The sequence below is a fragment of the Streptomyces sp. NPDC004435 genome (genome assembly GCF_042873895.1).
Lineage (GTDB): Bacteria > Actinomycetota > Actinomycetes > Streptomycetales > Streptomycetaceae > Streptomyces.
Window position 1 is genome coordinate 1 of the sequence record NZ_JBIAMB010000037.1, and the last position, 46,139, is coordinate 46,139.

Below are 46,139 nucleotides of genomic sequence, written 5' to 3' on the forward strand. Positions count from 1 at the left end.
ACCGTCATCCGGCCGGAGTCGGCGGTGACGAGGGTGGAGAGGATCTTGACGGCGGTGGTCTTGCCGGCGCCGTTCGGGCCGAGCAGGGCGAAGACCGAACCGGCCGGGATGTGGAGGTCGACGCCGTCGAGGACGGTCTTGTCGCCGTACGACTTGCGCAGACCGGTGGCGGTGATGGCGGCCGGCGCGGGACGGCCGTCCCCGGTAATGGGCATGGGCATGACAGAAGAAGGCATGAGGCCCTCCGATCGAAGGGTGAGGTGAGGAAGGAGAGCGAAGGGGGGAGCGGCGGGAGGAAGGGGGCCGCCCCCGGTGAGGTGCGCCGGCGTGAGGGTGGTGCCGGGGTGAGGGTGGTAGGGGGGGTGAGGGGGGCGCCAGGGTGAGGGTGGCGCCCGGGTGGGGATCAGGCGCGGGCGCGGCGGATGTCGATGTTGCCCCAGTTGGTGCGTGCCCGGATCTTGACGGTGTCCTCGGTCTCCGTCGGGGCGTCGGACGCGCTGAGCGCGTTGCGCACCTGTCCGCGGTGGGAGCTGACGTCGAGCCAGGCGGCGGTGCCCTCGCGGACGCCGACCTCGATGGAGCCGTTGGACGTCTCCAGGTGGACCTCGCCGTGCGAGACCTCGGAGACGCGGAGGTTGCCGTGGGTCGTGGTGCCGGTGACGTTCGAGTCGGCCCGCACGATCTCGACGGCGCCGTGGGCGCCGTTCACCCGGAGCTCGCCGGTGACGCGGTCCACGATCGTGCTGCCGTGGGAGTTCTTCAGGACGGCGGGGCCGGCGATCGTGCCGACGCGCAGGCTGCCGGTGCTGCTGGTGATCTCGGCGGGGCCCTCGACCCGGTCGACGGTGGTCGCGCCGTGTGCCGCGTCCAGGGTCAGCGGGCCGGTGGTGTCGAGGCGGACCTCGCCGGCCGAGACCTTGACGCTGGTCTCGCCGAGCCGCCCCTCGCCGATCACGGAGGCGCCGGTGCCGGTCACGTCGACGCGGGAGCCGGTGGGCAGGTCCAGCGCCACGTCCACGGTGCCGCCGCGGCCGAGCAGGTTGGCCTTGGGCGTCCTGACGGTCAGCACCCCGCTCGCGAACGAGATGTCGGTCTGCTCGGCCGCCCGGACGTCCAGGTCCTTCTTCGCGTTGCGCGGCCGGACCTCGACGACGGTGTCGGGGCGGTCGCCCGCGGTGATCTGGAGCGAGCCGGCGTACACGAACGCGGTGACGGAGATCGGTGCGGGAGTGTCGAAAGAAGGCATGGCTGTCCCGTCCTCTTGGGTCGTCGGGTCGTCCCCGCGAGTGGGGGCCGTGTTCGGGAAGGAAGTGGTGCGGGTGGGGGCGCGCGGGCTAGCGGACCCAGCCCGTGATGCTCTGTCCGACGGTCCGGGTCCTCTCCGGAGGTCGGGTGGCGGTTCCGCCGCCGACCGCCGCCGAGACGGCCCGCACGAGCCAGGCGTTGACCGACAGGCCCTCGCGGGCGGCGGCCTCCTCGGCGCGGGCCTTGAGGTGGGCCGGCAGGCGCAGGTTGACGCGGGCGGTGCCGCCCTCGTCGCCCTCGGCGACCGCCGGGACGGGGAACGGTTCGCCGGGCGGAGCCGGCTGTGCGGGGGCGCCGCCCTCGGTCGGCGGCAGGGTCACCACGAAGTCGGGGTCGAGGCCGCGCAGCCGTACGTCGACCGATCCGGGGGCGAGCTCGCGGGTGATCTCGTCCATCGCGGCGGAGAGCACGTTGAGCATGGTGAGACGGGTCGCCGACTCCAGGGGGGCGGTGAGCCGCTCGGCCAGGTCGCGCGCTTCGTCGCCACCGGCCTCGGCGGCCACTGCGAGTTCGCGGCGGAGGCTGTCGACGTACGGGGTGAGGTCCATGACGTCATCATGGCACCACCATGGCGCCATGTGCAACCCCTGGTGGTGCCAAGTGGCGCCGAATGGCACTAGATGGCGCCATGGGTGGCTCCGGCCAGCGCCGGCTGGTGCCACCGGGCCTCGCCCGGCGCTGCCCGGCGCCGCCCGGCATCGGCTGGCGTCACGTGGTGCCATGTGGGCGCGGGAGCGGTGCCACGTGGTGCCACGTGGTGCGGGAGTGGTGTCATGTGGTGTCGTGCCGACCGGGGCGCCCGGGCGGTCGCGCGCGGCGGGGGCCCCGTACCTCGGGCGACCCGCGCCGGGCCCCCGACTTCGTGGTGGCGGCGGTGTGCGCCCGGGCTTGTCGCCAAGGCTGCCATCCGGGCGGTGGCGGCCCCGCCCGTCCGGCCCCGCGCCCCTGGTGGGCGGGCCGGCTGCGGGGCGCCGGGCGCGGCTTCTGCGGCCGCCTCCTGGCCGACTCAACTCGCTTCTGTGTCCGGGTGGTTGACGGTAGGTCTGGACCAATCTACGGTCGGCGGAAGCGCGCGCCATGCCCCGGACCGACCCCCCACGTCCCAAGGAGCACACGCATGCCAGGCTCACGGATCGTCCGCGCCCTCGGAGCGGGTCTGGGCGCCCTCGCCGCCCTGCTCGCCACCGTCACCGCCGCCCCCGCCCAGGCCGACTCCGGCCCCGGAGGCGCCGCCCCCGCCGCCTCCGCCGCCGACACCTGCGCCCTCAAGCCCCGCCCCGCCGGCAAGGTGCTCCAGGGGTACTGGGAGAACTGGGACGGCGCCGCCAACGGCGTCCACCCGCCCTTCGGCTGGGTGCCCATCGACGACCCCCGGCTCGCCGCCCACGGGTACAACGTCATCAACGCCGCCTTCCCCGTCATCAGGTCGGACGGCACCGTGCTGTGGGAGGACGGCATGGACAACACCGTCCGCGTCTCCACCCCCGCCGAGATGTGCCGCGCCAAGGCCGCGGGCGCCACCCTCCTCATGTCCATCGGCGGGGCCGCCGCCGGCATCGACCTCAGCTCCCAGGCGGTCGCCGACCGCTTCGTCGCGACGATCGTGCCGATCCTCCAGAAGTACAACTTCGACGGCATCGACATCGACATCGAGACCGGGCTCGTCGGCAGCGGCAGCATCACCACCCTCTCCGCCTCCCAGGCCAACCTGATCCGCATCATCGACGGCGTCCTCGCCCGCATGCCCGCCGGCTTCGGCCTCACCATGGCGCCCGAGACCGCCTACGTCACCGGCGGCAGCGTCGCGTACGGCTCGATCTGGGGCGCCTACCTCCCGATCGTCAAGAAGTACGCGGACAACGGGCGCCTGTGGTGGCTCAACATGCAGTACTACAACGGCAGCATGTACGGCTGCTCCGGCGACTCCTACTCCGCCGGGACCGTCGCCGGGTTCACCGCCCAGACGGACTGCCTCGACCGGGGCCTGGTCATCCAGGGCACCACCATCCGCGTCCCGTACGACAAGCAGGTCCCCGGCCTGCCCGCCCAGCCCGGCGCGGGCGGCGGCCACATGTCGCCCGCCCTCGTCGCCCAGGCGTGGAACCACTACGGCGGCAAGCTCAAGGGCCTGATGACCTGGTCGGCCAACTGGGACGGGTCGAAGAACTGGACCTTCGGCGACAACGTCAAGCGGCTCCAGGGACGTTAGGGCCTGGCCTGTCGGGCGGTTCCCGTCGGGTCCGGCCCGCCCGGCACGCACGCCGGGATCCGCCCGCCCGGCCCTCGCGTGTTACCCGCGGGTACGTCATGATGGCAGCGACGACGGTACCCAACCACGACCCGGGGGCTGAGGCAGCGGTGACTTTCGAGAAGCGGACCACGGTGCACGCCTTCCGGGACGACTCCCTCGGCGAGCACGACGCCGTCGGTCTCGCCGCGGCGATCCGGCGGGGCGAGGTCGGCGCCGCCGAGGTCGCCAGGGACGCGGCCGCCCGCCTGCGGGCGGTCGCGGAACTCAACGCCGTACAGGTCCCGCTCGACCCGCCGGAGCTCCGCGGCGGCACCGGCGGTGCCTTCGCCGGCGTCCCGACCCTCGTCAAGGACAACACCGACTACGCGGGCCTGCCCACCGGCCACGGCAGCGCCGCCTTCACACCCCGGCCGGCCCGCCGGCACGCGCCCTTCGTCCGGCAGCTGCTCAGCACCGGCGTCACCGTCGTCGGCAAGACCCGGCTGCCCGAGTTCGGCTTCAGCCCGACCACGGAGTACGAGTCCGACGCCCCGGTCCGCAACCCCTGGCACACCGGCCACTCCGCGGGCGGCTCCTCCGGCGGCGCCGCGGCGCTCGTCGCCGCCGGCGCCGTCCCCCTCGCCCACGCCAACGACGGCGGAGGCTCCATCCGGATCCCCGCCGCCTGCTGCGGCCTCGTCGGCCTCAAGCCCACGCGGGGCCGGGTCGTCGCCAACGACCAGAGCCGCCACCTGCCGGTGGACCTCGTCGTCGACGGCGTCGTCACCCGCACCGTCCGCGACTCGGCGGCCTTCCTGGCCGCCGCGGAACTCCACCGGCGCCACCCGAAGCTGCCGCCGGTCGGCCTGGTCGAGGGACCCTCGGACCGCAGGCTCCGCGTCGGCTACCTGCTCGACTCGCCCAACGGGGTCCGCTGCGACGACGACACCCGCGCCGCCGTCACCGACACCGTCGCCACGCTCCGCGGCCTCGGCCACACCGTCGAGCCCGTCACCATGGAGATCGACCCCCGCTTCACCGAGGACTTCCTCACCTACTGGGGCATGCTCTCCTTCCTCCTCGGCGCCTCCGGCCGCACCTTCGGCGCCGACTTCGACCGGCACCGCATGGACGGGCTCAGCCGGGGACTGCGCGAGGAGTACGTGAAGCGCTGGCGCGGTACCCCGGGCGTCGTCCGCCGGCTGCGCCGGACCAAGCTGGCCTACGCGGCGGCGCTGCGCGGGCACGACCTCGTCCTCACCCCTGTCCTCGCCCGCACGACGCCGCCGATCGGACACCTCGCCCCCACCGTCCCGTACCCCGTCCTGGTCGAGCGGATCCTGGAGTACGTGGCCTACACGCCCGTCGACAACGTGGTGGGCACCCCGTCGCTGTCGCTGCCCAGCGCCCGCACCACGGCCGACGGGCTGCCGGTCGGCGTCCTGCTGTCCGGCCGCCCGGGCAGCGAACGCACCCTGCTGGAGGCGGCGTTCGCCCTGGAGGCCGAGCGCCCCTTCCGGCGCGTCCAGGACGCCTGACGCCCGCAGTGCCCGGAAGGCTCAGTCCCACTGCCGGTCGGCGAGGGAGGTGACCGGCGCGGGCTTGCCGATCACGGCGAGGGCGACGAAGAAGTTGATCTGCCCGATGGCGATCGTCAGCGTCGCCAGGGCCTTGTCGTCGTAGTACCGGGCCACCTCCGCGTACAGCTCGTCCGTGACGCGCTCCCGGCCCGGCCCCGCGGGCCGGAGGGTGGCCTCGACGAGCGCGAGGGCGGCACGCTCGGCCTCGGTGAACCAGGGGGCGTCCTGCCAGGAGGCGACCGCCGTGATGCGCTCCTCCGACTCGCCCGCCTTGCGGAGGAAGCCGGTGTTCAGCACGGTCAGATAGGTGTTGCCCACGATCTGGCCGGCCCGCAGGTGGACCAGGCCGATGGTGGTGCGCGGCACGGAGCGGTTGCCGGTGGCGCGGAAGAGCGCGGCGCTGATGTCGGCGAGCTCGGGCACGAACTCGCCCGGGTTCGGCATGCGGGAGATGGAGCGGGTGGTGGTGTCGGTCATCGTGACTCCCTCGTCGGTGGCTGCGGTGCCGGTCCGCCCGGCGCCTTCACTCGACTGACGGAGCTCCGCGCGGAAGTGTGACAGCGGCGGGCGCCGGTTCCTCGCGCCGCCCTGCCGAGCGGGTGACGGGCGGACGCCCGGCGGAGGTTCGCCCCGACCCGCCGCGCCCGGCGCAGCAGAGTGGGCGCATGGATGTCGAGCAGGTCACCGGCGAGCTGTACGGGCTGCGGCCGTCGGAGTTCACGGCGGCCCGGGACGCGTACGTGGCCGAGGCGCGGCGGGCGAAGGACCCGGCCGCGGCGAAGGCGATCGCCGCGCTGCGCCGGCCGCCGCTCGGTGTCTGGGCGGCGAACCTGCTGGCCCGTGAACGACCCGAGGAGGCGGAACGCCTCCTCGCGCTGGGCGAGTTGCTGCGCGAGGCCCACCGGACGCTCGACGGCGACCGGCTGCGGGAGGCGAGCCGGCGGCAGCACCAGCTGGTCGCGGGGCTCGTCCGTACCGCCGCCGCGCTCGCCGAGGACGCCGGACAGCCCGCGAGCGACGCCGTCCTCGCCGACGTCGAGCGGATCCTCCACGCCGTTCTCGCCCTCCCGGACGTCGCGGGTCCGTGGGCGAAGGGCCGACTCGCCGCGATGCCGGAGGCGGCCGTCGGCTTCCCCGCCGTACCGCCCGGGACCCCGACCTCCCGTCCCCGGGCCGCCGCCCCCCGGAAGGAGGGAGACGACCGCGTGCGGGCGGAGCCGGAGGGGGCGGCGGAGGCCGAAGCGGCCCGTGCGGCAGCGGCGGAGGCCCGGGCCGTCCTCACCCGCAGGGAACGCGAGCGCGACGCCGCCCGCGAGGCGGAGGCCGCCGCGCGGACGGCGGTCGCGGAGACCGCCGGCCGGCTGCGCCGTGCCGAACGGGAACGGGAGGAGGCGCGGAAGGCGGCCACCGCGGCCGAGCGGGCCGCGAAGGACGCCGCCGAGGCCCTCCGGGCCGCCGAGGCGGCCCTCGGGGAGGCGCGGAAGGCGGCCGACCGCGCCGAGAAGCGGACCCGTCTCCCCACGAGCGCCCGCCGGGGACCGGCCGGGGCGTGAGGGCCCGCTCCCGTACGCCCCCGACCGCAGCCGTCCCGCCCAGCCGCCCCTGGGCGGGCACTTCCCGGCGGGCAGATCGGGTAGATCAGGTAGATCGGGCGCCGGGGGCGGCGGCGCTTCCCGCCCCCGGCGCCCGGGCCTGAGTACCAGGCGCCGCCCTCCTGAGTACCCGCCCGGATCCGGTGCCGCGGGGCCCGGTGATCGACTGGAGCCATGACGACTTCCGCCCTCGCCCCCGCCGACCCGACCTGGTGGAAGGCTCCGCTCGCGGTGACCCTTCCCGGCCTGCCCCTGCTCGTCGGCCAGCTGACCTTCTTCGGCGTCGGCCATGTGAGCGGCCTCGACCTGATGACGGCGGTCGCCGCCGTGCTGCTGGTCCTCTGCTGGCTGCCGCCGTACCGGCGCTCCCTGCGGGGATGGCGGATCACCGCCGCGTCGGCCGCCCTGCTGCTGATCCTGGCGCCCTGGGCGACGGCCGTGCTGATGGGCCTGGCGATGTCCTCCGGCTGAGCCGGAGCCGGACCGGGTGCTCAGCCCTCCTCCGGGAAGTGGCAGGCCACCTCCCGGGGTTCGCCCGCCGCGAGCGGGCGCAGGGGCGGTGCCTCGGCGCGGCAGACCGGCTGGGCCTTGGGGCAGCGCGGGTGGAAGCCGCAGCCCGGCGGGGGAGCGGCGGGGCTCGGAGGGTCGCCGAGGAGGGTGATGCGCTCCCGGGCCCGCTCCGCCGCCGGGTCCGGCAGCGGTACGGCGGAGAGCAGCGCCCGCGTGTAGGGGTGCGCGGGGGCCCCGTACACCCGCTCCTTCGCGCCGATCTCGACGATCCGGCCGAGGTACATCACGGCGACCCGGTCGCAGGCCCGCTTCACCACCGACAGGTCGTGGGCGATGAACAGGTAGGCGAGGCCGAGTTCGTCCTGGAGCCGCTCCATCAGGTTGACGATCTGCGCCTGGACGGAGACGTCGAGCGCGGACACGGGTTCGTCGGCGACGACCAGCCGGGGGCCGGTGGCGAGCGCGCGGGCGATGCCGATGCGCTGTGCCTGGCCGCCCGAGAACTCGTGCGGGAACCGGTCGGCGTGCTCCGGGATGAGGCCGACCAGTTCCATCAGCTCCAGCGCCCGCTCGCGCGCCTCCGCCGGCGCGGTGCCCTGCACCAGCAGGGGGTCGGCGATGATCCGGGCCACCGGCCGACGGGGGTTGAGGGAGGAGTGCGGGTCCTGGAAGACCATCTGGATCTCGCGGCGGAGCGGCCTCAGGGCGCGCTGCGGGAGGTGGGCGATGGGCCGTCCGTCGTACTCGACGGAGCCGGCGGTCGGCTCCAGGAGCCGGACGATCATCCGGCCGGTGGTCGACTTGCCGCAGCCGGACTCGCCCACCAGGCCGAGGGTCTCGCCCGCCGCCAGGTCGAAGCCGACGCCGTCGACGGCACGGACGGGCGCCGAGCGGCGCCGGCCCGGGAAGGTCATGGCGAGGTCCCGGACCCGCAGCAGCGGCGGCGCGCTCACCGCGGTGGAGGATGTCGTGAGGGTCACGGAGCGGTCCCTTCGTACGCGGCCACGGCCGGGAAGGCGGCGAAGTGGCAGGCGGCGGTGTGGCCTTCGGGTCCGCCGAGCACGGGCCGCTCGGTGGCGCACCGGTCCCGCTCCCCGGCGGTGCCGGCCGCCGCGCGGGCGCAGCGGGGCGCGAAGGCGCAGCCGGGCGCGGGGTCGAGGAGGGACGGCGGGCTGCCGGGGATGGCCCTCAGGGGTACGTCGTCGGGGTCGTCGAGGCGGGGCAGGGAGTCGAGCAGCCCGCGGGTGTAGGGGTGCGCGGGCGAGGCGAACAGGGTGTCCACCGGGGCCTGTTCGGCGGCCCGCCCGCCGTACATGACGAGCACCTCGTGGGCGACCCGGGCCACCACGCCCAGGTCGTGGGTGATCATCACGATGGAGAGCCGGCGCTCCCGCTGGAGCCGGGCGAGCAGGTCGAGGATCTGGGCCTGCACGGTGACGTCGAGGGCGGTGGTGGGCTCGTCGGCGATGAGCAGGTCGGGCTCGCAGACCAGTGCCATCGCGATCATCACCCGCTGGCGCATGCCGCCGGAGAACTGGTGGGGGTACTCCCCGACCCGGCGCTTCGGTTCGGGGATGCCGACCTCGGCGAGCGCCTCGACGGCCCGGGCGCGGGCGGCGGCCCGCCGGGAGCCGAAGTGGACCCGGTGGTGCTCGGCGATCTGCTCGCCGACGGTGTAGTAGGGGTGGAGGCTGGACAGCGGGTCCTGGAAGATCATCGCCATCCGCCGGCCGCGCAGCCGGGTTGAGCTCCTGCTCGGGCAGCCCGACGAGTTCGCGCCCGTCGAGGGCGACGGAGCCGGTCACCTCGGCGCCGGTGTGCAGGCCGAGGACGGCGAGCGAGGTCACGGACTTGCCGGAGCCGGACTCGCCGACGATGCCGAGGGTGCGGCCGTGCGGCACGTCGAACGAGAGGGAGTCCACGGCCCGGACGGGGCCGCGCGGGGTGGGGAAGGTGACGGTGAGGTCACGTACGGACAACAGGGCGGCCATCAGTACCTCACTCGCGGGTCGACGACGGCGTACAGCAGGTCCACGACCAGGTTGGCGACGACGATGAAGGTGGCGGCCAGGAGCGTCACTCCGAGGATGACGGGCTGGTCGCCGGAGGTGAGGGCGCCGTAGAAGAGGCGTCCCACGCCGGGGAGTCCGAAGAGGGACTCGGTGATGACGGCGCCGGCGAGAAGCCCGCCGAGGTCCATGCCGAAGAGGGTGAGGACCGGGGTCAGGCCGGCCCGCAGGCCGTGCTTGACGACGACCGTGCGGCGCGGCAGGCCCTTGGCGCGGGCGGTGCGGATGTACGGCTCCGCCATGGACTCGATCATCGCGCCGCGGCTCTGCCGGGCGTACATGGCGGCGTACAGGACCGCGAGCGCCAGCCACGGCAGCAGCAGGTTCGACGCCCAGGAGAGCGGGTCGGTGGTGAGGGGGACGTACTGCGGGTAGGGGAGCAGTCCGGTGAGCCGGATCAGTCCGTGGATGAGGAGGACCGAGGTGAAGTAGACGGGCAGGGAGGCGGCGGCGACGGCGCCGACCATCAGGGCCCGGTCGGTGAGGCTGTCCTTGCGGAGCGCCGCGGTGATGCCGGCCGACAGGCCGAGGACGAGCCAGAGCACGGCGGCGCCGGCGGCGAGCGAGGCCGAGACCGGGAGGCGGTCGACGAGCAGGGCCCAGACGTTCTCGCTGTTCTCGTAGGAGTAGCCCAGGCAGGGGAAGCCGCAGTGGAGCGCGTACTGGCCGCTGCCCATGGTGCGGCCGGTGAAGACACCGGTGACGAAGTCGGCGAACTGGGTCCAGAGCGGCGCGTCCAGGCCCATGTGGGCGCGGATCGCCTCCAGGCGTTCGTCGCTGCACGCCTTGCCGCAGGCGGCCGCCGCCGGGTCGGAGGGCAGGACGTAGAAGATGGTGAAGGTGACGGCGGCGATGGCCAGGAGGACGCCGAGCACCCCGAGGAGCCGGCGGCCGAGGTAGAGGATCACGTACGGCTCCCCCGGGGGTCGAGGACGTCGCGCAGCGCGTCGCCGAGGAGGGTGAAGGCGAGGACGGTGAGGAAGAGACAGAAGCTGGGGACGAGGAAGTACATGGGGTCCGTGTCGTAGTACGCGACGCTCTCGGCGATCATCTGGCCCCAGGACGGGGTGGGCGGGCGGACCCCGACGCCGAGGTAGCTGAGCGCCGCCTCGGTGGCGATCATGCCGGGGACCATGAGCGTGGTGTAGGCGATGACCGGTCCGGCGACGCCCGGGAGGATGTCGCGGGCGAGGATCCGCCAGGGTCCCGAGCCGCCGACGCGGGCGGCGTCGACGTACTCGCGGTGCTTGAGGGAGAGGGTCTGGCCGCGGACGACGCGGGCGACGCCGGGCCAGCCGAACAGGCCGATCACGAGGATCATCAGGAGGATCCGGTCGACGTCCCTGGCCACCGACATCATCGCGATCATGAAGATGAGGGAGGGGAAGGACATCGTGAGGTCCATCAGCCGGGAGAGCACGGTGTCGGTGCGCCCGCCGAAGTAGCCGGCGGCGACGCCGGCCGCCGTGCCGGCGACGACGACGATCGCGGTGGCGGCGAAGGCGATGAGCAGCGAGACCTGGGCGCCGTGGACGACCCGGGCGAACAGGTCGCGGCCGGTGACGGGTTCGACGCCGAGCCAGTGCTCGGCGGAGACTCCGCCGAACGGCCCGATCGGCAGCCCGCCGAGGTACGGGTCGACGGCCGACTTGTCGAACTCCTCCGGACCCCAGCCGCCCAGCGCGCTGATCAGCGGGGCGGCGACGGTCATCAGCGCGAAGACGGCGACGACGGCGAGGGAGAGCTTGAGGGAGGCCCGGCGGCGGAGTTCGGCGCGGACGAGCCGCCATGCCCCGCCGCCGGCGTCCGGCGGAGCGGACGCGGCAGCGGTGGTGGTCGTGGTCGTGGTCATGGGTGGGGGCGTCATCGGTCCGTGCTCTTGGACGGGTCCTTGAGGCCGACCGTGGCGTAGTCGATCTGGCCGCCCCACGAGGTGTGGCCGAAGGCACCGGCGATGTTGGTGCCGAGGACGAGGGGGCGGCGCTTCACGGCGCCGGGGGCGACGGGGGCCTGGGCGAGGATCCGGCCGTCGAGCTCCTGCCACGCCTTGTTGGCGGCGTCGCCGTCGGTCATCGCGGAGATCTCGTCGATCCGCTTCTGGGTGGCGTCGTCGCGGAAGAGGGAGTGGTTGCCGGAGTTGCCCTTCTCCTTGATGGAACGCCCGTCGAAGACGAAGGGGAGGAAGGTGGATCCGGACGGGAAGTCGGGACACCAGCCGGTGTAGACGAGGTCGGTGCGGTTCCTGGTGTCGCCGATGGTGTCGTAGAAGGCGGACGGGTCGACGGTCTCGATCGTCACCTCGATGCCGACCCGGCCCAGGGACTGCTGGATGGCCTCGCCGATGGCCTTGTCGCCGCTGGAGACGGTGACGCTGGTGGAGAAGCCGCCGGCCTTCCCGGCCTCCTTCAGGAGCTGCTTCGCCTTCTCGGGGTCGCCGGCGACCGGAATCTTCAGGGTGTCGGGCTGCTTGCCTCCGGCGAAGAGCGCGCCCGGCATGGCGGCGGTGGACGCCTCGGTGAGGGCGGGTCCGCCCGCGGCGGTGACGATCGCCTCGCGGTCGAGCGCGTACTGCACGGCCTGGCGGACCTTCAGGTCGGTGAAGGGGGCGCGGCCGGTGTGCATCTGGAGCATCTCGTTGCAGGTGCTGGACTCGGCGAGGAGCCGGGCCTTGACCTCGGGCTTCGTCAGCACCTTGGAGGTGGACTCGGGGCGGAGGGCGGCCCACGGGATCGCGGAGGCGTCGGCGCCGGAGGAGGCGATGAGGCGGTCGTCGACCTGATTGGCCTTGAGGCCCATGGTGACGACGATCCGGTCCGGGTACGCCTTGCGGACGGAGTCGGTCTGCGGGTCCCAGTGGGTGTTGCGGACCAGGACGAGCCGCTTGTCACGGGCGTAGGACTCGATCTTGTACGGCCCGGAGGAGAAGGGGCGGTTGTCGTACTGGGGGCCCTTGTCCCGGGCCTTCGGCACCGGGGAGAAGGTCGGCAGGGTCGCGGCGAAGGGGAACTCGGCGAACGAGGTGTGGAATTCGAAGACGATCGTGCGCGCGTCGGGCGTCTTCACCGAGTCGAGGTGCTTGCCCTCGGCCGGGCCCCGGTACCCCTTGGCGCCGGCCAGGTAGCGGGCGGCGTAGTCGGGGCCGCCGGGCAGGTCGGGGGAGAAGGACCGCTCGACGTTGTGCTTGATGTCCTGGGCGGTGACGGGGGTGCCGTCCTCGTAGGTGAGGCCGGGCTTCAGCCGGAAGGTCCAGGTCTTCGCGCCGTTCGAGGGGGTGCCGAGGTCCTCGGCGAGGTCGGGGACGAGCTCGCTGCCCTCGGCGCCGGGCTCGGCCTTGTACGTGACGAGGGTGCGGTAGAGCAGCCGGGTGCCGAAGTCCATGTCGGGCATGACCCAGTTGCGGGCCGGGTCGAGGTGGGAGAAGTCCTGGTTGGACAGGATGGTGAGGGTGCCGCCCTTCTGCGGGGTGCCGCCGAGGACCGCGCCGGCGTTGGCGGCCGCGGGGTTCTTCCGGTCGCCTCCCGTGCCGGCGGCCCGGCCGTCGGACGCGCCGCCGGTGCAGGCCGCGAGGGCGAGGGTCAGGGACGACACCAGGGCGGTGGCCAGGGTGCGGGTGCGCTTGTTCATGGGTCACTCCGAGGAGAGCGGGAGAGCGGTCGGACAGCCGAGCGGCCGGAATGTGACCCGTAACATAGTAATGTGAAATTGCACTGACAAGGCGTGAGCTCCGGACCGGCCCGTCCGTTACCCATCCGTGTCCCGGAGGGACTGCCTCCGCTCAGGCGCCGACAGGCGGCTCCTTCAACTTCCCCGCCACCGGCTCCGAGTTCACGCTCGCCGACCGGGGCGGCAACGACGGCGGCCGGCCCCCTGGCTGCTGCCGAACACCGTCACGTGCGACGACCGCCCGCCGGTCGTCGCACCCCCGGCCCCCGCGCCCTGGTCCTGACCCCAGGGCGTGGGGGTCCTCCCCAGGGGCGTGGCGTCACCAGCCGAAGCGGCGGTCGACCACGACGGCGAACTCCTCGAAGCTGAGGACGCGGTCGCCGTTCTGGTCGGCCGCGTCGAAGAGGGCCGCGGAGTCGTCCACGTCCCCCACCCCCCAGAAGGGGATCACGCCCCGCGCCGCCAGCGTGGGGCCCTTCTCCCGCAGGGCCCGGATGACCTCCACACGGGTCAGCGTGCCGTCCTGGTCGAGGTCGAGCGCGTCGAAGAGGACGCGGGCCCTGTCGCTCATGGCAAGTCCTTGGGTCGGTCGTCGGGGCTTCGTGTGGGAGAGGACGCGCGATCCGCCGTCCGGGTTGCCTAGGCTCTCCCCATGGCGCACCCTTCCACTCCCGAACTCCTCGTCCTGCACGCCGTACGCCTGCGGGGCATGACCACAGAGACCGAGGTCGCGGCACGCTTCGGCCTCGACCCGGAGGCCGTCGGCGAGCTGCTGCTCGACCTCCAGGCGTACGGGCGGGTCACCCGCTCCTCCTTCGCCGGCACCTCCGGCTGGAGCCTGACCGACCGGGGCCGGGCGGAGGGCGAGCGACTGCTCGCCGAGGAGCTGGCCGGGGCGGGCCACGGACCGTTCGTCCGCGAGCGGTACGAGACCTTCCTGACGTACAACGCCCGCTGTCTCACCGCCTGCACCGACTGGCAGCTGCGGCCCGACGGCGGCGGGCGGCTCGCCGTCAACACGCACGGGGACGCGGAGTGGGACCGGCGGGTCCTCGACGAGCTGACCCTCCTCGGCGGGGTGATCGACACGCTCTCCGCGGAGCTGGGCACCCTGCTGCCCCGGTTCGGCGGCTACGGCGAGCGTTTCACCGGCGCGCTGGCCCGGGTGAAGCGCGGAGAGCTGTCGTGGGTCGACCGTCCGCGCGCCGACTCCTGCCACACGGTGTGGATGGAGCTTCACGAGGACCTGCTGGCGACCCTCGGCATCCGCCGGGGCGAGGAGCCCGTTCCGTAGGCCAGCACGAAGGTGACGGTGATCAGCAGCGCCCAGGCGCCGAACTTGGCGACGGAGACGGGCTGCCAGCCGTCGAGCTGGTCGGGATAGCTCCAGGCGCCGACGTACGTGGCCGCGTTCTCGGCGATCCAGAGGAAGAAGCCGATCAGGACGAAGGAGAGCGCGAGCGGCATCCGGTGGTCCTGCTCGCCGACGCGGAAGCGGACCCAGGTGCCGGCCGTGGCGAGCAGCAGCAGGGCGGCCAGGACCCAGCGGGCGTCGGGCAGCCAGTGGTGGCTGAAGAAGTTCAGGTAGACGGCCCCGGCGAGCACCGCCATGATCCGGGGCCGGTAGCCGGTCAGGCGCAGGTCGAACAGGTGCCAGGCGCGGCAGACGTAGCTGCCCACGGCCGCGTACAGGAAGCCGCCGTAGAGGGGGACGCCGGCGAACTTGGTGACCGCGTCCTCCGGGTAGCTCCAGGAGCCCATGCGGACCTTGACCAGCTCGAAGAGCAGGCCGATGAGATGGCAGACGGCGATGACGGCGATGTCCCGGCCGCTGTCCCAGCCGAGCCGCCAGGCCACCGCGGTGAGCACGATCCCGTAGCCGAGGAGCAGGTCGTAGCGGGCCACCGGCAGCTCGGGCAGGAGCGCCGACACCGCGATGCCGCCGATCAGCGCGACGGCGAAGGCGCAGCAGCGGGCCTCCAGGAGCGCGAAGCGCAGGAGCTGGCGGAGGCCGTGGGTGATCCGGTCCATGCGGGAGGGGACGCACCCGCCCGCGTGGCGGTTTCCGGTCCGCCGCGCCGGTGTGTCAGTGGTGGTCGTGGTGGTGCGCGCACTGCGGGGCGGTGAGGAGGCGGCGGACCATGTCGCCCGCCGCGGCGGCGTCCCGTGCTTCGGCGGGGAAGAGCAGGCGGAGGTCGCAGTGGCCCTCGCCGTACTCGCACCGGAGCGAGACGGCGTGCCGGTCCATGGCGAGGGGGAGGGCGCGGACGACGCCGTAGGGGAGGCGGGAGCCGGCGAGGACGACCAGGTCGGAGACGAGCTCGGGGTGGGCGTCGGCGAGGTGGGTGAGGAGTGCGGCCTCTTCGAGGGCGAGCGGGTCGGGGGCGGCGCCCGCGTACGCGGCGGGGGTGATCTCCTCCGTCCCGGTGCCGGTGCGGAGGGTGATCCCGGCGAGGTCGAGGCGGAGCGCGCCGAGGTCGCCGGGCGCCGCAGGGGTGAGCCGGCCGGTGAGGGTGACCCGGGCGCGGACCCGGTCGCGCAGCGCGGTCGGTGCGATGTCGGTGAGGTCGACGCGGGCGTCGAGGATGCCGAGCGGGGCGCGGTCGAGGTGGTCGGTGAGCGGGGTGTCGGCCGGGGGGTGGAGGGTGATCCGGCCGCGGGCGCCGACGCTGTGGGCGCCGAGGAGGTCGTAGCTCTGTCCTTCGAGGGTGAGGGAGAGGGAGATGGCGCGGGCCAGCACGGAGCGGACCTGCTCCGCGGCGGTCTGCTGGGGCAGGGCGGGGGAGGGGGCGACGCTCACGTGGTTCTCCTGAGTCCGGTTTAGGTAAGGCTTACCTAACCATCGTCGACCCCGTGGTGTCCAGGACCTTCACCCCGCCTGTCGTCGACCGGTCCGGGTGCGGGGCCTGTTGGTCCGTCACGTTCGGCCCCGCTCGTGATACTGCATGGGAGGGATATGAGTAGTTCGTCCCGTTCGGTGGGGAAAGGGGTCGCAGATGGCGCAGGACGGGCAGGGTCCGGAGGGCCGGCGGGAAGGCGGCGGGACGGGCGGCGGCAAGGACGGGGCCGGGCGGGGTGTCCTGCCGGTGACGGCGGACCTGCCCGATCAGGCCGGCCGTCACCCCGCCCGGACCGACCCGGTCGTCTTCGGCGTCACCGCCGTGCTGACGCTCGCCTTCGTCGTCTGGGGCGCGACGGCGACGGGCAGTCTGGAATCGGTCTCCAGCAGCCTCCTCGACGGGCTGATCCGGGACGGGGGCTGGGCGTTCATGCTGGCGGCCTCCGGCTTCGTCGTCTTCGCGCTGTGGCTGGCGATCAGCCGGTACGGGCGGATCACCCTCGGGCAGGAGGACGAGGGTCCCGAGTTCCGCACGGTCTCGTGGATCGCCATGATGTTCAGCGCCGGCATGGGCATCGGCCTGATGTTCTACGGCGTGAGCGAGCCGCTCGCCCACTACGGCACCCCGCCGCCCGGCACCTCCCCGGCCGACTCGGCCGAGCGGATGGAGACGGCGATGGCCACCACGCTGTTCCACTGGACGCTCCACCCGTGGGCGATCTACGCCGTGGTCGGTCTCGCCATCGCGTACTCGACCTTCCGGCGCCGGCGCCGGCAGACGATCAGCGCCGTGTTCGTCCCGCTGATGGGCGAGCGCCGGGCCTTCGGCGGGCCGGGCCGGTTCATCGACATCCTCGCCATCTTCGCCACGCTCTTCGGCTCCGCGGCCTCGCTGGGCCTCGGCGCGCTCCAGATCGGCAGCGGCGTGGAGGAGCTGGGCTGGATGGCGAAGGCCGGCACCGGACTGCTCGTCGCCATCATCGCGGTGCTCACCGTGGCCTTCGTGCTCTCCGCCGTGTCCGGCGTGGAGAAGGGCATCCAGTGGCTCTCCAACATCAACATGGTGCTGGCGCTGCTCCTCGCCCTCTTCGTCTTCGTCGCCGGCCCCACCATCATCGTCCTCGACCTGCTGCCGACCTCCATCGCCGCCTACATCGGCGACCTGCCCCAGCTGGCCGGCCGCACCGAGGCCACCAGCGGCGAGAACATCCACGACTGGCTCGGCAGCTGGACCGTCTTCTACTGGGCGTGGTGGATCTCCTGGACCCCCTTCGTCGGCATGTTCATCGCCCGGATCAGCCGCGGCCGGACGATCCGCCAGTTCATCGGCGGCGTCATCCTGGTGCCGAGCACGGTCAGCCTGGTGTGGTTCGCGATCTTCGGCGGTACCGCGATGCGGCTGAGCGAGGAGGGCTCGCTGGGCGCCGAGACCACCCCGGAGGGACAGCTCTTCGGCCTGCTCCAGGAGTTCCCGCTGACGGGCGTGATGAGCCTGCTGGTGATGGTCCTCGTCGGGATCTTCTTCGTCTCCGGCGCGGACGCCGCCTCCATCGTCATGGGCACCCTGTCGCAGCGCGGGGCGATGGAGCCGACCCGCCCGGTGGTGATCTTCTGGGGCGTGGTCACCGGCGCCGTCGCCGCGATCATGCTGCTCATCGGCGACGGCCAGGGCGACGCCCTGGCGGGCCTGCAGAACCTCACGATCCTGGTCGCCGCCCCGTTCGTCCTCGTGATGATCGGCATGTGCGTGGCGCTCATGCGCGATCTGCGCGAGGACCCGCTGATCGTGCGCGGCCGGGTCGGCAAGGAGATCGTCGAGGTCGCGGTCATCGCCGGGCACGAGCAGTACGACGGAGACTTCGAGCTCCGGATCGGACCGGGCGGCCCCGACGGCGGCCCCGACGACGGCGGCGAGAGGGCTCCGGACGGTCCGCCCGTCAAGGGCTGACGGAGCGCCAGATGCGGTCCGGGAGGAGCCGGGCCCCCTCTTCGAGGTCCACGTCCCCGATGGTGAGCCAGCGGCGGGCGAGGCCGACGACCGGGCCCAGTACGAGGGTCTCGATGACCGGACTGGGCAGGTCGGCGAGTTCACCGGCCCTGCGGTGGGCGTCGAGCCACTGCTCGACCGGCGCGAGCCGGGCCTCCTGGCTGTCGCGGATCTCGCCGGCGTGGTCCGTGCCCACCTGGTCCGCGAAGGGGGAGTGGAGCAGGCGGGAGGCGGCCGGCTGGGTGCGCACGAAGTCGAGGTAGGCGCGCACCACCGCCTCGATGCCGGAACGGGCGTCCTGATGGGAGGTCAGGGCGGTGGCCAGCTCGCCGAGGAGGCGGCCCAGCCAGCGCAGCGCGAGAGCGCTGATCACCCCGTGGAGATTGCCGAAGTGGTGGTAGACGCTGCCGGTGCTGACCCCGCTGACCCGGGTCAGGGCGGAGACGGTGAGGCCCGGCTCACCCTCGCGCGCGTAGAGGTCGAGCGCGGCGTCGAGGACGCGCTCGACGGTGACTTCTCCGCGCTGCTGCTTCCGGCTCATCGAGCGGGGTGCCCCCTTCGTCCGCGGGCCATCCCTGGCCTGGCTGTTCCGTACCTGGTCAGCATAGGAGGCGCGAGGCCCGCCGGACCCCGCTCCGCCCCGGTGCGGACCCTGGCCGGAGGCTCAGGCCAGGGCCAGGAACAGCTTCTCCAGCTCCGCCTCCGTCATCGGCGGGCCCTCCGTGCCGTCGTCGGCCAGGCACTGCCGCATCCCGCTCGCCACGATCTTGAACCCGGCCCGGTCCAGGGCCCTGGAGACGGCGGCCAGCTGGGTCACCACGTCCTTGCAGTCGCGGCCCGCCTCGACCATGGCGATCACCCCGGCCAGCTGTCCCTGAGCGCGCCGCAAGCGGTTCAGCACCGGCGTCCTCGCGTCCGCGTCGACCTGCACGGCAGTCCTCCTCCTCGTCGCACCCCCATCCGTCACCATACCCCGCAGGGTATTAAATCGGTCGATATTCCCTCGGTCGATGTCCTCTCGGTCGATGTCCTCTACTCCCGGACCGGGGCGACCGTACGGCTCCGGATCCGCCGCGCCGCCCACCCGCCCGCCGCCGCGGTCCCGAGCACCGCCCAGGTCACGGGGTGCGTCCAGACGGCGGGGCCGAGCTGCCGCGCGAGGACGAGGGCGCCCGTCACGGCGACGAACCAGCCGAAGGCCGTGCGCAGCCCGTCCTGCGGGACGCGGCCCGCGAGGCGCGCCCCGACCAGGCTCCCGGCGACGGCCGCGCCGGTGACCGTGAGCGCGAGCACCGGGTCGACGGTGGCGCCGGAGAGGTGTCCGGCCAGTCCCGCGAAGGAGTTCATGGCGATGACGAGCAGCGAGGTGCCGACGGCGGCGCTCATCCGGAGCCCGCCGAGGAGGACCAGGGCGGGCACCACGAGGAAGCCGCCGCCCGAGCCCACGAATCCGGTCACCGCGCCCACCGCGAGCCCCTCGACGGCGATGTGCCACGGCTTCGGACCCCCGTGCCGCGCCTTCGGCTCCCGCCCCCGCCGCGGCCCGCGCAGCATCGCGAAGGCGGTGGCGAGCATCATCAGGGCGAAGGCGGCGAGGAGCGCGGTGCCGGGCACGAAGGCGGCCGCCCGGCCCCCCGCGTACGCGCCCGCCATGCTGAACGCGCCGAGGACGAGGCCGGTCCGCCACCGGACGCGGCGCGCCCGCGCGTGGGGGACCAGCGCCACGAGGCTGGTGACGCCGACGACGAACAGCGAGGTGGCGATGGCCTCCTTCGGCTCCTGCCCGGCGAGGTGGACCAGGACCGGGACGGTGAGGATCGATCCGCCGCCGCCGAGCACGCCGAGGCTGACGCCGACGAGCAGCGAGGCCGCCACGACCAGAGCGGTCACCGGGTGCTCCGCAGCTCCGCCGTCACGGTGCGGATGTCGGTGCGGGGGCCCCGGTTGTAGGGGAGCCTGGAGAGCAGGACGCCCAGGGCGCAGGAGTTGCTGAGCGCGGCGAAGGTCAGCCCGGCGCCGATCGCCGTCCCGACGAGGTGCGCGCCCGGCACGACGATCCCGGCGAGGCCGGTGACGAGGACGACCGAACCGGCGACGAGCCGGACCTGGCGCTCCATGTCCCACCGCTCCGGCCCGCGCTCCACCGGCGCGCCGGCCGCCTCCCAGCCCGTGATCCCGCCGTCGAGGACGCGGAGGCCCGGCAGGCCGGCCTCGGCGAGCGCCCGCTCGGCCTCCTTCGCCCGCTGCCCGGAGCGGCACACGAGCACGACGTCCTCGTCGAGGTGGCCCACGAGTTCGGCGCGGTGCTCGCGGAGGGTGTGCAGCGGCACGTTGGAGGAGCCGGGGATGTGGGCCGTACGGAACTCGCCGGGCGTGCGGACGTCGAGGAGGCGCGGGGCGCGGCCCTCCTGGACGAGGCGGTGCAGGACGGCGGGGGAGAGGGAGGAGGGCGTGCTCATGGGTGGTTCCGATCGCGCGTTGCGGTGGTGGGTGGTGGGTGGTGGCTGGGAGGGGCCGGGGGTGCGGGGGCTCAGCCGGCGGGAGTCGTCGTCAGGGCCCAGGCCGCGTGGCCGCCCAGGAGGTCGGAGACGTCCTCGAAGCCGCGCCGGCGCAGGAGGCTGGCGGCGACGGAGGAGCGGTGGCCGCCGGCGCAGTGGAGGACGAGGGGCCGGTCGGCGGGGAGTTCACCGGTCCGGCGGGGGAGCTCGCCGAGCGGGATGTGGACGGCCGTGTCGATGACGCCGTTCGCCTCGCGCTCGTCGCGGCCGCGGAGGTCCACGACGAGCGGCGGCCGGGGGCCGGTGAGGTCGCTCCGCAGCCGGGCGGCGGTGATCCGGCTCGCCGGCGCCATGTCGGCGGCCAGCGCCTCCATGGCGGCCTCGGGCTCGGGGAGGTAGCCCTCGGCGAGGTCGAGGCCGACGCGGGCGAGCCGGGTGAGCACTTCCTCCGCGCGCCCCTCGGGGGCGATGACGACGAGCCGGTCGCCGGGGTCGAGGACGGTGCCGGCCTGCTCGGCGAAGCGGCCGTCGGCCGGCACGTTGACCGCGCCGCGGAGGTGCCCGGCGGCGAACTCCAGCGGATCGCGCGCGTCGACCACGACCGCCCCGGCGTCCCGCAGCGCCGAGAACTCGGCGGGGGAGAGCGGCCGGGCGGCGCCGGCGTCGTACCGCCGGCGGTCCTTGCGGTTGAGCGCGGCGTCGTGGGCGAAGTAGCCGGGGGCGGCGGGCTGTCCGGCGGTGACGAGCGCGACGAACTCCTCGCTGCTCATCGGCGCGCAGGCGTAGTTGGTCGCCCGCTGCTCCCCGATCGTGGACGACCTCTCGACGGAGAGGCGCTTGCCGCAGGCCGAGCCCGCGCCGTGGGCGGGGAAGACGCGGACCGCGTCGGGGAGCCCCATGAGCTTGTGCTGGACGCTGTGGTGGAGCAGCGCGCCCAGTTCCTCGGCGGTCACGCCGGCCGAGGCGAGGAGGTCGGGCCGGCCGACGTCGCCGATGAACAGGGCGTCACCGGTCAGGACCCCGTACGGCACCTCGTCCCCGGCGTGTTCGTACACCAGGAGGCTGATCGACTCGGGGGTGTGGCCGGGCGTCTCCATGACCTCCAGGACGACGTCCCCGAGGAGGATCCGCTCGCCCTCGGCGAGCGGGCGGACCGGGTACTCGGTCTCCGCGCGCCGGCCGTAGCCGATCCACGCGCCGGTGCTGTCGGCCAGCTCCAGGTGGCCGGCGACGAAGTCGGCGTGGACATGGGTGTTGACGACGCCGACCACGGTGAGGCCGTGCGCGGTGGCGTCCGCGAGGTACTCGGACACGTCCCGGCGCGGGTCCACGACCACGGCCCGCCCCGTCCCCTCGTCGCCGATCAGGTACGAGGCGTGGGAGAGACAGTCGAGGTAGTACTGGGCGAAGAACACGGCGGAGCCTCCCGCAGACGTATGGATACCCCCCCGGGTATGAACGCCTCCGACCGTACGGGGTGCCGTCGCGTCCGGTCAAATACCCCCCTGGGTATGAAGCCTCGCAGTCGGGAGCGGTGGGTCATATACGGGTGGGGGTATTCTGGCCTGCGCGGGGAACGCGAGAGGCCTGCGCGGGGAACGCGAGAAGGGGCGCCACCGGTCCCTCCGTGGCGCCCCTTCTCGCTTCCCCCGTCTCCCTCCCCCGCGGCTCACCCTCCGCCGGACTCCGCGCAGGCCCGCGGACCTCGGGTCAAGGCTCGTGGCTGTGCGCGGCGACCGCGAAGGTGCGGGAGAGCAGGACATGCTCCGCCCGCCGCTGGAGCCGCTCCGCGAGCCCGCGCAGCCGCGCCCCCTCGGACGCGGGGATCGACAGTGCCACCGCCGCGGTCTCCGCGCCGACGGTGATCGGCACCGCCGCGCAGGCCGTGCCGAGCGCGTACTCCTGGTGCTCCAGGACCGGCAGCCGGCGCGGCAGGGCGGCGAGCCGCCGCTCGAAGTCGCGCCGCACCTCGACCGTGTGCGGGGTGAGGGCCGTCACCGGGTGGCGGCTCAGGTGGTCGCCGCGCTGCTCCGGCTCCAGCTGGAGCAGCAGGCTCTGCCCGGCGGCGTGGGCGTGCGCCGTCGCCCGGAAGTCGGCCCACTCACGCACCGGCGGGCGCGCCGGGTTGTCCGACACGGCGCCCAACTCGACCTCGCCGTCCCGGTACTGCACGAAGTACACGGCCGCGTCCAGGTCCAGGCTGAGGGTGTTCACCCATGCCTGGATGCGCAGCGCCGGCTCGTGGACCGTGGGGCCGGTGTCCCGGCGCAGCGGCGCGACGAGTGTGTAGACACCGTTGTCGTTGCGGATGAGCCCCTCGTGGACCAGGGTCCTGAGCAGGTGGTACGCCGTCGGCAGCGGCAGCAGCGCCTCGCGGGCCAGCTGTTTGGCGCTGCCCGCGCCGCCGCGTCGTTCCAGCTCGTCCAGCAGCCGTACGGCCCGGCGTACCGACTGGATCAGGGTCGGTGCCGTGCCGCTCTCCCCCTCGCGATGTGCCATGCGTGTCCTTTCCCCAGACGCGGAGCACTGTGCTCCGCGTCCATGATCGGACAGTGAACCCGGAATCACGTACCGTCAGGGAGCCCGGGGTGTCGGAACCGGCCGCGCCGCCTCCGCCCGGCGGAGCTCCCGATGCCGGATGCCGGATGCCGGTTGCCGGATGCCGGATTATGGAGCCATGTCGTACGTGATCCACATCGTGCGCGTGGCCACCTGGTCGTACTTGGAGCGGGCGCGGTGGTTGTCGTCGGCCGTGATCCAGCGAACGACGCTCCAGCCGCGCTCCGCGCCGATCCCGCGCAGCGCGGCCAGCAGCAGGTCCGCCGCCCCGGTGCCGCGGCTCGCCGGGTCCACGAACAGGTCGTCGAGCCAGCCGCCGACGGTCGCGGAGAGCGGCCGGGCGAAGGGGCGGAAGTGCGCGAGCCCGACGAGCCGCCCGTCGGCGCCCTCCGCCACCAGCCCCTCCACCTCGTGCCCGGGGTCGTGGATCCAGGACCAGACGAGCCGGGCGGCCTCCTCGGTCTGCTCGACCTTGTAGAACTCGGCGTACCCGCGGTACAGCGCGCGCCACTGGTCGAAGTCCTCCTCCCGGACCGGACGGACCCGGACGGCGGCGGCGTCGGCGACGGACATGAACCCTCACTCTCCTCGTGCACCGCGCCCTGCGGTGCACGTGCCAGTGGATCACGCCGCGCCCGGTGCGGGGGCGTGGGGGAGGCGGGGAGCGCGGACGTCCGGAGCGCGAGGGGCGGACGGCGGCACGCGGGGCGCGCGGGGAGGCGTGCGCGGCGTGGCGCGGCGACGGGCGGGGCACCCTCCTGGTGCCGGTGGGGAGCGGTTCGCTCCGCCGCCGGACGGGCCGTCCCCGTCCGGCCGTCCGGCAGTACCCGAGGAACCGAGGTGAGGAACCGCATTGGCGACCGACCGTCACGGCAACACCCTGCACGCCTGCACCCCCGAGGGCGCGGACCATCTGGACCGGGCGGTGGAGGCCCTGCTCTTCTTCCGGCCCGAGGTGTCCCCGGCCGTCGAGGACGCCCTGGCGGCGAGCCCCGAGTCGCCCGACGCCCAGGCGTTCGCCGTCTACCTGGGGGTCCTCGGCACCGAACACACCGGCGCCACCCGGGCCCGAGCCCGCTTCGACGGCTATCTCGCGGGCCGCGACACGAGCGCCCTGCCCGCGCGCGAGCGGCTCCATCTGGCCGCCGCGGGAGCCCTGCTCGCCGGTGACCTGCATGGGGCGGCCGGCCTCCTGGAGGAGCTGTCCCTCGCCCACCCGAGGGACGTGCTCGCGCTCTTCGCCGGGCACCAGCTGGACTTCCTCACCGGGGACGCCGTCCGGCTGCGGGACCGGATCGGCGGCGCCCTGTCGGCGTGGGGGAGGGCGGACGAGCACCGGGGGCCGCTGCTCGGCATGTACGCCTTCGGCCTGGAGGAGTCCGGGCACTACGGGCGCGCGGAGGAGACCGGGCTCGCGGCGGTCGAGCGGCATCCCGGGGACGTGTGGGCGGTGCACGCCGTCACCCACACCTACGAGATGCAGGGCAGGGTCGCCGAGGGCGTCGCCTTCCTCGACGCGCGGGCGGACGACTGGACGCGCGGCAACTACCTGACGGTGCACAACTGGTGGCACTACGCCCTGTACGCGCTGGAGGCGGGCGCGGAGGAGACCGCGCTGCGCGTCTACGACGCGGCCGTCCACCACGAGGAGTCGGCGGGGCTCGCCATGGAACTCCTCGACGCCGCCGCGCTGCTGTGGCGGCTGCGGCTGGCCGGCCGGGACGAACCGGAACGCTGGGCGCGGCTCGCCGACGCCTGGGCCGGGCGGGCCGACCCGCCGTTCTACGCCTTCAACGACGCCCACGCGGTGATGGCCTACGTGGGCGCCGGGCGGCTCGCGGAGGCGGAGGCGCTGGTGGCCGACCGCCGGCGGTGGCTGGCCGAGGGCTCCGCCGACGCGGCCCGGCGGACCCTCTCCAACCACGCGATGACGGCGGAGGCCGGACTCCCGGTCTGCGAGGCGCTGGTGGCGCAGGGGAGGGGGGACCACGCGGCCGTGGTGGAGCTGCTGTGGCCGGTACGCCGCCGGATCCAGGTCTTCGGCGGCAGCCACGCCCAGCGGGACGCCGTCCAGCGGACGTTGCTGGAGTCGGCGCTCGCCGCCGGCGACCACGACCGGGCCCGGCTGCTGCTGAGCGAGCGGGACGGGCTGCGGCCGGACAGCCCGTACAACTGGCTGGGCCGGGCCCGGCTGGCCGACGCGATCGGTGACGCGGCCCGGGCGGCGGTGGCGCGGGAGCGGGCGGAGGGCGCGGCGAAGGGGCTGAGGCCGACGGCGCCCGGGCTCCGTCCCGTATCGAACTCCCTGGTCTGACCTGCGGGTTCGGCGCCCGGCCGAGAGGCCGGGCGTCCGCCTCCCCCCGTTTCGTTCGCGGAGGCGGACACCCGGCGGCGCAACTGACCCGTGCAGAGGGGTTGTCAGTGCAATTTCACATTACTATGTTACACCTCGCACGGCGGTCGGATGCCTCCCCGTCAACTCCCGTTCAGGTCCTTCCGGTCGGCCGCACACCCTCATCCCCACCCCCACCCAGGAGACCTCGTGTCCCAGCACAGAGCCGTGCGTTCCTCCCTCCTCACCACCGCGATAGCCGTGACCCTCCTCGCCTCCGCGGGCCAGGCGGCTCCGCAGGCCGCCGAGGCCCCCGCCCCGAGCGCCGTCGCCGCCGTCCCCGGCGCCTTCGCGCCCACGGCCGCCGCCGAGCCGAACCCCTTCGACGAGGTGGAACGATTCGCCACCGCGCGCACCACCGCCCCCGCCCCGGCGCCCGCGCCCGGCGGCACCGGCGACACCCGGGCCCGTGTCCCCGGCCAGGCGAAGAAGGGCGCGGAGCCCGCCGCCGAGAAGCAGAGCTTCCGGGCCGCGCCCGCCGCCACCGCCACGGCCGCCGGAGTCCCATGCACCCTCGACGGCGTCACCGGCCTCTCCCCGGCCGCCCTCGCCGACTTCCTCGCCGATCCGGCCGTCACCGCCGACGGCTGTCTGAGCGGCCTCGTCTGGACCTGGGACGCCCGCCTCGCCCCGGTGATGTCCGACGCCCACGTGCAGGCCGTCGCCCAGCGGATCTCCGCCCTGGCCGCCGGTCACGACGGGCGCAACTCCTCCCACCTGGAGGAGATGTTCACCTATCTGCACGCCGTCGCCTACCACGACTTCTCGCGCACCGAGATCGACATCACCGACGCCCCGACCGTCGACGCGATCCGCCGCGCCGTCGCCGCCTTCGGTTCCGCCGCCCGCACCTTCGACGTCACAGCGTCCAACGCCCGCACCCTCCGTGAGGCCCTCTACGCCGGCAGCGCCCCCGGCCTGCGCCAGCACCAGCTGGGGCTCATCACGAAGGTCCTCGCCACCATGGACCCGGCGCACACCGCGACGCACAAGGACCCGACCTGGTCCGGTGCCGCGCTCGCCGCGCTCTCCGTCAACTACCTGGGCATCTACTCGGGCAACCAGGACGCCGCCTTCCACGCCGCCGTCGCCGCCGACCCCGGCTACCGGGCCGTCTTCAAGGCGTTCGCCGGACACACCCACCTCAAGGGCACCGCCAACGCCTGGGTCGTCCGCGACGCGCTCAGCGAGTACGGCCGGTTCGGCGAGGTCGCCGGGCTGCGGGACGGGATCGTCGCGGACCTCGGTGCCATGATCGGACCCGTCGAGACCGCCTTCGGCTCCGGAAGCCAGCCCTGGGCCAAGGTCGTCTCCTGGCTGAACTTCTACGACGCCTGCGCCCCGTACGGCGTCTGCAAGGCCGACATCGAGGCCCGGATCTTCCCGTACACGTACACCTACGACAACGGCGCCCTGAAGGTCCGCACCGGCCTCGACCGGGCCACCGTCGACCAGCTCTACTACGCGAGCAAGCAGGTCAAGGCGCAGTTCCACCGGGTGGTCGGCAGCGAGCAGCCGCTGGCCGGCGATCCCAACACCACGCTGAACATCGTCCTGTACGGCTCGCGCGCCGACTACGAGAACTACCACCCGGTCCTCACCGGGTACGACACGAACAACGGCGGCATCTACATCGAGAGCGGTGCCACCTTCTACACCTACCAGCGGCGCGTCCCGCAGGACTCCTCGCTCACCCTCGAAGAGCTCTTCCGGCACGAGTACGTGCACTACCTCAACGGCCGCTTCGCCGTCCCCGGCTTCTTCGGCCAGGGCCCCTGGTACCAGGGCGACCGCACCACCTTCATGGACGAGGGCACGGCCGAGTTCTTCGACGGCGCCACCCGGGACGACGGCATCGCCGTCCGCAAGTCCCTGGTCCGCGGGGTCATCAACGACACCGCGGGCGGCGGCCCCCGCATGAGCGTCCGGCAGATCCTGCACGCCACCTACGACGGCGACGGCTTCCGCTTCTACAACTACGCCGGCACCTTCTTCGAGTACCTGTGGACCGAACGCCCCTCCCTCATCCGCGAGATGTACGACCGGCTGCGCGCGAACGACGTCGCCGGGTACGACGCCTGGCGCGAGCGGCTGAGCGCCGACACCGCCCTCCAGCAGGGGTACGACCGCTTCCTGGACGCCCAGATCGCCCAGGTCGACCGCCTCTTCGTCCCGAACACCACCTACACCGCCAACGGGTACCTGAGGGACTGGAACGTGGCCGCCGTCCGCTCCGCCTTCGCCGCCGCCACCCAGAACACCCCCGCCTGCGTCGAGGCGGGCGAGTACGGCAAGCGCCGCTTCGTCTGCACCGGCCGGATCACCGCCAACCTGGCGGACGCCGGCAACCCCGACAAGGTCTTCAAGGACATGTCCGAGACCGTCGACTACTTCCTCCTCGACCGGGCCGGCGCCGCCACCAACAACCTGGCCGACATGAACTGTTCCTTCGGTCCGGTGGACATCTGGTCCACCCGGGTCGCCGGCACCTCGGACTTCCGCTGCGAGGGCCCGCTGCGCAGCTGACGGCCCCTCGGTCCGCCCCCGCCGCACACTCCGGTGCCCGGACCCGAAAGGGTCTGGGCACCGCCAGAAGAATGTGACATATTACTGTCGTGCCCAACAGACACTCCCCGGACGTGGTGATCGTCGGAGCCGGCGTCGTCGGCGCCGCCTGCGCCTACTACGCGGCCCGCTCCGGACTCACCGTCGCCGTGGTCGACCGCGGTCCCGTCGCGGGCGGCACCACCGGTGCCGGGGAAGGCAATCTGCTCGTCTCCGACAAGGAGGCGGGCCCCGAGCTCGACCTCGCGCTGCTGTCCACGAGACTCTGGCGCGAACTCTCCGCGACACTCCCGCCGGAGACCGAGTACGAGCCCAAGGGCGGGCTCGTCGTGGCGCCCGACGAGCCCGCCCTCAAGGCCCTCCGCGCCTTCGCGGAGGGCCAGCGGGCGGCCGGTGTCACCGCCGCCGAGATCCCCGCCGACCGGCTCGCCGACCTCGAACCCCACCTCGCCCCCGGCCTCGCCGGCGGCTTCCACTACCCGCAGGACGCCCAGGTCCAGCCCGCCCAGGCCGCCGCCCGCCTGCTCGCCGCCTCCGGCGCCGCGCTCCACCTCGGCGAGGAGGTCACCGCCGTCCTCCGCGGCCCGGCGGGCGCGGTCCGGGGCGTGCGCACCACCCGCCGCGAACTCCTCGCGCCCGCCGTCGTCAACGCCGCCGGCACCTGGGGCGGCGAGCTCGCCCGGCTGGCCGGCGTCCACCTCCCCGTCCTGCCCCGCCGCGGCTTCGTCCTCGTCACCGAACCCCTTCCGCGGATCGTCCGCCACAAGGTCTACGCCGCCGACTACATCGCCGACGTCGCCAGCGGCTCCGCCGCGCTCCAGTCCTCCGCCGTCGTCGAGGGCACCCCCGGCGGCCCCGTCCTCATCGGCGCAACCCGCGAACGCGTCGGCTTCGACCGCACCCTCTCCACCGAGGCCCTGCGCCGGCTCGCCGCCCAGGCCGCCGCGCTCTTCCCGGTCCTCGCCGACGTCCAGGTGCTCCGCGCCTACCACGGCTTCCGCCCCTACCTCCCCGACCACCTCCCGGCGATCGGCGCCGACCCGCGCGTCCCCGGCCTCCACCACGCCTGCGGCCACGAAGGCGCCGGCATCGGCCTCGCCCCCGCCACCGGCGTCCTCCTCGCCGCCGCCCTCACCGGCGCCGCGCCCCCGCTCGACCCGGCACCCTTCCGCCCCGCGCGGGACTTCGGCCCCGCGGACGCCCCGACCCAGGAGCAGCAGAGTTGAGCCGCCGCACCCCGCGCGCCCTCGTCGGCGGCGCGCCCCAGGAGACCTTCACCTTCCGCTTCGACGGACGGGACATCCCGGCCGCCGCCGGGCAGACCGTCGCCGCCGCCCTGTGGGGCGCCGGCGTCCTCGCCTGGCGCACCACCCGGCACGACGGCGAACCCCGCGGCGCCTTCTGCGGGATCGGCCAGTGCTTCGACTGCCTGGTCACCGTCGACGGCACCCCGAACCGCCGCGCCTGCCTCGTCGCCGCCCGCCCCGGCGGCCTCGTCACCAGCCAGGAGGGAACCGGCCATGACGACCTCGCCGTCTGACCCCCGGACCGCCCCCGCCGACCTCGCGGTCGTCGGCGCGGGTCCGGCCGGGCTCGCCGCCGCCGTCACCGCCGCCTCGCTCGGCCTGACCGTCACGCTCCTCGACGCGGGCGCCCGCCCCGGCGGCCAGTACTACCGCCACCCCGACCCCGCGCTCGGCGCCAGCCGTCCGCAGGCCCTGCACCACGACTGGGCCGCCTTCGCGGGCCGTGAGGCCGAGCTGCGCGCCCACGAACGCGGCGGCCGGGTGCGCTACCTGACGGAGCACCAGGTCTGGAGCGTCACCGGCTCCGGCACCGACTGGTCGGTGCACTCCCGGACCGACGACGCCGCCGGGGAGCCCGTCCGGGCCCGCGCGGTGCTGCTCGCCACCGGCGCGTACGAGCGCCAACTGCCCTTCCCCGGCTGGACCCTGCCCGGGGTCGTCGGCGCCGGGGGAGCGCAGGCCATGCTCAAGGGCGGGCTCGTACTGCCCGGCCGCCGCGTCGTCGTCGCTGGCAGCGGGCCCCTGCTGCTCGCGGTCGCCGCCTCGCTGGCCGCCGCCGGCGCCCGGGTGCCCGCCGTCGTCGAGGCCGCCGGATACGGACCGTACGTCCGCCACACCGGCACCCTGCTGCGCAACCCGGCCAAGCTCGCCGAAGGCGCCCTGTACGGCGGGGCGCTGCTCCGCCACCAGGTCCGTCCGCTGCTCCGGCACGCCGTCGTCGAGGCGCACGGCACCGACCGGGTCGAGGCGGTCACCGTGGCCCGGCTCGACCGCGACTGGCGGCCCGTGCCCGGCACCGGGCGCCGCGTCCCCTGCGACGCCCTCGCCGTCGGCCACGGCCTGGTCCCCGAACTCTCCCTCGCCACCACCCTCGGCTGCGCCACCCGCACCGCCGCCGACGGGACCGCCGCCCTCGTCCTCACCCCGGGCCTGCGCACCTCGGTGCCCGGCGTCTGGGCGGCGGGCGAGACGGGCGGCGTCGGAGGGGCCCAGCTCGCCCTGACCGAGGGGGAGATCGCCGCCCACGCGGTGGCCGGCCGGACCGTCCCCGCCGCCCTCGCCCGGCGCCGAGACCGGCTGAGGGCCTTCGCCGACGCGATGGGCGCCGCCCATCGGCCGGGCACCGGCTGGAGCGGCTGGCTGCGCGACGAGACGGCGGTCTGCCGCTGCGAGGAGGTGCCCGCCGGGCGCGTCCGCGAGGCGGTCGAGGAGCTGGGCGCCACCGACGCCCGGACCGTGAAGCTGCTGACCCGGGCCGGGATGGGCTGGTGCCAGGGCCGCATGTGCGGTCCGGCCGTGGCCGCGCTCGCCGGTGGCGAGGTCGCCGCCGACCGCCGTCCGCTGGCCTGCCCCGTACGTCTCGGGCAGCTCGCGGAACTCCCCGCCGACTAGCCCTTTCCCTGGCGTTCACACTCTTGTGGCCGCCGTACACCCCCTAGTAAAATGTCACACACTACAAAGGAGTACGTCACGATGACCGACACCCGCACCCGCCCCTGGCACGGCATCATGGTCGCCACCACCCTGCCGCTGCGCGACGACCTCTCCGTCGACCTCGACGCCTACGCCGAACACGTCCGCTGGCTCCTCGCCAACGGCTGCGACGGCGTCGTGCCCAACGGCTCGCTCGGCGAGTACCAGACCCTCACCGACGCCGAGCGCGCCGCCGTCGTCCACACCGCCGTCGAAGCCGCCGGCGACGGCGCCCGCGTCATGCCCGGCGTCGCCGCCTACGGCTCCGCCGAGTCCCGCCGCTGGGCCGAACAGGCCGCCGAGGCCGGCGCGGGCTCCGTCCTCCTCCTGCCCCCGAACGCCTACCGCGCCGACAAGGACGCGGTCCGCGCCCACTACGCCGAGGTCGCCCGGGCGGGCCTGCCGATCGTCGCCTACAACAACCCCATCGACACCAAGGTCGACCTCACCCCGACCCTCCTCGCCCGCCTCCACGCCGACGGGCACATCGTCGCCGTCAAGGAGTTCAGCGGGGACGTCCGCCGCGCCTACGAGATCGCCGAACTCGCCCCCGGTCTCGACCTCCTCATCGGCGCCGACGACGTCCTCCTGGAGCTGGCCGTCGCGGGCGCCGTCGGCTGGATCGCGGGCTACCCCAACGCCCTCCCCGAGTCCGCCGCCACCCTCTACCGCGCCGCCGTCGCCGGCGACCTCGGCACCGCGCTCCCGCTCTACAAGGCGCTGCACTCCCTCTACCGCTGGGACTCCAAGACCGAGTTCGTCCAGGCCATCAAGCTCTCCATGGACCTCGCCGGCCGCCCCGGCGGCCCCACCCGCCCGCCGCGCCTCCCGCTCACCGGCGCCGTCGAGACGGCCGTCCGCGCCGCCACCGAAAAGGTCCTGGCCGAGGGCCTGCGCTAGCGAGAGGGGACAGACAGCCCATGCGCACCCGACACGTCTACCACGCGGTCGACTCGCACACCGAGGGCATGCCCACCCGGGTGATCACCGGCGGAGTGGGGGTGATCCCCGGCGCCACCATGGCCGAGAAGCGGCTCCACTTCATCGAGCACCGCGACTCCCTGCGCACCCTGCTGATGTACGAGCCGCGCGGCCACGCCGCCATGAGCGGCGCGATCCTCCAGCCCGCGACCCGGGCCGACGCCGACTACGGAGTCCTCTTCGTCGAGGTCTCCGGCCTGCTGCCGATGTGCGGCCACGGCACCATCGGCGTCGCCACCGTCCTCGTCGAGACGGGCATGGTGCCGGTCACCGAACCCGTCACCACCGTCCGCCTCGACACCCCGGCCGGCCTCGTCTCCGCCGACGTCCGCGTCGAGGACGGCGCCGCCCGCTCCGTCACCCTCACCAACGTCCCCGCCTTCAGCGTCGGACTCGACCTCAAGGCCGACGTCCCCGGCCTCGGCACCGTCACCTACGACCTCGCCTACGGCGGCAACTTCTACGCCTTCGTCGAACTCGACGCCCTCGGCCTCCCCTTCGACCGCGCCCACAAGCAGGAACTGATCACCGCCGGACTGGCGATCATGGACGCGATCAACGCGAGCGACGAGAGGCCCGTCCACCCCGAGGACCCCGCCGTCTCCGGCGTCAAGCACGTTTACCTCGCCGCCCCCGGCTCCGACGCCACCCGCTCCCGGCACGCCATGGCCATCCACCCCGGCTGGTTCGACCGCTCCCCGTGCGGCACGGGCACCAGCGCCCGGATGGCCCAGCTGCACGCCCGCGGACAGCTCGCCCTGGACACCGACTTCGTCAACGAGTCCTTCATCGGCACCGAGTTCACCGGACGGCTCGTCGCCGAGACCACCGTCGGCGGCCGGCCCGCCGTCGTCCCCACCGTCACCGGGCGGGCCTGGATCACCGGCACCGCCCAGTACTTCCTCGACCCCACCGACCCCTTCCCCGCCGGATTCCTGCTGTGACCGCCCTCCCCGCGGACGGGATCCGCGTCACCGACTACCACACCGCCGGCGAACCCTTCCGGATCGTCGCCGACGGCCTGCCCCCCGCCCCCGGAGACACCGTCGCCGAGCGGTGCGCCACCGCCATCGGCTCCGGCGGATCCGGCACCGCCCCCCGCCCGGGCCCCCTGGACGCGCTGCGCCGCCTCCTGGTCCAGGAACCGCGCGGCCACGCCGGCATGTACGGCGGCTTCGTCGTCCCGCCCGACGACGACGGCGCCCACCTCGGCGTGCTGTTCTGGCACAAGGACGGCTTCTCGACCGCCTGCGGCCACGGCACCATCGCCCTCGCCGCCTGGGCCGTCGACACCGGACTCGTCCCGGCCGGCGACGGCGACCGGGACGTGCCCGTCCGGGTCGACGTGCCCTCCGGGCGGGTCACCGCCACCGTCCACCGCTCGGGCGGCCGCACCACCGGCGTCACCTTCCGCAACGTGCCCGCCCGGGTCACCGCCCGCAAGGTGCCCGTCGCCACCGGCCTCGGCATCGTCGAGGTCGACCTCGCCCACGCCGGCGCCTGCTACGCCTCCGTCTCCGCCCGCGACCTCGGCCTCACCGTGGACCGGGCGTCCCTGCCCGAACTCACCCGGGTGGGACGGGAGATCCGCACCGCGCTCGCCGGCCACCCCGCCACCTGGCACCCCGACGGGCCGCTGCTCTCCGGCGTGTACGGCGTCATCCTCCACGAGGAGCTGCCCGACACCCCCGAGGGCCCGCGCCAGCGGAACGTCACCGTCTTCGCCGACGGCCAGATCGACCGCTCCCCGTGCGGCTCCGGCACCTCCGCCCGACTCGCCCTCCTCGCCGACGAGGGCCTCCTGAAGGAGGGACAGGTCCTCACCCACGAGTCCGTCGCGGGCACGGTCTTCACCGGCCGCGCCCTCCTCGGCGGCGACCCGGCCGCCGGGCTCGTCACCGAGGTCACCGGCACCGCCCACCGCACCGGCGAGGCGCACTTCACGCTCGACCCGGACGACACCCTCGGCGCGGGGTTCCTCCTGTGACCACGCTCCCGTACCTCGACGGCGGCGCCGTCACCCGGGCGCTCACCCCGGCGGCGGCCGTCGAGGCGCTCGCCGAGGTCCTGCGGGACGGACTCGACCCCGAGACCTGCCCGCCCCGCTCCGCCGTCCCCGTCCCGGCCGGCGAACTGCTGCTCATGCCCGCCGCCGCCGGGAGCTGGGCCGGGGTCAAGATCGCCGGGGTGGCGCCCGGCAACGCGGCCCTCGGACTGCCCCGCATCACCGGCGCCTACCTCCTCCTCGACGGCGCCACCCTGCGGCCCCGCGCCCTGCTCGACGGCGCGGCGCTCACCGCGCTGCGCACCCCGGCCGTCTCCGCCCTGGCGGTCCGTCACCTCACATCGGGGGAGCGGCCGTTGAGGGTCGTCCTGTTCGGGTCCGGGCCCCAGGCGTACGGGCACGTCGACGCGCTCCTCGCGGTACGGAAGCTCGCCTCCGTCACCGTCGTCGGGCGCGACCCCGCGCGGGCCGCGGGGCTCGCCGCGTACGCCCGGGCGGCCGGTGTCCCCGAGGCCTGCGGCGGCACCGCCGCGGACATCGCGGAGGCGGATCTGGTGGTGTGCTGCACCACCGCCCGGACACCGCTCTTCGACGGGCGGTCGCCGGCGCCGGGGGCGGTGGTCGTCGCGGTCGGCTCGCACGAGCCGGACGCCCGGGAGACCGACACCGCCCTGGTCCGCCGCTCCGAGGTGTGGGTCGAGGCGCGCACGGCGGCCCTGGCGGAGGCCGGTGACCTGCTGATCCCCGAGGCGGAGGGGGCGATCGGGCCCGGCCACGTCACCGGCACCCTCGCCGACCTCGTCCGGGGCCCGGCGCTGCCCGCCCCGGGCCCGGCTCCCCGCCTCTTCAAGAGCGTGGGCATGGCCTGGCAGGATCTCGCCGTGGCCGTCGCGGTCCACCGGGCGGCCACCGGCTGAGCAACGTGACATTGTACGCTGGGCGCCTGCGGATTCTCGGAGGATACGGCGTGGGTGACCTGAAGCAGCACAGTCTCATCAAGGCCCAGGAGCGGCTTCGCGACCAGGTGGGCCACGCACTGCGCGCGGCCCTCACGGCCGGTGAGCTCAAGCCCGGGACCGTCTACTCGGCCCCGGGCCTCGCGGCCGAGCTCGGCGTGTCGGCCACCCCGGTCCGCGAGGCCATGCTCGACCTCGCCCGCGAGGGCCTGGTGGAGCCGGTGCGCAACAAGGGCTTCCGGATCACCGAGGTCAGCGAGCGCGAGCTCGACCAGTGCACCGAACTGCGCATGCTCATCGAGGTGCCCACGGTCGGCCGGGTCACCGAGACCGCCACGACCGAGGAGCTGGAGGCGCTGCGCCCGCTGGCCGAGGAGATCGTCACCAACGCCCGCGCGCACAACCTCATCGGCTATCTGGAGGCCGACCGGCAGTTCCACCTCACCCTCCTCGGCCTGTGCGGCAACGACCGGCTGGTGGAGACCGTGGGGGACCTGCGCAAGCGGTCCCGCCTCTACGGGCTGACCGGACTGGACGAGGCGGGCAAGCTGGTCTCCTCCGCGGAGGAGCACGTCGAACTGCTCGACCTCATGATCGCCCGCGACCGGGCGGGCGCGGAGGCGTGCATGATGCGCCACCTCGGGCACGTCCGCTCGCTCTGGGCCGAGGCCAGGGACGAACCGGTCGAGCCGGCGACGGGCGCCCTCCGCTCCGTGCGCAAGGGCTGACGTACGACGAAGCGCGGCGCGCCGCACCCCTGGCGGGGGGTGCGGCGCGCCGCGCTGCGCGTGGCGTGGGCGGGATCAGACCGCCGGGGCCGGGAAGGTCGGGTACTCGACGCCCGAGACGTGCTGGACGACGCGGATGACCTGGCAGGAGTAGCCGAACTCGTTGTCGTACCACAGGTACAGGATCGCGTTGTCGCCGTCGACCTTGGTCGCGCCGGCGTCCACGATGGAGGCGTGGCGCGAGCCCACGAAGTCCATCGAGACGGCGTCGGGAGCCGTGGTGAAGTCGATCTGGCGCTTCAGCGGCGAGTGCAGCGAGACGTCGCGCAGGTACTCCAGGACCTCGTCGCGGGTGGTCTCGCGGCCCAGACGCAGGCTGAGGATGGCGATCGAGACGTCCGGGACGGGGACGCGGATCGAGCTGCCCGTGATCGGGGCCTTGAGCTCCGGCAGCGCCTTGGCGACGGCCGAGGCGGCACCGGTCTCGGTGATCACCATGTTGAGCGGCGCGGACCGGCCGCGGCGGTCGGCCTTGTGGTAGTTGTCCAGCAGGTTCTGGTCGTTCGTGAACGAGTGGACGGTCTCCACGTGACCGCGCAGCACGCCGTACTCGTCGTCCATCGCCTTGAGCGGCGGGACGATGGCGTTGGTGGTGCAGGAGGCGCAGGACAGGATCTTCTCGTCCGGCTTGATCGTGTCGTGGTTGACGCCGTGCACGATGTTCGGCACGTCACCCTTGCCGGGCGCGGTCAGGACGACCTTGTCGATGCCGGGGCGCAGGTGCTTGGAGAGGCCCTGGCGGTCCCGCCACTTGCCGGTGTTGTCGATCAGGATGGCGTTCTCGATGCCGTACGCCGTGTAGTCGACCTCGGAGGGGTCGTTGGCGTAGATGACCTTGATCGTGTTGCCGTTGGCGACGATGGTGCTGTTCGCCTCGTCGACCGTGATCGTGCCCTGGAACTGCCCGTGGATCGAGTCCCGGCGCAGCAGGGAGGCGCGCTTGACGAGGTCGGCCTCGCCGCCGCCGCGCACGACGATGGCGCGCAGGCGCAGGCCGTTGCCCGAACCGGCCTTCTCGATGAGGAGGCGGGCGACCAGGCGGCCGATGCGGCCGAAGCCGTAGAGGACGACGTCCCGGCCGTCACGGCGCTCGATCTTGTTCGCACCCGTGGCGCCGGCGACGGCCTCCGCGGTGAACTCCGCGACCGTCAGGCCGCGCGAGTCGGCCTTGTACTCGGCGGCGAGCATGCCGATGTCGATCTGCGAGGGGCCGAGGTCGAGCGTGGTGAGCGTCTGCAGGAAAGGCAGCGTCTCGGTGACCGAGAGCTCCTCGCCGGCGATCTGGCGGGCGAAGCGGTGCGTCTTGAGGATGCTGACGACCGACTTGTTCACCAGGGAGCGGCTGTGAACGAGGACGGTGACGTCCTGCTCACGGTGCAGCTTCCCGATGATCGGGATCATCGACTCCGCGATCTCCTCACGGTTCTTCCAGCTGGTGAACGAGTCATCATTGACAGTCACAAGAGTTATCTTTCGAGCTAGACGGCGCTCATATGGTAACCCGCTGCTCCTCGCCCCCCACAAGGGGGCCCGAACGTCTGTCCTCCACCTCACACCCGCGGGCCCCGGGTCAGGCGAAGCGGTCGGACACCAGCTGCCGCAGCTCGCCCGCCGACGCGGGCGCCAGCCGGTAGATCCCCTGGAGACTGTTGGAGCGGAGCAGCCGCCCGTCCTCCACGTACTTCAGGGTCCGCTCGCCCCGGCGGGCGGTGAAGGTCAGCCGCTCCAGGAGCTCGCCGGGGACCACGGTGTCGAAGGAGAGCGGGGAGCCCGGCGGGCCGATCAGCACCTCCGACACGAAGCCGGTCTTGAGCCGCCGCCAGTACATGAGCTTCGCGTAGTCGTCGTCGTGGAGCTCGGCCCCCGCCTCCTCGTGCGTCAGGATCCGGGACACCTCCATCGCCCCGAGCACATGGAGCCGGGTGCGGTGCGCCCGCACCGGGTAGACGGTGTCACCGGGCCGCACCCCGGCCCGCAGGAAGCTGGGCTGTGAGCCGAAGGGCCCGCCGAAGAGGATCGTCAGCCGCAGGCCCTCGTCCCCGGAGCGCTTCAGCTCCCGGCAGAGGGCGTCGGTCCACAGCGTCGTATAGGAGTTCGCCACGGCAGAACCGTAGGGCCCGGCACCGACAGCGGGACTCAGGCGAAGGCGTACGCCCGGAAGAGCTCGCGGACCCGGGCCAGCGGGGCCGGATCCCGCGTCAGGTACAGGCGGTTGGTCAGCAGGACCGCCCAGCGCGCGCGGGCGGGGGAGACCCACATCGCCGTACCCGTGAACCCGAAGTGGGCCCACACGTCGTCGCCGGGGGCGGTGCCGGGCGCCGGATGCCAGAACAGGCCGCGCGGCGGGGCGAGGTGGCCGGTGCCGACGCGCAGGGAGGCGGCCGTCCAGGCCGCCGAGAAGGTGCCGGGAGGAGGGGAGAGCACCCCGCGCAGGAAGCGGCCCGTGTCGCCGGCCGTGGTGAAGACGCCGGCGATCCCGCAGGCGCCGCCGAGCAGGCGGGCGGAGAAGTCGTGGACCGTCCCCTTCAGATGGCGGCCGCTCTCCTCGTCGTACTCGGTGGGCGCGCAGCGGGCCGCCGCCTCCGGCGGCAGCGGGCCCCAGCGGGTCTCGCGCATCCCCAGCGGCGCCCAGACCCGCTCCCGCGCCAGCTCGGCCAGCGGCCGGCCGGTCAGGTGCTCGGCCAGCCAGCCGAGGACGAGCGCCGCCCGGTCGGTGTACGCCACGGCCGCGCCCGGCGGGTGCCGCAGCGGCTCGGCGAGGACGCCGTCCCTGACGTCCTGCGGGTCGGAGCCGTACAGGAAGCGCAGGTTGGCCCGGAGCGGCATCCCCGCGGTGTGGGTGAGCAGCTGGCGCGCGGTGACCCCGCCCACCGGGCGCCCGGCCGCTGCCGGCCAGGAGGAGCCGAGCGGCTCCGACAGGTCCAGCTTCCCGGCGTCGACCAGGGTGCCCGTCACCGCCCAGACCGTCAGGATCTTGGTGAGGCTCGCCACGTCGAAGAGGGTGTCGGGGCGGACCGGCTCCTCGGGCCGCGCCGGGTCGAGGACGCCGACCGCGCCCGCCGAGCGGGTGCCGGACGGATCGCCGACGGCCCACACGGCTCCCGGACACACACCGCCCTGGACCGCCCCGGCCAGCAGCCGGGCGAAAGGGGGGACCTCGCTGCGCTCCGCCACGGCACGCCTCCGACACCGGACCGGCGCGGCCCGGTCCGGCCGCACCAGTCATGCATGCCCGGGTGCCCGCGGGAGGACACCCCTCCGGCGGCGCCGGTCAGTTGCAGACGACCTCGTCGCGCGGGGTGTAGTGGGTCTTGAAGGTCTGCCGCTTCACTTCCTCGCCGCCGTTCTCGAAGACCCGGTCGACCGCGATGTCGAAGCCCTCCAGCGGCTCCTGCGGCACGCACTTCTCGCCGGTGGCCTCGCGCTTCTTCGGCTCGGTGATGTCGGTGCGCGGGCCGGCCACCGCCTCCACGGAGTCGTACTTCTTGGTGCCGTAGAAGGTGATGGTCACCGAGGAGTCGGTGGCGCTCGCGGCGATGTAGATCGGCTTGCCGGAGTCGTTGCGGAACTTCTGGTCCAGGCTGCCCCAGGCGACGGTCGCCTCCCGGCCGGCCGGGTAGCGCTCGATGTAGAAGGAGTGGGCGCCGTACTCGACCGGCTGCACGCCCGCGAAGAAGACCGCGTTGAACATGGTGGTCGCCACCGCGGAGACGCCGCCGCCGGGGGCCTCCTGGTAGCGGCCGTCGAGGATCATCGTGCCGTCGACGAAGCCGTTCTCCTCGGTGCGCTCGCCCACCGTCTCGTTGAAGCTCCACACCGCGCCCGGCTGCACCAGCGAGCCGTTGATCAGCTCGGCGGCCCGGCCGATGTTGATCGTCCGGTACGGAGCCGTGGGGAAGTCCACGGTGAAGCTCGACATCTGCTCCTTGATGCCGAGCGAGTCGAGGGTGGCACTGCTCACCTGCGGCTGGGTGACCTTGGTGGCCACCGAGGCGGTACGGGCCGCCTCGCCGGTACGGGTGAGGAGCGGGTCCACCGCGGCGCCGAGCGACTTCTCGGTCACCTCGCGGCCCGGCTTGCCCTCCTTCACGACGACGACCTTGCCGTCCCGCACCCCGAGGGTGCCCTCCACCGGGGCGCCCGTCATGGCGGCGAGCGGGCGGGCCACGTCCGGGTCGCGCAGCAGCGCGGCGGAGTCGAGGGAGCCGCTCAGCCGGCCGTTCTCGTTCTTCACGGTCAGGTGGTCGCCCAGGGTCTCCGGGGAGATCCGCAGCCGCTGGTCGCCCACGGTGAGCGTCACCGGTCCCGAGACGGCGGGCTTCGCGTACCCGTCGAGGAAGCGGGTCAGCTCGGCGGCGGCCAGCTTCGGCTGGGTCACCGCGACCGGCAGGGTCACGGCGGAGGCGCCGGGCGCGGCCGGGTAGGCGGCCCGCAGGGCCTCGGCGGCCTTGGCGGTGTCGAGCTTCTGGCCGATGACGGGCGGGGTGGAGACGGCCTCGCCGTCCTTGAAGGAGACCGAGCCCTCCGTGACGGCCCGGTCGTTCTCCTTCGCCAGCGCGGCGACGGCGGCGCCGGTCCTGGCGTCGTCGTGGGCGAGGACCGGCTCGATCTCGCGGTCCCCGGAGGAGAAGAGGCGGCCGATGACGGTGAAGGGGTCCCGGGACGGGTCGGCGGCCAGCTCGGCCGTCGCCTCCGCGTCGACGGTCAGCCCCGCCGAGGCCGGACTGACGTCCTCCGTGCGCTCCCCGACCTTCACCGCGATCGGCGCCGTCCACGCCGCCGGCGCCTGCGCCCGCAGCCGCTCGGCGGCCTCGGCCTTGCTCAGCCCGCCTATGTCCACGCCGGCGACCCGGGTGCCGGCGGATATGTCGTCCCCGGTCGTCACCAGACCGGCCACGTAGAGACCGCCCACCGCGACGGCGACGACGCCCGCGGCGATCGCGGCCGTACGCCACCGTGGGCGGTCGCCGGCGGCGGGCGTCGGGGCATGGTCGGTCCTGGGGCGGGGCACACGCTCTCCCGGGGCGTCGGGGACAAGGGGATCCAGACGACCGTACGCCGAAAGAGTGTCAAATGCACATAAAGCATGGTTGACCTGCGACGATACCCCTCGAAACCGCTCCGCCACGCAGAGTGCCCGCACGCCCGCGAGCGCGATCCCCGAGCAGCCCCGCGGCCCTCCGCCGATCCCGCCGGGCCTCGTCCGCCCGCCTGATAGGTTTCGCCGCACAGCACGGGCGGGCGGTGTCCCGGGGCCGAGGGGAGAAGCGGCACATGGCGGTGAGCGGGCGGCAGACCGGCAGGCCCACCCTGGAGGAGGTCGCGGTCCGGGCCGGAGTCGGCCGGGGCACGGTCTCCCGGGTCATCAACGGCTCGCCGAAGGTGAGCGAACAGGCCAAGGCGGCCGTCGAGAAGGCCGTCGCCGAACTCGGCTATGTCCCCAACCGGGCCGCCCGCGCCCTCGCGGGGAGCCGTACCGACGCCGTCGCCCTCGTCGTCCCCGAGACCGAGGCCCGCCTCTTCGCCGAACCGTACTTCCTCGACATCATCCGCGGCGTCAGCAGCGAACTCGCCGCCGCCGACAAGCAGTTGCTGCTCACCCTGATCCGCAGCGACCAGGAACGGCAGCGCTTCGAGCAGTACCTGGCCGCCCAGCGCGTCGACGGCGTCCTCCTCGTCTCCGTCCACGCCGACGACCCGCTGCCCGACCAGGTCCGCGCCCTCGGCCTGCCCGCCGTGCTCAACGGCCGCCGCCGCGAGGACGAGCCCGTCGCCTTCGTCGACTCCGACAACACCGGTGCCGGCCGCACCGCCGTCGCCCACCTCGCCGCCGGCGGCCGCACCCGCGTCGCCACCATCACCGGCCCCCTCGACATGTACGGCGCCCGCTGCCGCCTCGACGGCTATCGCGAGGGCCTGGCCGAGGCCGGCCTCCCCGCCGACGACGCCCTCGTCGCCACCGGCGACTTCACCGAGGAGGGCGGCCGCCGCGCCATGCGCGAACTCCTCGACCGCGCCCCCGACCTGGACGCCGTCTTCGCCGCCTCCGACGTGATGGCCGCCGGTGCCCGGGCCGTGCTCCGCGAGGCCGGCCGCCGGGTCCCCGAGGACGTCGCCCTCGTCGGCGTCGACGACTCCGCCGTCGCCCGCCTCATGGACCCGCCGCTCACCAGCGTCCGCCAGCCCATCGAGGAGATGGGCCGCACCATGGCCCGGCTGCTCCTGGCCGAGATCGCCGGCCCCAGCGAGCCCGACGACCAGCCCCGCCGCATGCTCCCCACCGACCTCGTCGTCCGCGCCTCCTCCTGACGCCTCCTCCCGTTCACCCGCGCACGGCACGATCGCCCCACCGCCGGCACCGGGCCGGCGGCGACCGGGGGACCGCATGGACTGGTACGTCGTTCCGGGAGCGCTCGCGCTCCTCCTCGCCGCCGGTGGCGTCGCCACCCTCCGCACCGGCTGGGTGCCACCCCGGTTCCGCCACCGGGTCCGGCGGGTCGCGCTCCACGGATGGGCACAGCTGGTCATGGCCGGGTCCTTCGCCCTCCAGAGCATGGCCGGAGCCTCGGGGGCACCCGCGGCCGGCTCCGCCGTGGGCCTGGTCGCGCTGGGCGCCCTGCTCGCCGCCCTGATCCTCCTCGTCGTCGCCGGACTCGACCCCCGCGGCGGCTGAATCCCGCCCCCGCGCGTCGTTCGGGTGAGCCCAGCGGGCAGCCCGGTCGCGCCTGGGTTCGAATCAGGGCATGGCTTCCTACGACAGGCGAATAGGCGGCTCCCCGAAGCCGCCCAGAGCCGGTGACACCTGGTGGTACGCCGCCGTGGCGGGCGAGGCCGCGGACTCCTTCAGCACCCGGGTCCGCACCCGGACCCGGCGCGCCTGCCTCGGGGCCGTCCTGCTGCTCACCCTCGTCTACGCGGGCCTCGTGCTGACCGCGACCGGCCGCCGCTGGGGCGACGCCGCCGTCACCGGCCGCCGCGCCGACACCCGCGTCGCCGCCTTCCTGCGCGACCACCCCTCGCTGGACGGGGCCGTCACCTTCTCCCTCGTCCTCGCCTGCCTCCTCCTCGTCGGCCTCGGCGTGCTCCGCAAGCGGTACGGGCTCACCGGCGCCGCCGCCGGAGCCGTCGCCGTCTCGCTCGCCGTCACCGGCCTGCTCCAGCTGTACGCGCCCCGCCCGCGGATCGCCGAGGGGGCCGGGGCGCTCGCCCCCAGCGGCTTCCCCAGCGCCACCGCCACCCTCGCCTTCGGCGTCGCCTTCGCCCTGCCCCTGGTGGTGCCCCGCCGTTCCCGGGAGCTCGTGACCGGCGCCGCCACCCTCTGGGCCGTCGCCGTCGGCGCGTACTCCGTCGCCGACGGCGACCACCGCCCCGGCGACGTCATCGCCGCCGCCCTGCTCGCCCTCGCCGTCCAGTGCGGCCTGATCGCCCTGCTCGCCCGCCGCGGCAAGGTCCGCCCCGGCACCCGGCGCGGCACCACCGCGCGCGTCCTCCCGGTCGGACTGGCTCTCGGGCTGGTCGCCGCCGGCGGCCTCGCGGCCGGATTCCTGCTGCTCGGCGACACCCTCGGACTGCCCGCCACCGCCCCGTACGACCCGGCCGAGCTCCGCCTCGCCCACCGCTGCGGCCAGGCCCTCGCCGCCGGAGTCGGCGCCGCCGCCGGCCTCGCCCTGCTCCTCCTCGTCCGCCACGTCGAGCTCGACGGCGGACCCGCCTCGTACCGGCTCGGAGGGCCCTTCGTGGAGGACTCCGGAGCCCCCGACCAAGGCGAGCTCGTGGGCCCCTTTACGGAGAACCACGATCACGAGATATCTTGATGTCGAGCAATCTCGCATACGCAGACGTGGAGCGGAGCACCTGGTGACTGACTCGACCATCATCTACACCCACACCGACGAGGCGCCTGCCCTGGCGACGTACTCGTTCCTGCCCGTGATCCAGGCGTATGCCTCCACGGCCGGCGTCACGGTCGAGACGCGTGACATCTCGCTCGCGGGCCGCATCATCGCGAGCTTCCCCGAGTTCCTGGAGGAGGGCCAGCGCATCGGCGACGCCCTCGCCGAGCTCGGCGAACTGGCCAAGACCCCCGAGGCCAACATCATCAAGCTGCCGAACATCTCGGCCTCGATCCCGCAGCTGAAGGCCGCGGTCGCCGAGCTCCAGGCGCAGGGCTACGCCCTCCCGGACTACCCGGACGACCCGAAGACGGACCAGGACAAGGACGTCCGCGCCCGCTACGACAAGGTCAAGGGCTCGGCCGTGAACCCGGTCCTGCGCGAGGGCAACTCGGACCGCCGCGCCCCCGGCTCGGTCAAGAACTACGCCAAGAACCACCCCCACCGCATGGGCGCCTGGACCTCCGAGTCCAAGACCGAGGTCGCCACCATGGGGCAGAACGACTTCCGGTCCACCGAGAAGTCCGCCGTGATCGCCGAGGCCGGCAGCCTCCGCATCGAGCACGTGGCCGCGGACGGCACCACCACCGTGCTGCGCGAGTCCGTACCGGTCCTCGCCGGCGAGGTCGTCGACGCCTCCGTGATGCGCGTCGCCGCCCTGCGCACCTTCCTCTCGGAGCAGGTCGCCCGCGCCAAGGCCGAGGACGTCCTCTTCTCCGTGCACCTCAAGGCCACCATGATGAAGGTCTCCGACCCCATCGTCTTCGGCCACGTCGTGCACGCCTTCTTCCCGAAGACCTTCGCGCAGTACGGCGAGGTCCTCGCGGGTGCCGGCCTCTCCGCCAACGACGGCCTCGGCACCGTCCTCAAGGGCCTGGACGCCCTCCCGAACGGCGCCGAGATCAAGGCGTCCTTCGACGCCGAGACCGCCGAGGGCCCGGCCCTCGCCATGGTCGACTCCGACAAGGGCATCACCAACCTGCACGTGCCGTCCGACGTCATCGTCGACGCCTCGATGCCGGCCATGATCCGCACCTCCGGCCACATGTGGGGCCCGGACGGCCAGGAGGCCGACACCCTCGCCGTCCTCCCGGACAGCTCCTACGCCGGCGTCTACCAGGCCGTCATCGAGGACTGCAAGGCCCACGGCGCCTTCGACCCGTCGACCATGGGCTCCGTCCCGAACGTCGGCCTCATGGCGCAGAAGGCCGAGGAGTACGGCTCCCACGACAAGACCTTCGAGATCGCCGCGGCCGGCACGGTCCGCCTCGTCGACGCCGCCGGCGCCACCGTCCTGGAGCAGGAGGTCGCCGAGGGCGACATCTTCCGCGCCTGCCAGACCAAGGACCTCCCGATCCAGGACTGGGTCAAGCTCGCCGTCACCCGCGCCCGCGCCACCGGCGACCCGGCCGTCTTCTGGCTCGACGCCGAGCGCGCCCACGACGCCCAGCTGATCGCCAAGGTCGAGCAGTACCTGCCGGAGCACGACACCGAGGGCCTGGAGATCAAGATCCTCTCCCCGGTCGAGGCGACGAAGTTCTCCCTGGAGCGCATCCGCCGCGGCGAGAACACCATCTCCGTCACCGGCAACGTCCTCCGCGACTACCTGACCGACCTCTTCCCCATCCTGGAGCTGGGCACCAGCGCCAAGATGCTGTCGGTCGTCCCGCTCATGGCGGGCGGCGGCCTCTTCGAGACCGGCGCCGGCGGCTCCGCCCCGAAGCACGTCCAGCAGCTCGTCAAGGAGAACTACCTCCGCTGGGACTCCCTCGGCGAGTTCTTCGCGCTGGCCGCCTCCTTCGAGCACCTGGCCACCACCACGGGCAACGCCCGCGCCCAGGTCCTCGCGGACACCCTGGACCGCGCCACCGGCACCTTCCTCAACGAGGACAAGTCGCCGACCCGTCGCCTCGGCGGCATCGACAACCGCGGCAGCCACTTCTACCTGTCCCTGTACTGGGCCCAGGAGCTGGCCGCGCAGACCGAGGACGCCGAGCTCGCCAAGGCCTTCGCCCCGCTCGCCGAGAACCTCGCGGCGAACGAGCAGAAGATCGTCGACGAGCTGAACGCCGTCCAGGGCTCCCCGGCCGAGATCGGCGGCTACTTCCAGCCCGACCCGGCCAAGGCGGCGGCCGTGATGCGCCCCTCCGCCACGTTCAACGAGGCCGTCGCCGCCCTCGCCTGATCCGGCGGCCGACGCGCACCGCCCCGGCCGGAACGATTCCGGCCGGGGCGGTCCCGTCGGTGGCGCGTACGCCATCCGGGTGTGACCCTGGAGGGCATGAGCTGGGCATCTTGGACGACCGCCGGTGTCTACACCGGGCGTGGTGGGGTGCTGACCGTCGAGGGCGGAATCGTCACGGGCGACCTGACCGTGCACACGACCTTCGTCGACGGTGAGGCACGTGTGGCCGTGCAGTACAGCGGCGCCTCCGACTGGTTCACCATGTCGGGCAGTCCCGTCCCCTGCTCCTCGGAGGAGGAGAGCCGAGAACTCCACGACGCCGTCGTGGAAGCCGTCCGCGAGGGCCACGGGGCCACGGTCCCGCGCCTGCCCCATCCGACCGGCTAGTCCCGTCCCTTCCGGCAGGAAGGCGACGAGACGGCCCGACACATCCCGGTCCGGGGGGGGGGCCCCCCCCCCGGGGGGCGGCCCCCCCCCCCCCGCGAAAAAATTTTTTTAAAAAACCGGCCCCCCCGTGAAACACACAAGGGGGGGGCCGCGCGGG

Annotated in this window: 43 protein-coding genes and 1 pseudogene; 21 read left to right on the forward strand and 23 right to left on the reverse strand. The window is 74.0% G+C overall.

Annotation, left to right across the window (positions count from 1 at the left end):
- The 3 genes from ACFYT9_RS38610 to ACFYT9_RS38620 form a co-directional block, all read right to left on the reverse strand.
- Window positions 1-236: ATP-binding cassette domain-containing protein (locus ACFYT9_RS38610; protein ID WP_389171643.1), on the reverse strand; the 236-nt coding region annotated here is incomplete at its 3' end.
- Window positions 237-403: 167 nt separating this feature from the next.
- On the reverse strand, window positions 404-1,246 hold the full coding sequence (locus ACFYT9_RS38615; protein WP_389171646.1) for a DUF4097 domain-containing protein: 843 nt from the start codon (window positions 1,244-1,246) through the stop codon (window positions 404-406).
- Between the two features lie 88 nt (window positions 1,247-1,334).
- Window positions 1,335-1,853 (reverse strand): toxin-antitoxin system HicB family antitoxin, encoded by a 519-nt coding sequence (locus tag ACFYT9_RS38620; RefSeq protein ID WP_389171649.1) that lies wholly within the window; start codon window positions 1,851-1,853, stop codon window positions 1,335-1,337.
- Window positions 1,854-2,422: 569 nt separating this feature from the next.
- Between ACFYT9_RS38620 and ACFYT9_RS38625 the strand changes: the two genes are divergently transcribed.
- Both ACFYT9_RS38625 and ACFYT9_RS38630 read left to right on the forward strand, forming a co-directional pair.
- Window positions 2,423-3,514 (forward strand): chitinase, encoded by a 1,092-nt coding sequence (locus ACFYT9_RS38625; protein WP_387279122.1) that lies wholly within the window; start codon window positions 2,423-2,425, stop codon window positions 3,512-3,514.
- Window positions 3,515-3,615: 101 nt separating this feature from the next.
- Window positions 3,616-5,073, forward strand: coding sequence for an amidase (locus tag ACFYT9_RS38630; RefSeq protein ID WP_389171651.1), 1,458 nt, complete (start codon window positions 3,616-3,618; stop codon window positions 5,071-5,073).
- A 21-nt stretch (window positions 5,074-5,094) separates the two neighbouring features.
- On the opposite strand, the gene ACFYT9_RS38635 is transcribed toward ACFYT9_RS38630, so the two are convergent.
- Window positions 5,095-5,592 (reverse strand): carboxymuconolactone decarboxylase family protein, encoded by a 498-nt coding sequence (locus tag ACFYT9_RS38635; protein WP_389171654.1) that lies wholly within the window; start codon window positions 5,590-5,592, stop codon window positions 5,095-5,097.
- 188 nt (window positions 5,593-5,780) lie between these two features.
- Between ACFYT9_RS38635 and ACFYT9_RS38640 the strand changes: the two genes are divergently transcribed.
- Window positions 5,781-6,668, forward strand: coding sequence for a hypothetical protein (locus tag ACFYT9_RS38640; protein ID WP_389171656.1), 888 nt, complete (start codon window positions 5,781-5,783; stop codon window positions 6,666-6,668).
- Between the two features lie 213 nt (window positions 6,669-6,881).
- The gene (locus ACFYT9_RS38645; RefSeq protein WP_389171659.1) at window positions 6,882-7,178 is read left to right on the forward strand and encodes a hypothetical protein; all 297 of its coding nucleotides are present in this window, start codon (window positions 6,882-6,884) and stop codon (window positions 7,176-7,178) included.
- Between the two features lie 20 nt (window positions 7,179-7,198).
- Here the strand turns inward: ACFYT9_RS38645 and ACFYT9_RS38650 are convergent, their stop codons facing one another.
- The 6 genes and pseudogenes from ACFYT9_RS38650 to ACFYT9_RS38675 form a co-directional block, all read right to left on the reverse strand.
- Window positions 7,199-8,197, reverse strand: coding sequence for an ABC transporter ATP-binding protein (locus ACFYT9_RS38650; protein ID WP_389171661.1), 999 nt, complete (start codon window positions 8,195-8,197; stop codon window positions 7,199-7,201).
- Window positions 8,194-9,208: pseudogene (locus ACFYT9_RS38655) on the reverse strand (ABC transporter ATP-binding protein). The gene ACFYT9_RS38650 and the pseudogene ACFYT9_RS38655 overlap by 4 nt, the downstream one beginning before the upstream one ends.
- Window positions 9,208-10,194, reverse strand: a complete 987-nt coding sequence (locus ACFYT9_RS38660) for an ABC transporter permease (protein WP_389171664.1) — start codon at window positions 10,192-10,194, stop codon at window positions 9,208-9,210. The pseudogene ACFYT9_RS38655 and the gene ACFYT9_RS38660 overlap by 1 nt, the downstream one beginning before the upstream one ends.
- Window positions 10,191-11,138, reverse strand: a complete 948-nt coding sequence (locus ACFYT9_RS38665; protein ID WP_389171667.1) for an ABC transporter permease — start codon at window positions 11,136-11,138, stop codon at window positions 10,191-10,193. The genes ACFYT9_RS38660 and ACFYT9_RS38665 overlap by 4 nt, the downstream gene beginning before the upstream one ends.
- An 11-nt stretch (window positions 11,139-11,149) precedes the next feature.
- Window positions 11,150-12,910, reverse strand: a complete 1,761-nt coding sequence (locus tag ACFYT9_RS38670) for an ABC transporter substrate-binding protein (protein ID WP_389171670.1) — start codon at window positions 12,908-12,910, stop codon at window positions 11,150-11,152.
- Window positions 12,911-13,268: 358 nt separating this feature from the next.
- On the reverse strand, window positions 13,269-13,520 hold the full coding sequence (locus ACFYT9_RS38675; protein WP_389171672.1) for an EF-hand domain-containing protein: 252 nt from the start codon (window positions 13,518-13,520) through the stop codon (window positions 13,269-13,271).
- A gap of 81 nt (window positions 13,521-13,601) precedes the next feature.
- On the opposite strand from ACFYT9_RS38675, the gene ACFYT9_RS38680 reads away from it, so the two are divergent.
- Window positions 13,602-14,243 (forward strand): transcriptional regulator, encoded by a 642-nt coding sequence (locus ACFYT9_RS38680; RefSeq protein ID WP_389171674.1) that lies wholly within the window; start codon window positions 13,602-13,604, stop codon window positions 14,241-14,243.
- Here ACFYT9_RS38680 and ACFYT9_RS38685 read toward each other — a convergent pair.
- Window positions 14,186-14,980 carry a DUF817 domain-containing protein gene (locus ACFYT9_RS38685; RefSeq protein WP_389171677.1) on the reverse strand — a complete coding sequence of 265 codons (795 nt, stop codon included), beginning with the start codon at window positions 14,978-14,980 and terminating at the stop codon, window positions 14,186-14,188. The genes ACFYT9_RS38680 and ACFYT9_RS38685 overlap by 58 nt on opposite strands.
- 55 nt (window positions 14,981-15,035) lie before the next feature.
- Window positions 15,036-15,749 carry a DUF2470 domain-containing protein gene (locus ACFYT9_RS38690; RefSeq protein WP_389171680.1) on the reverse strand — a complete coding sequence of 238 codons (714 nt, stop codon included), beginning with the start codon at window positions 15,747-15,749 and terminating at the stop codon, window positions 15,036-15,038.
- A 196-nt stretch (window positions 15,750-15,945) separates the two neighbouring features.
- Between ACFYT9_RS38690 and ACFYT9_RS38695 the strand changes: the two genes are divergently transcribed.
- Window positions 15,946-17,736: a BCCT family transporter gene (locus ACFYT9_RS38695; RefSeq protein WP_389171683.1), complete on the forward strand. Its 1,791-nt coding sequence runs from the start codon at window positions 15,946-15,948 to the stop codon at window positions 17,734-17,736.
- Here ACFYT9_RS38695 and ACFYT9_RS38700 read toward each other — a convergent pair.
- From ACFYT9_RS38700 to ACFYT9_RS38730, 7 genes are all read right to left on the reverse strand, one after another.
- Window positions 17,726-18,316 carry a TetR/AcrR family transcriptional regulator gene (locus ACFYT9_RS38700; RefSeq protein WP_376600022.1) on the reverse strand — a complete coding sequence of 197 codons (591 nt, stop codon included), beginning with the start codon at window positions 18,314-18,316 and terminating at the stop codon, window positions 17,726-17,728. The genes ACFYT9_RS38695 and ACFYT9_RS38700 overlap by 11 nt on opposite strands.
- 123 nt (window positions 18,317-18,439) lie before the next feature.
- Complete coding sequence (locus ACFYT9_RS38705; RefSeq protein ID WP_389171686.1) at window positions 18,440-18,706, reverse strand: metal-sensitive transcriptional regulator; 267 nt, start codon at window positions 18,704-18,706, stop codon at window positions 18,440-18,442.
- A gap of 101 nt (window positions 18,707-18,807) precedes the next feature.
- Entirely contained in the window at window positions 18,808-19,665 is an 858-nt protein-coding gene (locus ACFYT9_RS38710; protein WP_389171688.1) for a sulfite exporter TauE/SafE family protein, read from the reverse strand.
- Complete coding sequence (locus tag ACFYT9_RS38715) at window positions 19,662-20,234, reverse strand: rhodanese-like domain-containing protein (RefSeq protein ID WP_389171691.1); 573 nt, start codon at window positions 20,232-20,234, stop codon at window positions 19,662-19,664. Before ACFYT9_RS38715 ends, ACFYT9_RS38710 begins: the two co-directional genes overlap by 4 nt.
- 71 nt (window positions 20,235-20,305) lie before the next feature.
- Complete coding sequence (locus ACFYT9_RS38720; protein WP_389171694.1) at window positions 20,306-21,688, reverse strand: rhodanese-like domain-containing protein; 1,383 nt, start codon at window positions 21,686-21,688, stop codon at window positions 20,306-20,308.
- Between the two features lie 295 nt (window positions 21,689-21,983).
- Window positions 21,984-22,772 (reverse strand): IclR family transcriptional regulator C-terminal domain-containing protein, encoded by a 789-nt coding sequence (locus tag ACFYT9_RS38725; RefSeq protein ID WP_389171697.1) that lies wholly within the window; start codon window positions 22,770-22,772, stop codon window positions 21,984-21,986.
- 168 nt (window positions 22,773-22,940) lie between these two features.
- Window positions 22,941-23,405, reverse strand: a complete 465-nt coding sequence (locus ACFYT9_RS38730) for a GNAT family N-acetyltransferase (protein ID WP_389171699.1) — start codon at window positions 23,403-23,405, stop codon at window positions 22,941-22,943.
- A gap of 280 nt (window positions 23,406-23,685) precedes the next feature.
- On the opposite strand from ACFYT9_RS38730, the gene ACFYT9_RS38735 reads away from it, so the two are divergent.
- From ACFYT9_RS38735 to ACFYT9_RS38780, 10 genes are all read left to right on the forward strand, one after another.
- Entirely contained in the window at window positions 23,686-25,146 is a 1,461-nt protein-coding gene (locus tag ACFYT9_RS38735; RefSeq protein ID WP_389171701.1) for a tetratricopeptide repeat protein, read from the forward strand.
- 228 nt (window positions 25,147-25,374) lie between these two features.
- Complete coding sequence (locus tag ACFYT9_RS38740; RefSeq protein ID WP_389171704.1) at window positions 25,375-27,750, forward strand: collagenase; 2,376 nt, start codon at window positions 25,375-25,377, stop codon at window positions 27,748-27,750.
- An 89-nt stretch (window positions 27,751-27,839) separates the two neighbouring features.
- Complete coding sequence (locus tag ACFYT9_RS38745; protein WP_389171707.1) at window positions 27,840-29,015, forward strand: NAD(P)/FAD-dependent oxidoreductase; 1,176 nt, start codon at window positions 27,840-27,842, stop codon at window positions 29,013-29,015.
- The gene (locus ACFYT9_RS38750; RefSeq protein ID WP_351109204.1) at window positions 29,012-29,329 is read left to right on the forward strand and encodes a (2Fe-2S)-binding protein; all 318 of its coding nucleotides are present in this window, start codon (window positions 29,012-29,014) and stop codon (window positions 29,327-29,329) included. The genes ACFYT9_RS38745 and ACFYT9_RS38750 overlap by 4 nt, the downstream gene beginning before the upstream one ends.
- Window positions 29,310-30,707, forward strand: coding sequence for an NAD(P)/FAD-dependent oxidoreductase (locus ACFYT9_RS38755; protein ID WP_389171710.1), 1,398 nt, complete (start codon window positions 29,310-29,312; stop codon window positions 30,705-30,707). The genes ACFYT9_RS38750 and ACFYT9_RS38755 overlap by 20 nt, the downstream gene beginning before the upstream one ends.
- A gap of 81 nt (window positions 30,708-30,788) precedes the next feature.
- The gene (locus ACFYT9_RS38760; protein ID WP_389171713.1) at window positions 30,789-31,688 is read left to right on the forward strand and encodes a dihydrodipicolinate synthase family protein; all 900 of its coding nucleotides are present in this window, start codon (window positions 30,789-30,791) and stop codon (window positions 31,686-31,688) included.
- Between the two features lie 20 nt (window positions 31,689-31,708).
- A complete protein-coding gene (locus ACFYT9_RS38765; RefSeq protein WP_389171715.1) occupies window positions 31,709-32,713 on the forward strand; it encodes a proline racemase family protein in 1,005 nt (334 codons plus the stop codon).
- Complete coding sequence (locus ACFYT9_RS38770; protein ID WP_389171735.1) at window positions 32,701-33,756, forward strand: proline racemase family protein; 1,056 nt, start codon at window positions 32,701-32,703, stop codon at window positions 33,754-33,756. Before ACFYT9_RS38765 ends, ACFYT9_RS38770 begins: the two co-directional genes overlap by 13 nt.
- Window positions 33,753-34,691 carry an ornithine cyclodeaminase family protein gene (locus tag ACFYT9_RS38775; protein WP_389171718.1) on the forward strand — a complete coding sequence of 313 codons (939 nt, stop codon included), beginning with the start codon at window positions 33,753-33,755 and terminating at the stop codon, window positions 34,689-34,691. Before ACFYT9_RS38770 ends, ACFYT9_RS38775 begins: the two co-directional genes overlap by 4 nt.
- 50 nt (window positions 34,692-34,741) lie before the next feature.
- Window positions 34,742-35,458 carry a GntR family transcriptional regulator gene (locus ACFYT9_RS38780; protein WP_376603754.1) on the forward strand — a complete coding sequence of 239 codons (717 nt, stop codon included), beginning with the start codon at window positions 34,742-34,744 and terminating at the stop codon, window positions 35,456-35,458.
- Window positions 35,459-35,533: 75 nt separating this feature from the next.
- Here the strand turns inward: ACFYT9_RS38780 and ACFYT9_RS38785 are convergent, their stop codons facing one another.
- From ACFYT9_RS38785 to ACFYT9_RS38800, 4 genes are all read right to left on the reverse strand, one after another.
- Window positions 35,534-36,979 (reverse strand): glyceraldehyde-3-phosphate dehydrogenase, encoded by a 1,446-nt coding sequence (locus tag ACFYT9_RS38785; protein WP_376602179.1) that lies wholly within the window; start codon window positions 36,977-36,979, stop codon window positions 35,534-35,536.
- A 109-nt stretch (window positions 36,980-37,088) separates the two neighbouring features.
- Entirely contained in the window at window positions 37,089-37,619 is a 531-nt protein-coding gene (locus ACFYT9_RS38790) for a hypothetical protein (protein WP_387279404.1), read from the reverse strand.
- A 35-nt stretch (window positions 37,620-37,654) separates the two neighbouring features.
- Window positions 37,655-38,692 (reverse strand): serine hydrolase domain-containing protein, encoded by a 1,038-nt coding sequence (locus tag ACFYT9_RS38795; RefSeq protein ID WP_389171723.1) that lies wholly within the window; start codon window positions 38,690-38,692, stop codon window positions 37,655-37,657.
- Between the two features lie 97 nt (window positions 38,693-38,789).
- Window positions 38,790-40,529 (reverse strand): VanW family protein, encoded by a 1,740-nt coding sequence (locus tag ACFYT9_RS38800; RefSeq protein ID WP_389171726.1) that lies wholly within the window; start codon window positions 40,527-40,529, stop codon window positions 38,790-38,792.
- 263 nt (window positions 40,530-40,792) lie between these two features.
- Between ACFYT9_RS38800 and ACFYT9_RS38805 the strand changes: the two genes are divergently transcribed.
- The 5 genes from ACFYT9_RS38805 to ACFYT9_RS38825 all read left to right on the forward strand — a co-directional run bounded on the left by ACFYT9_RS38805 (window position 40,793) and on the right by ACFYT9_RS38825 (window position 45,982).
- A complete protein-coding gene (locus ACFYT9_RS38805) occupies window positions 40,793-41,827 on the forward strand; it encodes a LacI family DNA-binding transcriptional regulator (RefSeq protein WP_376602175.1) in 1,035 nt (344 codons plus the stop codon).
- Window positions 41,828-41,903: 76 nt separating this feature from the next.
- On the forward strand, window positions 41,904-42,191 hold the full coding sequence (locus ACFYT9_RS38810) for a hypothetical protein (protein WP_389171729.1): 288 nt from the start codon (window positions 41,904-41,906) through the stop codon (window positions 42,189-42,191).
- Window positions 42,192-42,261: 70 nt separating this feature from the next.
- On the forward strand, window positions 42,262-43,332 hold the full coding sequence (locus ACFYT9_RS38815) for a phosphatase PAP2 family protein (protein WP_376602173.1): 1,071 nt from the start codon (window positions 42,262-42,264) through the stop codon (window positions 43,330-43,332).
- Window positions 43,333-43,375: 43 nt separating this feature from the next.
- A complete protein-coding gene (locus tag ACFYT9_RS38820; protein WP_389171732.1) occupies window positions 43,376-45,595 on the forward strand; it encodes an NADP-dependent isocitrate dehydrogenase in 2,220 nt (739 codons plus the stop codon).
- A gap of 96 nt (window positions 45,596-45,691) precedes the next feature.
- Window positions 45,692-45,982 carry a hypothetical protein gene (locus ACFYT9_RS38825; RefSeq protein ID WP_360320318.1) on the forward strand — a complete coding sequence of 97 codons (291 nt, stop codon included), beginning with the start codon at window positions 45,692-45,694 and terminating at the stop codon, window positions 45,980-45,982.
- Window positions 45,983-46,139: the final 157 nt, after the last annotated feature.

Bases quoted from the DNA above. Each gene is read 5' to 3' on its own strand.
- ACFYT9_RS38615 (WP_389171646.1), bottom strand. From the start codon at position 1,246: ATGCCTTCTTTCGACACTCCCGCACCGATCTCCGTCACCGCGTTCGTG.
- ACFYT9_RS38620 (WP_389171649.1), bottom strand. From the start codon at position 1,853: ATGGACCTCACCCCGTACGTCGACAGCCTCCGCCGCGAACTCGCAGTG.
- ACFYT9_RS38625 (WP_387279122.1), top strand. From the start codon at position 2,423: ATGCCAGGCTCACGGATCGTCCGCGCCCTCGGAGCGGGTCTGGGCGCC.
- ACFYT9_RS38630 (WP_389171651.1), top strand. From the start codon at position 3,616: ATGGCAGCGACGACGGTACCCAACCACGACCCGGGGGCTGAGGCAGCG.
- ACFYT9_RS38635 (WP_389171654.1), bottom strand. From the start codon at position 5,592: ATGACCGACACCACCACCCGCTCCATCTCCCGCATGCCGAACCCGGGC.
- ACFYT9_RS38640 (WP_389171656.1), top strand. From the start codon at position 5,781: ATGGATGTCGAGCAGGTCACCGGCGAGCTGTACGGGCTGCGGCCGTCG.
- ACFYT9_RS38645 (WP_389171659.1), top strand. From the start codon at position 6,882: ATGACGACTTCCGCCCTCGCCCCCGCCGACCCGACCTGGTGGAAGGCT.
- ACFYT9_RS38665 (WP_389171667.1), bottom strand. From the start codon at position 11,138: ATGACCACGACCACGACCACCACCGCTGCCGCGTCCGCTCCGCCGGAC.
- ACFYT9_RS38670 (WP_389171670.1), bottom strand. From the start codon at position 12,910: ATGAACAAGCGCACCCGCACCCTGGCCACCGCCCTGGTGTCGTCCCTG.
- ACFYT9_RS38675 (WP_389171672.1), bottom strand. From the start codon at position 13,520: ATGAGCGACAGGGCCCGCGTCCTCTTCGACGCGCTCGACCTCGACCAG.
- ACFYT9_RS38680 (WP_389171674.1), top strand. From the start codon at position 13,602: ATGGCGCACCCTTCCACTCCCGAACTCCTCGTCCTGCACGCCGTACGC.
- ACFYT9_RS38685 (WP_389171677.1), bottom strand. From the start codon at position 14,980: ATGGACCGGATCACCCACGGCCTCCGCCAGCTCCTGCGCTTCGCGCTC.
- ACFYT9_RS38695 (WP_389171683.1), top strand. From the start codon at position 15,946: ATGGCGCAGGACGGGCAGGGTCCGGAGGGCCGGCGGGAAGGCGGCGGG.
- ACFYT9_RS38700 (WP_376600022.1), bottom strand. From the start codon at position 18,316: ATGAGCCGGAAGCAGCAGCGCGGAGAAGTCACCGTCGAGCGCGTCCTC.
- ACFYT9_RS38715 (WP_389171691.1), bottom strand. From the start codon at position 20,234: ATGAGCACGCCCTCCTCCCTCTCCCCCGCCGTCCTGCACCGCCTCGTC.
- ACFYT9_RS38725 (WP_389171697.1), bottom strand. From the start codon at position 22,772: ATGGCACATCGCGAGGGGGAGAGCGGCACGGCACCGACCCTGATCCAG.
- ACFYT9_RS38730 (WP_389171699.1), bottom strand. From the start codon at position 23,405: ATGTCCGTCGCCGACGCCGCCGCCGTCCGGGTCCGTCCGGTCCGGGAG.
- ACFYT9_RS38755 (WP_389171710.1), top strand. From the start codon at position 29,310: ATGACGACCTCGCCGTCTGACCCCCGGACCGCCCCCGCCGACCTCGCG.
- ACFYT9_RS38760 (WP_389171713.1), top strand. From the start codon at position 30,789: ATGACCGACACCCGCACCCGCCCCTGGCACGGCATCATGGTCGCCACC.
- ACFYT9_RS38765 (WP_389171715.1), top strand. From the start codon at position 31,709: ATGCGCACCCGACACGTCTACCACGCGGTCGACTCGCACACCGAGGGC.
- ACFYT9_RS38805 (WP_376602175.1), top strand. From the start codon at position 40,793: ATGGCGGTGAGCGGGCGGCAGACCGGCAGGCCCACCCTGGAGGAGGTC.
- ACFYT9_RS38810 (WP_389171729.1), top strand. From the start codon at position 41,904: ATGGACTGGTACGTCGTTCCGGGAGCGCTCGCGCTCCTCCTCGCCGCC.
- ACFYT9_RS38815 (WP_376602173.1), top strand. From the start codon at position 42,262: ATGGCTTCCTACGACAGGCGAATAGGCGGCTCCCCGAAGCCGCCCAGA.
- ACFYT9_RS38825 (WP_360320318.1), top strand. From the start codon at position 45,692: ATGAGCTGGGCATCTTGGACGACCGCCGGTGTCTACACCGGGCGTGGT.